The organism is Phenylobacterium sp. GW821-FHT12F10, from assembly GCF_058806695.1.
In genome coordinates this window covers 53,841-106,922 of the sequence record NZ_JBXAPY010000003.1, presented here as the reverse complement: position 1 = coordinate 106,922, position 53,082 = coordinate 53,841, and the positions used below count along the sequence as shown (strand labels likewise).

59 protein-coding genes (1 of these 59 cut by a window edge) are annotated in these 53,082 nt (G+C 70.3%); 28 read left to right on the top strand and 31 right to left on the bottom strand.

The features are described 5' to 3' along the window. The first annotated feature begins 63 nt into the window (after positions 1-63). The 3 genes from AC1RN5_RS16565 to fabV all read left to right on the top strand — a co-directional run bounded on the left by AC1RN5_RS16565 (position 64) and on the right by fabV (position 4,863). Positions 64-1,011: a cupin-like domain-containing protein gene (locus AC1RN5_RS16565; protein WP_493042245.1), complete on the top strand. Its 948-nt coding sequence runs from the start codon at positions 64-66 to the stop codon at positions 1,009-1,011. An 85-nt stretch (positions 1,012-1,096) separates the two neighbouring features. Beyond that, positions 1,097-3,490, top strand: coding sequence for a DNA translocase FtsK (locus AC1RN5_RS16560; protein WP_493042244.1), 2,394 nt, complete (start codon positions 1,097-1,099; stop codon positions 3,488-3,490). Positions 3,491-3,684: 194 nt separating this feature from the next. Next, positions 3,685-4,863, top strand: a complete 1,179-nt coding sequence (gene fabV / locus AC1RN5_RS16555; protein ID WP_493042243.1) for an enoyl-ACP reductase FabV — start codon at positions 3,685-3,687, stop codon at positions 4,861-4,863. A gap of 27 nt (positions 4,864-4,890) precedes the next feature. Here the strand turns inward: fabV and lpxA are convergent, their stop codons facing one another. Further along, the gene (lpxA, locus tag AC1RN5_RS16550; RefSeq protein ID WP_493042242.1) at positions 4,891-5,679 is read right to left on the bottom strand and encodes an acyl-ACP--UDP-N-acetylglucosamine O-acyltransferase; all 789 of its coding nucleotides are present in this window, start codon (positions 5,677-5,679) and stop codon (positions 4,891-4,893) included. A 131-nt stretch (positions 5,680-5,810) separates the two neighbouring features. Between lpxA and AC1RN5_RS16545 the strand changes: the two genes are divergently transcribed. The 3 genes from AC1RN5_RS16545 (at position 5,811) to xth (ending at position 9,700) form a co-directional block, all read left to right on the top strand. After that, the gene (locus tag AC1RN5_RS16545; protein WP_493042241.1) at positions 5,811-7,946 is read left to right on the top strand and encodes a hybrid sensor histidine kinase/response regulator; all 2,136 of its coding nucleotides are present in this window, start codon (positions 5,811-5,813) and stop codon (positions 7,944-7,946) included. Positions 7,947-8,036: 90 nt separating this feature from the next. Further along, positions 8,037-8,681 (top strand): LolA family protein, encoded by a 645-nt coding sequence (locus tag AC1RN5_RS16540; protein WP_493042240.1) that lies wholly within the window; start codon positions 8,037-8,039, stop codon positions 8,679-8,681. Between the two features lie 212 nt (positions 8,682-8,893). Beyond that, the gene (gene xth, locus AC1RN5_RS16535) at positions 8,894-9,700 is read left to right on the top strand and encodes an exodeoxyribonuclease III (RefSeq protein ID WP_493042239.1); all 807 of its coding nucleotides are present in this window, start codon (positions 8,894-8,896) and stop codon (positions 9,698-9,700) included. On the opposite strand, the gene AC1RN5_RS16530 is transcribed toward xth, so the two are convergent. From AC1RN5_RS16530 to AC1RN5_RS16515, 4 genes are all read right to left on the bottom strand, one after another. Beyond that, entirely contained in the window at positions 9,697-10,113 is a 417-nt protein-coding gene (locus AC1RN5_RS16530; RefSeq protein ID WP_493042238.1) for a type II toxin-antitoxin system VapC family toxin, read from the bottom strand. The genes xth and AC1RN5_RS16530 overlap by 4 nt on opposite strands. Further along, positions 10,110-10,487: a DUF7662 domain-containing protein gene (locus tag AC1RN5_RS16525; RefSeq protein WP_493042237.1), complete on the bottom strand. Its 378-nt coding sequence runs from the start codon at positions 10,485-10,487 to the stop codon at positions 10,110-10,112. The genes AC1RN5_RS16530 and AC1RN5_RS16525 overlap by 4 nt, the downstream gene beginning before the upstream one ends. Positions 10,488-10,557: 70 nt before the next feature. Next, the gene (locus tag AC1RN5_RS16520; protein ID WP_493042236.1) at positions 10,558-10,734 is read right to left on the bottom strand and encodes a hypothetical protein; all 177 of its coding nucleotides are present in this window, start codon (positions 10,732-10,734) and stop codon (positions 10,558-10,560) included. 105 nt (positions 10,735-10,839) lie between these two features. Continuing rightward, positions 10,840-11,526, bottom strand: coding sequence for a response regulator transcription factor (locus tag AC1RN5_RS16515; RefSeq protein ID WP_493042235.1), 687 nt, complete (start codon positions 11,524-11,526; stop codon positions 10,840-10,842). 57 nt (positions 11,527-11,583) lie between these two features. On the opposite strand from AC1RN5_RS16515, the gene AC1RN5_RS16510 reads away from it, so the two are divergent. Then, positions 11,584-12,192 (top strand): L,D-transpeptidase family protein, encoded by a 609-nt coding sequence (locus AC1RN5_RS16510; protein ID WP_493042234.1) that lies wholly within the window; start codon positions 11,584-11,586, stop codon positions 12,190-12,192. 86 nt (positions 12,193-12,278) lie between these two features. On the opposite strand, the gene AC1RN5_RS16505 is transcribed toward AC1RN5_RS16510, so the two are convergent. Beyond that, a complete protein-coding gene (locus AC1RN5_RS16505; protein ID WP_493042233.1) occupies positions 12,279-12,947 on the bottom strand; it encodes a YggS family pyridoxal phosphate-dependent enzyme in 669 nt (222 codons plus the stop codon). 55 nt (positions 12,948-13,002) lie between these two features. On the opposite strand from AC1RN5_RS16505, the gene AC1RN5_RS16500 reads away from it, so the two are divergent. Further along, positions 13,003-13,545, top strand: coding sequence for a thiamine phosphate synthase (locus AC1RN5_RS16500; protein ID WP_493042232.1), 543 nt, complete (start codon positions 13,003-13,005; stop codon positions 13,543-13,545). Positions 13,546-13,626: 81 nt separating this feature from the next. On the opposite strand, the gene AC1RN5_RS16495 is transcribed toward AC1RN5_RS16500, so the two are convergent. Continuing rightward, on the bottom strand, positions 13,627-13,992 hold the full coding sequence (locus tag AC1RN5_RS16495; RefSeq protein ID WP_493042231.1) for an NtrZ family periplasmic regulatory protein: 366 nt from the start codon (positions 13,990-13,992) through the stop codon (positions 13,627-13,629). Between the two features lie 275 nt (positions 13,993-14,267). Here AC1RN5_RS16495 and AC1RN5_RS16490 point away from each other — a divergent pair, with 275 nt between their 5' ends. The 4 genes from AC1RN5_RS16490 (at position 14,268) to holA (ending at position 19,039) form a co-directional block, all read left to right on the top strand. Next, positions 14,268-14,774, top strand: a complete 507-nt coding sequence (locus AC1RN5_RS16490) for a DUF3576 domain-containing protein (protein WP_421933742.1) — start codon at positions 14,268-14,270, stop codon at positions 14,772-14,774. Between the two features lie 117 nt (positions 14,775-14,891). Further along, the gene (gene leuS, locus AC1RN5_RS16485) at positions 14,892-17,477 is read left to right on the top strand and encodes a leucine--tRNA ligase (RefSeq protein ID WP_493042230.1); all 2,586 of its coding nucleotides are present in this window, start codon (positions 14,892-14,894) and stop codon (positions 17,475-17,477) included. A 5-nt stretch (positions 17,478-17,482) separates the two neighbouring features. Beyond that, positions 17,483-17,977, top strand: a complete 495-nt coding sequence (lptE, locus tag AC1RN5_RS16480) for an LPS assembly lipoprotein LptE (protein WP_493042229.1) — start codon at positions 17,483-17,485, stop codon at positions 17,975-17,977. Positions 17,978-17,986: 9 nt separating this feature from the next. Beyond that, positions 17,987-19,039: a DNA polymerase III subunit delta gene (gene holA, locus AC1RN5_RS16475; protein ID WP_493042228.1), complete on the top strand. Its 1,053-nt coding sequence runs from the start codon at positions 17,987-17,989 to the stop codon at positions 19,037-19,039. A gap of 339 nt (positions 19,040-19,378) precedes the next feature. Here the strand turns inward: holA and AC1RN5_RS16470 are convergent, their stop codons facing one another. From AC1RN5_RS16470 to AC1RN5_RS16445, 6 genes are all read right to left on the bottom strand, one after another. Then, positions 19,379-20,251 carry a ParB/RepB/Spo0J family partition protein gene (locus AC1RN5_RS16470; RefSeq protein ID WP_493042227.1) on the bottom strand — a complete coding sequence of 291 codons (873 nt, stop codon included), beginning with the start codon at positions 20,249-20,251 and terminating at the stop codon, positions 19,379-19,381. 7 nt (positions 20,252-20,258) lie between these two features. Further along, the gene (locus AC1RN5_RS16465) at positions 20,259-21,047 is read right to left on the bottom strand and encodes a ParA family protein (RefSeq protein WP_493043002.1); all 789 of its coding nucleotides are present in this window, start codon (positions 21,045-21,047) and stop codon (positions 20,259-20,261) included. Positions 21,048-21,066: 19 nt separating this feature from the next. Beyond that, the gene (gene rsmG, locus AC1RN5_RS16460; RefSeq protein WP_493042226.1) at positions 21,067-21,714 is read right to left on the bottom strand and encodes a 16S rRNA (guanine(527)-N(7))-methyltransferase RsmG; all 648 of its coding nucleotides are present in this window, start codon (positions 21,712-21,714) and stop codon (positions 21,067-21,069) included. Beyond that, on the bottom strand, positions 21,714-23,579 hold the full coding sequence (mnmG, locus tag AC1RN5_RS16455; protein ID WP_493043000.1) for a tRNA uridine-5-carboxymethylaminomethyl(34) synthesis enzyme MnmG: 1,866 nt from the start codon (positions 23,577-23,579) through the stop codon (positions 21,714-21,716). Before mnmG ends, rsmG begins: the two co-directional genes overlap by 1 nt. Before the next feature lie 225 nt (positions 23,580-23,804). Next, on the bottom strand, positions 23,805-25,142 hold the full coding sequence (mnmE, locus tag AC1RN5_RS16450) for a tRNA uridine-5-carboxymethylaminomethyl(34) synthesis GTPase MnmE (protein WP_493042225.1): 1,338 nt from the start codon (positions 25,140-25,142) through the stop codon (positions 23,805-23,807). Then, complete coding sequence (locus tag AC1RN5_RS16445) at positions 25,139-25,393, bottom strand: DUF6489 family protein (protein ID WP_493042224.1); 255 nt, start codon at positions 25,391-25,393, stop codon at positions 25,139-25,141. Before AC1RN5_RS16445 ends, mnmE begins: the two co-directional genes overlap by 4 nt. An 89-nt stretch (positions 25,394-25,482) precedes the next feature. Between AC1RN5_RS16445 and AC1RN5_RS16440 the strand changes: the two genes are divergently transcribed. Beyond that, positions 25,483-26,181, top strand: coding sequence for a dienelactone hydrolase family protein (locus tag AC1RN5_RS16440; RefSeq protein ID WP_493042223.1), 699 nt, complete (start codon positions 25,483-25,485; stop codon positions 26,179-26,181). Between the two features lie 10 nt (positions 26,182-26,191). Beyond that, complete coding sequence (locus AC1RN5_RS16435) at positions 26,192-27,163, top strand: quinone oxidoreductase family protein (RefSeq protein WP_493042222.1); 972 nt, start codon at positions 26,192-26,194, stop codon at positions 27,161-27,163. 24 nt (positions 27,164-27,187) lie between these two features. Here AC1RN5_RS16435 and AC1RN5_RS16430 read toward each other — a convergent pair whose 3' ends face one another. The 5 genes from AC1RN5_RS16430 to hemE all read right to left on the bottom strand — a co-directional run bounded on the left by AC1RN5_RS16430 (position 27,188) and on the right by hemE (position 32,416). Continuing rightward, a complete protein-coding gene (locus tag AC1RN5_RS16430; RefSeq protein WP_493042221.1) occupies positions 27,188-27,973 on the bottom strand; it encodes a class I SAM-dependent methyltransferase in 786 nt (261 codons plus the stop codon). A gap of 179 nt (positions 27,974-28,152) precedes the next feature. Further along, positions 28,153-29,562 carry a transcription termination factor Rho gene (rho, locus tag AC1RN5_RS16425; RefSeq protein WP_493042220.1) on the bottom strand — a complete coding sequence of 470 codons (1,410 nt, stop codon included), beginning with the start codon at positions 29,560-29,562 and terminating at the stop codon, positions 28,153-28,155. 256 nt (positions 29,563-29,818) lie between these two features. Beyond that, on the bottom strand, positions 29,819-30,271 hold the full coding sequence (locus AC1RN5_RS16420; RefSeq protein WP_493042219.1) for a CopD family protein: 453 nt from the start codon (positions 30,269-30,271) through the stop codon (positions 29,819-29,821). Positions 30,272-30,350: 79 nt separating this feature from the next. Continuing rightward, positions 30,351-31,388, bottom strand: a complete 1,038-nt coding sequence (gene hemH, locus AC1RN5_RS16415) for a ferrochelatase (protein WP_493042218.1) — start codon at positions 31,386-31,388, stop codon at positions 30,351-30,353. After that, positions 31,385-32,416 (bottom strand): uroporphyrinogen decarboxylase, encoded by a 1,032-nt coding sequence (gene hemE, locus AC1RN5_RS16410; RefSeq protein WP_493042217.1) that lies wholly within the window; start codon positions 32,414-32,416, stop codon positions 31,385-31,387. The genes hemH and hemE overlap by 4 nt, the downstream gene beginning before the upstream one ends. A 523-nt stretch (positions 32,417-32,939) precedes the next feature. Between hemE and AC1RN5_RS16405 the strand changes: the two genes are divergently transcribed. The 5 genes from AC1RN5_RS16405 (at position 32,940) to dnaQ (ending at position 36,666) form a co-directional block, all read left to right on the top strand. Next, on the top strand, positions 32,940-33,788 hold the full coding sequence (locus tag AC1RN5_RS16405) for a pyruvate, water dikinase regulatory protein (RefSeq protein ID WP_493042216.1): 849 nt from the start codon (positions 32,940-32,942) through the stop codon (positions 33,786-33,788). Further along, positions 33,785-34,381, top strand: coding sequence for a Maf family protein (locus AC1RN5_RS16400; RefSeq protein ID WP_493042215.1), 597 nt, complete (start codon positions 33,785-33,787; stop codon positions 34,379-34,381). The genes AC1RN5_RS16405 and AC1RN5_RS16400 overlap by 4 nt, the downstream gene beginning before the upstream one ends. Then, entirely contained in the window at positions 34,378-35,229 is an 852-nt protein-coding gene (gene aroE, locus AC1RN5_RS16395; RefSeq protein ID WP_493042214.1) for a shikimate dehydrogenase, read from the top strand. The genes AC1RN5_RS16400 and aroE overlap by 4 nt, the downstream gene beginning before the upstream one ends. A 4-nt stretch (positions 35,230-35,233) precedes the next feature. Continuing rightward, on the top strand, positions 35,234-35,851 hold the full coding sequence (gene coaE / locus AC1RN5_RS16390) for a dephospho-CoA kinase (RefSeq protein WP_493042213.1): 618 nt from the start codon (positions 35,234-35,236) through the stop codon (positions 35,849-35,851). A gap of 107 nt (positions 35,852-35,958) precedes the next feature. Continuing rightward, positions 35,959-36,666: a DNA polymerase III subunit epsilon gene (gene dnaQ, locus AC1RN5_RS16385; RefSeq protein ID WP_493042212.1), complete on the top strand. Its 708-nt coding sequence runs from the start codon at positions 35,959-35,961 to the stop codon at positions 36,664-36,666. 167 nt (positions 36,667-36,833) lie between these two features. On the opposite strand, the gene secB is transcribed toward dnaQ, so the two are convergent. Continuing rightward, positions 36,834-37,331: a protein-export chaperone SecB gene (gene secB, locus AC1RN5_RS16380; protein WP_421933722.1), complete on the bottom strand. Its 498-nt coding sequence runs from the start codon at positions 37,329-37,331 to the stop codon at positions 36,834-36,836. Positions 37,332-37,494: 163 nt separating this feature from the next. Here secB and timA point away from each other — a divergent pair, with 163 nt between their 5' ends. The 3 genes from timA to AC1RN5_RS16365 are packed head-to-tail and all read left to right on the top strand — an operon-like array spanning position 37,495 to position 39,807. Beyond that, positions 37,495-38,115, top strand: a complete 621-nt coding sequence (gene timA, locus AC1RN5_RS16375) for a TIM44-related membrane protein TimA (RefSeq protein WP_493042998.1) — start codon at positions 37,495-37,497, stop codon at positions 38,113-38,115. 46 nt (positions 38,116-38,161) lie between these two features. After that, positions 38,162-39,283 (top strand): MltA domain-containing protein, encoded by a 1,122-nt coding sequence (locus tag AC1RN5_RS16370; protein ID WP_493042211.1) that lies wholly within the window; start codon positions 38,162-38,164, stop codon positions 39,281-39,283. Beyond that, the gene (locus AC1RN5_RS16365; protein WP_493042210.1) at positions 39,280-39,807 is read left to right on the top strand and encodes a Smr/MutS family protein; all 528 of its coding nucleotides are present in this window, start codon (positions 39,280-39,282) and stop codon (positions 39,805-39,807) included. Before AC1RN5_RS16370 ends, AC1RN5_RS16365 begins: the two co-directional genes overlap by 4 nt. Here AC1RN5_RS16365 and AC1RN5_RS16360 read toward each other — a convergent pair. The 3 genes from AC1RN5_RS16360 to AC1RN5_RS16350 form a co-directional block, all read right to left on the bottom strand. Further along, the gene (locus AC1RN5_RS16360; protein WP_493042209.1) at positions 39,804-41,072 is read right to left on the bottom strand and encodes a dicarboxylate/amino acid:cation symporter; all 1,269 of its coding nucleotides are present in this window, start codon (positions 41,070-41,072) and stop codon (positions 39,804-39,806) included. The genes AC1RN5_RS16365 and AC1RN5_RS16360 overlap by 4 nt on opposite strands. Before the next feature lie 68 nt (positions 41,073-41,140). Next, positions 41,141-43,051, bottom strand: coding sequence for a pyrroloquinoline quinone-dependent dehydrogenase (locus AC1RN5_RS16355; protein ID WP_493042208.1), 1,911 nt, complete (start codon positions 43,049-43,051; stop codon positions 41,141-41,143). Between the two features lie 187 nt (positions 43,052-43,238). Next, positions 43,239-43,652 (bottom strand): hypothetical protein, encoded by a 414-nt coding sequence (locus AC1RN5_RS16350; RefSeq protein ID WP_493042207.1) that lies wholly within the window; start codon positions 43,650-43,652, stop codon positions 43,239-43,241. 112 nt (positions 43,653-43,764) lie between these two features. On the opposite strand from AC1RN5_RS16350, the gene AC1RN5_RS16345 reads away from it, so the two are divergent. After that, complete coding sequence (locus AC1RN5_RS16345) at positions 43,765-44,073, top strand: polyhydroxyalkanoic acid system family protein (RefSeq protein WP_421933716.1); 309 nt, start codon at positions 43,765-43,767, stop codon at positions 44,071-44,073. Positions 44,074-44,083: 10 nt separating this feature from the next. Here the strand turns inward: AC1RN5_RS16345 and AC1RN5_RS16340 are convergent, their stop codons facing one another. Then, positions 44,084-45,007 (bottom strand): CPBP family intramembrane glutamic endopeptidase, encoded by a 924-nt coding sequence (locus AC1RN5_RS16340; RefSeq protein WP_493042206.1) that lies wholly within the window; start codon positions 45,005-45,007, stop codon positions 44,084-44,086. 48 nt (positions 45,008-45,055) lie between these two features. Between AC1RN5_RS16340 and AC1RN5_RS16335 the strand changes: the two genes are divergently transcribed. After that, complete coding sequence (locus tag AC1RN5_RS16335) at positions 45,056-45,685, top strand: hypothetical protein (RefSeq protein ID WP_493042205.1); 630 nt, start codon at positions 45,056-45,058, stop codon at positions 45,683-45,685. A 184-nt stretch (positions 45,686-45,869) separates the two neighbouring features. On the opposite strand, the gene AC1RN5_RS16330 is transcribed toward AC1RN5_RS16335, so the two are convergent. Genes AC1RN5_RS16330 through AC1RN5_RS16305 form a run of 6 tightly spaced genes read right to left on the bottom strand, consistent with a single transcriptional unit; the run spans position 45,870 to position 49,946 of the window. After that, positions 45,870-46,205, bottom strand: a complete 336-nt coding sequence (locus AC1RN5_RS16330) for a phosphoribosyl-ATP diphosphatase (RefSeq protein ID WP_493042204.1) — start codon at positions 46,203-46,205, stop codon at positions 45,870-45,872. Next, the gene (gene hisF, locus AC1RN5_RS16325) at positions 46,202-46,999 is read right to left on the bottom strand and encodes an imidazole glycerol phosphate synthase subunit HisF (RefSeq protein WP_493042203.1); all 798 of its coding nucleotides are present in this window, start codon (positions 46,997-46,999) and stop codon (positions 46,202-46,204) included. The genes AC1RN5_RS16330 and hisF overlap by 4 nt, the downstream gene beginning before the upstream one ends. Beyond that, positions 46,999-47,721 (bottom strand): 1-(5-phosphoribosyl)-5-[(5-phosphoribosylamino)methylideneamino]imidazole-4-carboxamide isomerase, encoded by a 723-nt coding sequence (hisA, locus tag AC1RN5_RS16320; RefSeq protein ID WP_421933711.1) that lies wholly within the window; start codon positions 47,719-47,721, stop codon positions 46,999-47,001. Before hisA ends, hisF begins: the two co-directional genes overlap by 1 nt. Next, positions 47,718-48,350 carry an imidazole glycerol phosphate synthase subunit HisH gene (gene hisH, locus AC1RN5_RS16315; RefSeq protein WP_493042202.1) on the bottom strand — a complete coding sequence of 211 codons (633 nt, stop codon included), beginning with the start codon at positions 48,348-48,350 and terminating at the stop codon, positions 47,718-47,720. Before hisH ends, hisA begins: the two co-directional genes overlap by 4 nt. 11 nt (positions 48,351-48,361) lie before the next feature. Continuing rightward, the gene (hisB, locus tag AC1RN5_RS16310) at positions 48,362-48,952 is read right to left on the bottom strand and encodes an imidazoleglycerol-phosphate dehydratase HisB (RefSeq protein ID WP_493042201.1); all 591 of its coding nucleotides are present in this window, start codon (positions 48,950-48,952) and stop codon (positions 48,362-48,364) included. Positions 48,953-48,956: 4 nt separating this feature from the next. Further along, entirely contained in the window at positions 48,957-49,946 is a 990-nt protein-coding gene (locus AC1RN5_RS16305) for an adenosine kinase (RefSeq protein ID WP_493042200.1), read from the bottom strand. Positions 49,947-50,032: 86 nt separating this feature from the next. On the opposite strand from AC1RN5_RS16305, the gene AC1RN5_RS16300 reads away from it, so the two are divergent. From AC1RN5_RS16300 to AC1RN5_RS16290, 3 genes are all read left to right on the top strand, one after another. After that, positions 50,033-50,590 (top strand): DUF6886 family protein, encoded by a 558-nt coding sequence (locus AC1RN5_RS16300; protein WP_493042199.1) that lies wholly within the window; start codon positions 50,033-50,035, stop codon positions 50,588-50,590. Positions 50,591-50,635: 45 nt separating this feature from the next. After that, the gene (locus tag AC1RN5_RS16295; RefSeq protein ID WP_493042198.1) at positions 50,636-50,872 is read left to right on the top strand and encodes a hypothetical protein; all 237 of its coding nucleotides are present in this window, start codon (positions 50,636-50,638) and stop codon (positions 50,870-50,872) included. Between the two features lie 74 nt (positions 50,873-50,946). Then, positions 50,947-51,765, top strand: a complete 819-nt coding sequence (locus tag AC1RN5_RS16290; RefSeq protein WP_493042197.1) for a peptidylprolyl isomerase — start codon at positions 50,947-50,949, stop codon at positions 51,763-51,765. Here AC1RN5_RS16290 and nth read toward each other — a convergent pair. Then, positions 51,762-52,442: an endonuclease III gene (nth, locus tag AC1RN5_RS16285; RefSeq protein ID WP_493042196.1), complete on the bottom strand. Its 681-nt coding sequence runs from the start codon at positions 52,440-52,442 to the stop codon at positions 51,762-51,764. The genes AC1RN5_RS16290 and nth overlap by 4 nt on opposite strands. Before the next feature lie 111 nt (positions 52,443-52,553). Here nth and AC1RN5_RS16280 point away from each other — a divergent pair, with 111 nt between their 5' ends. Then, positions 52,554-53,009: a DUF2244 domain-containing protein gene (locus AC1RN5_RS16280; RefSeq protein ID WP_493042195.1), complete on the top strand. Its 456-nt coding sequence runs from the start codon at positions 52,554-52,556 to the stop codon at positions 53,007-53,009. On the opposite strand, the gene hslU is transcribed toward AC1RN5_RS16280, so the two are convergent. Continuing rightward, on the bottom strand, positions 53,006-53,082 hold the 3' portion of the coding sequence (hslU, locus tag AC1RN5_RS16275) for an ATP-dependent protease ATPase subunit HslU (protein WP_493042194.1). Its footprint extends 1,222 nt past the window's final position; 77 of the gene's 1,299 nt are visible here — the last part of the coding sequence; its start codon lies beyond the right edge, outside the window; its stop codon occupies positions 53,006-53,008. The two genes, AC1RN5_RS16280 and hslU, sit on opposite strands and share 4 nt — an antisense overlap.

Below are 53,082 nucleotides of genomic sequence, written 5' to 3'. Positions count from 1 at the left end.
CGGGAAAGTGGAATCGCGATTGCAGCGCGGCCGCCCACCTGACTTGAAACGGGACTCGCCGCCATGCCCGAGCTGATGCCCTCGCTTTCCCCCGACCGGGCCGCCGTCGCCGGTCGCGAGATTCTCACCTTCAAGCACCGGTTGGCCGAGACCGGCCTGTTCACCGACGAGGCCCTGATCCGGCTGCTGGACGAGCACCCGCGCGATCAGCTCACCGTCTGCACGATGGCGCAGAACCCGCCCCCCGATCAGCTGTGGATCGCCGGCGAGGCGGGCAGGCTCTCCGGCGCCGAGCTGCTGGAGGCCGCCAAGCGCGGCGCCCTGTGGCTGAGCCCGCGCAGCGCCCTGAAGATCAATCCCCGCTACCGGCGAGTGTTCGAGGCCCTCAGCGCCGAGTTCAGCGCCAAGACCGGGGTGAAGGTGGCCGGCGCCGACGCCGCGGTGCTGATCTCCAGCCCCCGCATGGGCATCTATTTCCACGTCGATCCGGGCGAGACCATGCTGTGGCATGTGCGCGGCCACAAGACGATCCGCCTCTACCCGCCGACCCAGGACTTCGTCAGCGAGGAGTCCCTGCAGGCCATCCTGATGAAGGAGACCCTGTCGGACCTGCCCTACCGCCCCGAGATGGAGCCCCACGCCCGGCCCGTGGCCCTGTCCCCCGGCGAGGCGGTCTACTGGCCCCTGCATTCGCCGCACCGGGTGATCAATGGCGATGATCTCAACGTCTCCATGTCCATGGACTTCGCCTCCCCCCATTCGCGGCTGGTGAACGGAGTCTTCCACACCCATGCGGTGCTGCGTCGCAGGCTGGGGCTGAAGCTGGGCTCGCGGGCCACACCCGCCTTCCTGCGGCCCGCCTACCTGGCCGCCTCCCTGGTCCTGAAGCGGCTCGTGCCCCTGGGCACGGTGGAGCGCGACCACACCCGCCAGTTCGATATCGACCTGGCGGCCCCCGGCTGCGTGCGCTGGCGCGAGGGCTTCGGGCCCGATGTCAGGAAGGCCGCCTGACCGGCCATCGGGCCGCCTTGAAGTAAACGCCTCTTAACCAACTGGGGCCCATAGACTGGGGCTTCCAGAATGGGAGGCGTGACGAATGGCGCGGGCGGCGCGAAAGACGGGTGTGGAGCTGGGGCTGCATATCGCCAGCCTGGCCTGGACCCATCCGACCACCGCGCGGCTTCGGGGCGGGCTGATCGCGGCCTCCGGCGCGGCCTTCGCCGTGGCGCTCGCCACCTATAGCGCCGGCGATCCCAGCCTCAACGCCGCCTCGCCCTTCCGCGCGGCCAACGCGCTCGGCGGCCCCGGCGCCACCGCCGCCGACATCGGGGTCCAGTCCCTGGGCCTGGCCGCGGGCGTCGCCGCCCTGTTGATGGTGCTGTTCGGACTCTATCGCGCCGTCTCCCCCCATCCCGACGAGACCCGGTCCCAGGTGCGCCTGCGCGCCCTGGTGGGAACCCTGGGCCTGCTGGCCCTGGCCGGCCTGCTGGCCGCCCCGCCGGCCCCCGCCGCCTGGCCGCTGGCCAAGGGCCTGGGCGGCTTCTGGGGCGACGGCCTGCTGCACGGCGTGGCCAGCGTCCTGGCCTTCGCCCGCCTGCCCGGCGCCACCCTGATCGCCGCCCTGCTGCTGGCCGTCGGCGCCTTCGCGGGCCTCGGCTATGCGCTCGGCCTACGCCGCCTCGACCTGGGCGCCGCCGCCCACTGGCTGGCCGGCGCCCTGCAGCCCAAGGCCGCCCCCGAGCCCAAGCCCGTCCGCCCCTCGGTCGCCCGCCGCGCCAGCGCCCGCGCCGCCTCGACCGGCGAGGACCGCATCCCCGCCTCGGCCCTGCCGCCCATCGCCAAGCCGGAGGCCGCCGCCGCCCCGCCCCAGCCCGCGACCCCCGAGCCCGAACCCTTCGCTCCCCCGGTGGCGGTGAAGATCCCCAAGGCCGCGCCCAAGGAATCCGGCCGCGAGCTGCGCGAGGCCCAGGGCGCCTTCGACTTCGTCAAGACCGGCGGCTTCGCCCTGCCCGAGCTCTCCATGCTGGCCAAGCCCAAGCCGCGGGCCAGCCAGTTCGACGAGGGCGCCCTGCGCCAGAACGCCCAGCTGCTGGAAAGCGTCCTGGCCGAGTTCGGGGTCAAGGGCGCCATCGACCAGATCCGTCCCGGTCCCGTGGTCACCCTCTATGAGCTGGTCCCCGCCGCCGGGGTGAAGTCGGCCCGGGTCGTGGCCCTGTCCGACGATATCGCCCGCTCCATGTCCGTCGCCGCCTGCCGCGTCAGCGTGGTGCCTGGCCGCAACGCCATCGGCATCGAGCTGCCCAATGCGCGGCGCGAGACCGTCTATCTGCGCGACCTGCTGGGCAGCAGCGAGTACGAGAAGTCCAGCTCCGCCCTGCCCATGGCGCTGGGGGAGACCATCGGCGGCGAGCCCTATATCGCCGACCTGTCGAAGATGCCCCACCTGCTGATCGCCGGCACCACCGGCTCGGGCAAGTCGGTGGGCGTCAACGCCATGATCCTGTCGATCCTCTACCGCCTGCCCCCCGAGCAGTGCCGGTTCATCATGATCGACCCCAAGATGCTGGAACTGTCGGTCTATGACGGCATCCCGCACCTGCTGGCCCCCGTGGTCACCGATCCCAAGAAGGCCATCGTCGCGCTCAAGTGGACCGTGCGCGAGATGGAGGACCGCTATCGGCGGATGTCGAAGATCGGGGTGCGCAACGTCGCCTCCTACAACGACCGGGCCCGGGAGGCCGCCGCCAAGGGCGAGCACTTCGAGCGGACCGTGCAGACCGGCTTCGACGACGCCGGCCGCCCGATCTACGAGAGCGAGAAGATCAACCCCGAGGCCATGCCCTATCTGGTGGTGATCATCGACGAGGTCGCCGACCTGATGATGGTGGCCGGCAAGGACGTGGAGGGCGCCGTCCAGCGCCTGGCCCAGATGGCGCGGGCCGCCGGCATCCACCTGGTGATGGCCACCCAGCGCCCGTCGGTGGATGTGATCACCGGCACCATCAAGGCCAACTTCCCGACCCGGATCAGCTTCCAGGTCACCTCCAAGATCGACAGCCGCACCATCCTGGGCGAGCAGGGCGCCGAGCAGCTGCTGGGCCAGGGCGACATGCTCTACATGGCCGGCGGCGGCCGCATCACCCGCCTGCACGGGCCCTTCGTCTCCGACGGCGAGGTGGAGGCCGTGGCCAAGTTCCTGCGCGAGCAGGGCCAGCCCCAGTACCTCGAGGAAGTCACCGCCGGCGCCGACGACGAGGACGGCGAGGGCGAGGGCGGCTTCGACGAGGGCGGCTCCGGCGACGACCTCTACGACCGCGCCGTGGCGGTGGTGACCCGCGACAAGAAGGCCTCGACCTCCTACGTCCAGCGCCGCCTGCAGATCGGCTACAATCGCGCCGCCTCGCTCATCGAGCGGATGGAGAACGAGGGCGTCGTCAGCCCCGCCAACCACGCCGGCAAGCGCGAAGTCCTGGCCGGCCCGCCGCCTTGAGAAACCGCTCATCCGGGCGAAGGCCGGGACCCGGATGCATCCGCCGCTGTCTGGCTTCCTGGCTCAGGTCCTGACCTACGACCTGGATCCCGGCCTTCGCCGGGACGAGCGGGTGGGGGAGCTTCACTGTTGAGTGAGCCGCTTGGCCTCTCGCCGCGCCCGTGTATCTTCCGCCTCCACGAAAAGAGGCGCCCATGATCATCGAGCCCCGTATCCGCGGCTTCATCTGCACCACCGCCCATCCGGCCGGCTGCGCCATGAACGTCCACCAGCAGGTGGGCTATGTCACCGGCAAGGGCGAGATCCCCGCCGCGCCGAAGCGGGTCCTGGTGCTGGGCTGTTCGGCGGGCTACGGCCTGGCCTCGCGGATCGTGGCGACCTTCGGCGGCGGCGCCGACACGGTCGGCGTCTCCTTCGAGAAGGCGCCCAGCGAGACCAAGACCGCCAGCGCCGGCTGGTACAACAACCGCGCCTTCGAGGCCGAGGCCGCCAAGGCCGGCCGCAAGGCCGTCACCCTGGACGGCGACGCCTTCTCCGACGAGATGAAGGCGCAGACCGTCAAGGCCATCGCCGACAATCTGGGCCAGGTGGACCTGGTGGTCTATTCCATGGCCGCCCCGGTGCGCACCCATCCCAGGACCGGCGAGACCTTCCGCTCGGCCATCAAGCCCCTGGGCGCCCCGGTCACCGTCAAGACCCTCAACACCGACAAGGGCGAGGTCTTCGAGACCGAGCTCCAGCCCGCCACGCCTGAGGAGACCGCCGGAACCGTCGCGGTCATGGGCGGCGAGGACTGGGAGATGTGGATCGCCGCCCTGGCCGAGGCCGGGGTCCTGGCGCCGGGCTTCAAGACCCTCAGCTACACCTATATCGGCTCGGAGCTGACCTGGCCGATCTACTGGAAGGCCACCCTGGGCAAGGCCAAGGAGGACCTCGACCGGGCCGCCGCCGCCATCCGCGCCAAGCATGGCGACCACGCCGCCCGGGTCGTCTCCTTGAAGGCCGTGGTCACCCAGGCCTCCTCGGCCATCCCGGTGGTGCCGCTCTACGGGGTGGTGCTGTTCAAGGTGATGAAGCAGATGGGCCTGCACGAGGGCTGCATCGAGCAGATCGACCGGCTGTTCCGCACCGTCCTGCCGGCGCCCGAGGCCCTCGACGAGGCCGGCCGCGTGCGGCTGGACGACTGGGAGCTGTCGGCGCCCGTCCAGGACGAGGTCAAGCGCCGCTGGGCCAGGATCTCCACCGAAACCCTGCCCGAGCTGGCCGACCTGGCCGGCTTCCGGTCCGACTTCCTGAAGATCTTCGGCTTCGGCCTGGCCGGGGTCGACTACGCCGCCGAGCAGGATCCGCAGGTGGCGCCCGCGGTGGCGTAACGCCCACCCCCAAGTGTCATCCCGGTCTTACGCCGTCGCCCGGCTGCGCGGCGTCGAGATGCAGCCGCGGTCGGAGCTTTCCAGGAAGTCGATCAGGGCCAGGGTGTGGGCGCCGGCTCCGTGGCGCGCGGCGGCCAGGCGCTCCTCCATGGGACCCGCGCCCAGGAACAGGATGCGGTAGGCCCGCCGCAGTTCGGCGATCTCGGCGGGGCTGAACCCCGCCCGCTTCAGGCCGACGGCGTTCAGCCCCGCCAGCCGCGCCCGGTCCCCCTGCACCAGGCAGAAGGGCGGCGCGTCCTGGGTGACGATGGACCCTCCCGCCACGAAGGCGTGGGCTCCGATCCGGGTATGCTGATGGATGGCGACCAGACCGCTGACCTGGGCGTGGTCGGCGATCCGCACATGGCCCCCCAGGGTGGCGGCGTTGGCCAGGCGGATGTCGTCGCCGAGCACGCAGTCATGGGCCACATGGGCGCCGGTCATGATCAGGTTGCGCGAGCCGATCCTCGTGGGCTCGGTCCCGGTGGCGGCGTGGACGGTGACGAACTCGCGGAACACGTTGCCGCTCCCGATCGTCAGGGCGCCCTCCTCCCCGGCCCAGCCGTCCGCCTGCGGCCCGGCCCCGATGGCGCAGAACTGCAGGAAGCGGTTGCCCGGGCCGATATCGGTCGCCCCTTCAATCACCACGTGCGGCCCGACGACGTTTCCGGCCGCCAGCCGCACCTGCGGCCCGATCACCGCATAGGGGCCGACCGCCACGTCCGGCGCGATCCGGGCGCCCGGGGCGATGACGGCGGTGGGGTGGACCTGGCTCATGGGCGCGACCCTGGGGCGGGGCCGCGGGCGCCACAACTCAACTTGCGTGACCGATTGCGTCGGCGCGCCGACATGGTAACCCTCGCGCAACATCCCCCGGATTACGTTGAGGAAACGGCCCGGAGAGCCCGATGCGCGCACTGCTCGATGACGGCCTCGACGAGCTTGCGGCCAAGACCTACCAGGGGTTTCCGCTGCGCATGACCGTCACCGCGGCGGTGGCGGCCCTGGCCTCCCTGGAGCTGCCCTGGCGGGTCTGCGCCGTCTTCCTGGTCCTGCAGACCCTGTCGGAGAGCCTCTGCCTGCTGGCCTCGCGCCGGCAATATCTGGGCCTGGCCGCCAGCCCGCGCCTGCGCCTGGCCCAGCTCTCGACGGTGGCCTTCGGCTGCGTCTCCTGGATGACCCTGGGGGCCCTGCTCTGGAGCGCCGGCTCCCCGGCCGGGGCGGTGATGGCCATGACGCTGTGGCTGTCGGTGATCTTCTTCGCCCAGACCCACGCCTACCAGTCGGCCCTGGGCTTCGTGGTGGGAGGCGCCCTGCCCGGCGCCGGCATCCTGGCCTGGGGGGTGTTCCTGGCGCCCAATCCGCTGCACATGCCCAAGCTGGCGGTGTTTGGCCTGATGGTCATGTCCCTGGGCTTCGCCAGCGACGCGGTGGTCCGCACCCTGGCCGCGCGGCGCAGGTTCGACGAGGCCCAGGAGAAGCTGCGCACCTCCGAGGCCCAGTACCGGGTCCTGGCCAACAACATCACCGACGTCATCGCCCTCAACGACCTGGACGGCCGCCGGCGCTATCTCTCGCCCTCCATCGCCACGGCCATGGGCTATTCGGTGGAGGAGCTGTTCGCCACCCCCAACTACACCTTCCTGCATCCCGAGGACGCCGACTGGGTGCCGCGCGAGATCGCCGACATGGTGGCGCGCGGCGGCGAGCTCACCCTGCAGTACCGGATCCTCCACAAGGCCGGCCATCCGGTCTGGGTGGAGACCAATTTCGGGCTGATCACCTCCGGCGAGGTCGGCGCCGCGCCGCAGATCATCTCGGTCTCCCGCATCATCGAGGCCCGCAAGGCCCTGGAGACCGAGCTGGTGGAGGCCCGCCGGCGCGCCGAGGAGGGCGCCGCGGCCAAGTCCGAGTTCCTGGCCAACATGACCCACGAGCTGCGCACGCCGCTCAACGCCATCATCGGCTTCTCCGGCGTCCTGCGGCGCTCCCCGCGCCTCGCCGCGGAGGACGCCCGCCACGCCGGCCTGATCCACGACGCCAGCACCACCCTGCTGGAGCTGGTCAACAGCGTGCTGGACTTCTCCCGCCTGGAGGCCGGCGCCGTGGAGGTGGAGGCCCGGCCCTTCGATCCCGCCGCGCCCGCCCAGGCGATCGCCGCCCTGATGGCCGACCAGGCCGCCGCCAAGGGCCTGACCCTGGAGGTGGTCGCCGAGGGTGAGATCGCGCCCCTGCTGGGGGACCCCTCGCGCATCCGCCAGGTGCTGCTGAACCTCGTCTCCAACGCGCTGAAGTTCACCAGCCAGGGCGGGGTCACCCTGACCGTGCGCCAGGACGAGGCGGCCAACGACTGCGGCCGGCTGCGCATGGAGGTCACCGACACCGGGATCGGCGTCACCCCCGAACAGATCGAACAGCTCTTCGAGCGCTTCACCCAGGCCGACGCCTCGGTCTCGCGCCGCTATGGCGGCACGGGCCTGGGCCTGGCCATCTGCAAGCGCACCGTGGAGCTGATGGGCGGGACCCTCGGCGCCGTCTCCACCCCCGGCCAGGGCTCCACCTTCTGGTTCGAGCTGGTCCTGCCCCGCACCGACGCCTTCGAGGCCGAGGAGGGCGACGACGCCGAGACCCTCGACCTGGACGCCCCCCTGCGGCTGCTGGTGGTGGAGGACGTGGCGGTGAACCGCGAGCTGATCGCCACCCTGCTGACCCCCTTCGACGTCGAGATCACCACCGCCGAGGACGGCCAGCAGGCGATCGCCGCGGTCTGCGCCCAGCCCTTCGACCTGGTGCTGATGGACGTCCAGATGCCGGTGATGGACGGCCTGACCGCCACCCGGGCCATCCGCGCCCTGCCCCACCCGCACCTGCGCGGCCTGCCGATCATCGCCATGACCGCCAATGTCCTGCCCGACCAGGTGCAGACCTGCCTCGACGCCGGCATGGACGACCATCTGGGCAAGCCCATCTCCCCGGCCCGCCTGCTGGCGGTGCTGTCGGAGTGGCCCGACCGCCTGCGCGCCGCCGAGCCCGCCGTGGCCTGAGCCGGGAACGCCCGGCGCCCTGCGCCGTTCTCCCGCCCTATTGACGCCGCGCGGCCGCTATAGGTTGTTGCGCGAAAAGGAGCCTGGTCCATGACCCGACTGACACGACGCGCCCTGGCGCTCGGCCTCGCCGCCCTGCCCTTGCCCGCGCTCGCCGCCCGTCCCGCCATCGCCCCGCTGAGCGCCGACGACCGGGCGCTGGTGGACCGCGCCGCCACCTATCTGCAGGGCCTCACCGAGGCCAAGGGCCGCTTCGTCCAGACCGACGCGCGCGGGACCATGACCCAGGGCGTGGTCTATCTGAAGCGCCCGGGCAAGGCCCGCTTCGCCTATGAGGCGCCCTCGGGCCTGCTGGTGGTGGCCGACGGGGCCAATGTCTCGGTGGCGGACTCGCGGCTGAAGACCTTCGACCGCTATCCGCTGATGGCGACCCCGCTCTCCATCTTCCTGGCCCGCCAGATCAAGCTCGACCGTGGCGTGGTGATCAGCGACGTCAGCCGCATGGCCGACGGCTTCACCATCACCGCCCGCGACGGCAAGAAGCAGGCCGAGGGCCAGATCACCCTCACCTTCTCCGACAACCCCCTGGCCCTGGTGGGCTGGACGGTGAGCGACGCCCAGGGTCAGTCGACCCGGATCCGGCTCAGCGGCCTGCAGCGCGCCTCGGGCCTGGCCCCCACCCTCTTCGTCCTCAACGATCCCCGGCCCAAGGGCGTGGGTCGTGCCAAAATGTGACAATCGGACAACAGGCAATAAGCCTCGTGAATCCTGTTGACGTTTGTATTTGGAAGTTGCAATAATGCCACTCATGGCGCCCGTGCGAGCGGGCGTGTTCCGTGCCGGAACCTATCCCCTCCCGGCGGCGGCATGAGAGACACCACTACGCCCGGGCTTTCTCCAGTGCCCGGGCGTTTTCTTTTCCCGAACAAGCCAGCTACACCCCGCGCATGCGCCTCCGTCTCTGCACCTGGAATGTGAACTCCGTCCGCCTGCGCGCCGAGCAGGTGGGCCGCTTCGTCGATGAACAGGCCCCCGATGTCCTGTGCCTGCAGGAGATCAAGTGCCAGGAGGCGGAGTTCCCGCGCCAGGCCTTCATCGACATGGGCCTGCCTCACATCAAGATCGCCGGCCAGAAGGGCTGGCACGGGGTGGCCATCGCCTCGCGCCTGCCCTTCGAGGAAGTCGCGCCCCTCGACGTCTGCCGCGAGGGCCACGCCCGCTGCGTCTCGGCCAAGGTGGCCGGCGTCGAGATCCAGAACTTCTACATCCCCGCCGGCGGCGACGTCCCCGACCGGGAGATCAACCCCAAGTTCGATCACAAGCTCGACTTCTACGAGAAGCTCACCGCCGAGATGGCCCGCCGCGATCCCAAGGCCCCCCTGGCCATCGTCGGCGACCTGAACGTGGCGCCCGGCGAGTTCGACGTCTGGAGCCACAAGCAGATGTCGAAGATCGTCAGCCACACCCCCATCGAGCTCGACGCCTTCGCCAATCTGATGGCGGCCGGCCAGTTCACCGACCTGGTGCGGGAAGCCATCCCCGATCCGCAGAAGCTGTTTTCCTGGTGGAGCTACCGGGCGGCCGACTTCCGGGCCTCCAACCGCGGCCTGCGCCTGGACCATGTGCTGATCTCGCCGGGCCTGCGGGAAGCCGCCTTCCGCGCCGGCGCGGCCGCGGCCCGGGTCCATGACGACGTCCGCGAATGGGAACGCCCCAGCGACCACGCCCCGGTCAGCGCCGACTTCGGGCTCTAACAGACAATCGTGTCGAGGTGTCCGGCCTCGCCATAGGCCAGGAGCTTGCCGTCGCGGGTCATGACGCGCAGGCCGTTTTCACGCGCGGTCGCAGCTATGATCCGGTCGGCAGGGTCGCTAGGCGGCGTCCCGGGCAACTGCGTCGAGGCGATGAGCAGCCCAGGCGGCATCGGCGCCACCTCCAGGCCAATCCGTTCCACTGACACCTCCCACCAGCGCGCCGGAGCCATGGTCAAGGTCAGTCGCCCCCGAGCGACCAGAAGGCCGATCTCCCACGCGCTGATAGGCGAGACCCGCGGGACGCCCCCTGCCCTCCAGAGCTCATCGAGCGCGGTCATGGCGGATTCGTCGATCGGTTCGGCCTGGGAAATCCAGATCAGCGCGCAGGTGTCCAGCAGCAGCGGCGGCGTCACTCGAATACCGAACCCCACGCCGGATCGGCCGGCGCGGTAAGGTCGACTCCGTCACCCAGGCGGACGGTGCCCTTCATGGCGCCGTAACCGGGAAACCCGCCGGAGCGTGGCGTCGCGCCTGCGGCCTTCGGGGGACGGGTGCGGCGAAAGACCAATCGCCCCGAGACCGTATCGACCTGCTCGGTCATGTAGCCCGCGCGGAGCCAGGTCTTGGTCATCGGGTTGTTGGAGGGGTTGTTGCTCCACCAGGCGGGGTATTGCTTGGACGCTGGAAGCTTGAAGCCAAGGATCTCCTCGACCTCCGAGAACTTCACGGGGACGCGCTCGCCCTTCTGGCCTTGCAGGAAGGTCCCAAGCGGATCGTACTTTCCCATGGCCGAGCCTCCTTGAAGGTCCACCATAACAGCATTATTAAAGCTGTAAAGATGCTGCGGGACGCCGCGCTCACACCCCGGCCAGGATCCCCACCCCGATGCCCAGGCCGAAGGCCATCAGCATCATGGCGCAGCCGGCCGTCAGGCCGACGCCGAAGCCGTAGAGCAGGGAAAGTTGCTGCGCCGATCGCGCGCGGCGGACCGGAAATGCGGCGGTCCAGGCCTCGCGCCAAGGTCCCTTGCTCACCAGCGGCTCCATGCGTCGATCTCCGGTTCAGGAGCCGACGATAGGACCGGGCGGGCGCGGAGGGACCCCGTCAGGCGCCCATTCCGAGCCTAGAGCCAGCGTGCTCTACGGCGCCAGGCGGTAGCCGCCGGCCTCGGTGAGCAGCAGGCGGGCGTTGCCGGGATCGGGCTCGATCTTCTGGCGCAGGCGATAGACGTGGGTTTCCAGGGTGTGGGTGGTGACCCCGGCGTTGTAGCCCCAGACCTCGGCCAGCAGCTCCTCGCGGCTCACCGGCTTCTCGCCGGCCCGGTAGAGGTACTTCAGGATGTTGGTCTCTTTTTCCGTCAGCCGGATCTTCTTCTGGTTGGCGTCCACCAGCATCTTGGCCGAGGGTCGGAACTCGTAGGCCCCCAGGTGGAAGACCGCGCCCTCCGACTGCTCGTGGCTGCGCAGCTGGGCGCGGATGCGGGCCAGCAGGACGGCGAACTTGAAGGGCTTGGTGACGTAGTCGTTGGCCCCGGACTCCAGGCCGCGGATGGTGTCGTCGTCGGTGTCGGCCGCCGTCAGCATGATCACCGGCGCGGTGACCCCCTTGGAGCGCATCACCTTGCAGGCCTCGCGGCCGTCCATGTCGGGCAGGTCGACGTCCAGCAGGATCAGGTCGGGGCGCGCCTCGATGGCCTGGCGCACGCCGTCGCCGGCGGTGGCGGCCTGGATGGCGGCGAATTCCTCGTGCAGTTCCAGTTGCTCGGCGAGTTCGCCGCGCAGATCATCATTGTCGTCGACGACGAGTAGGGTCTTGCGTTGGGCCATGGGCGCGAACATGCACCGTGTCGGGCGCCAGCGCCAACCGCTCAGGGGGAATGAAGCGTGCTGTTCACGGCGATGTCAGACGGGCGCTTCGATATCGGGGGCCGCGAAACCCGTTGCGCCCTGGGCAAGGGCGGGGTGATCCCGGCCGCCGACAAGCGCGAGGGGGACGGCTGTTCGCCCCTGGGGGTCTGGCCGATCCGCCGGGTGCTCTACCGCCCCGACAGGATGCCGCCGCCCGCCACCGCCCTGCCGATCCAGGCCCTCAAACCCACCGACGGCTGGTGCGACGCGCCGGGCGATCCCAACTACAACCGCCCCGTCACCCTGCCCTACCCGGCCAGCGCCGAGGCCCTGTGGCGCGACGACAAGGTCTATGACTTCATCCTGGTCCTGGCCCACAACGACGATCCGGTGGTCCCCCTGATGGGCTCGGCCATCTTCCTGCACGTGGCGCGGCCGAACTTCGAGCCCACCGAGGGCTGCGTGGCCCTGCAGGCCTGGGACGTGCTGGAGCTGATCGCCAAGGCCCAGCCGGGCTCGGCCATCTCCATCGTCGACGTCAACCCGCACCCGTTCCTGGACGCCATGGAGGCCGCGGACGAAATCCGGCGGTCCAGGCCCATCCGGCCGGAACTGCGGGTGGGAGAACCGGAGAAGGCTGACTGAGGGCCCGTGGCTCAGCCGGCAATTCTCGTCATCCCGGCCGCAGCGGAGCCGAGAGCCGGGATGACGGCGGGGTTTCCGGGAAGGGTTTAGGAGCCCCTCGGACCAAACAGGGCCGAACCCACCCGAACACTGGTGGCCCCGAACCGCACGGCGGTCTCGAAATCGTCGCTCATCCCCATGGAGAGCTTCGAGATCCCGTTGCGGGCGGCGATCTTGGCCAGCAGGGCGAAGTGGGGGCCGGGCGGTTCATCGGCGGGGGGGATGCACATCAGGCCCTCGATCGTCAGGCCGTGGGTCTCGCGGCAGGCCTTGATGAAGGCGTCGGCCTCGGGCGGGATCACGCCGGCCTTCTGCTCTTCCTCCCCGGTGTTGACCTGGACATAGAGGCGCGGCGCCTTGCCCTGCTTGGCCATCTCGGCGGCGAGGGCGGCGGCCAGCTTCTCGCGGTCCACCGTCTCGATGACATCGAAGAAGGCCACGGCCTCCTTGACCTTGTTGGTCTGCAGCGGCCCGATCAGCCGCAGCTCGATCCCCTCGCGGTGACCTTCCCAGGCGGCCATGGCGTCCTGGACGCGATTCTCGCCGAACACCGCCTGCCCGGTCTCCAGGATCGTCGCCACCCGGTCCCAGGGCTGTTGCTTGGAGACCGCCACCAGGGTCACATCGGCGGCCTCGCGACCGGCGGCCTTCGCCGCGGCGGCGATACGCGCCAGGATGTCGGCGCGGGCGGCGGCGGGATCGAAGGAGCGGGTCATAGCTGGGTTCTGGACAGTGGCGCGGACGGGGGCCTGCTTACGGCGGCGCGCGGCCTTGCGAAAGCCCCTGCCCGCCCTGCTCTGTTTCACCGACCCCGTCCGCACCCCCGATCCGGCGGCGATCGCGGAGCGCCTGCCGCGGGGATCGGCCATCGTCTACCGGGCCTTCGGGGCGGACGACGCCCTGGCCGTGGCCCTGCGCCTGAGGGCCATCGCCCGGCGGCGCGGCCTGAAGCTGCTGATCGGCGCGGACGAGGCCCTGGCCGCCCGGGTCGGCGCCGACGGGGTCCACCTGCCCGAGCGTCTGGCTCATCGCGCCGCCAGGATCCGCGCACGCCATCCCGGCTGGCTGATCACGGCCGCCGCCCACAGCCCGCGCGCGGCCCGCGCCAAGGTCGACGCCGTCGTGGTCTCGGCCATCTTCCCCTCCAACAGCGCCTCGGCGGGCCAGCCGCTCGGGCCGCTGCGCCTGGCCCAGATCGTCAGGCTGTCCCGCGGCCCGGTCTACGCCCTCGGCGGCGTGAATTCGGCCACCGCCGCGCGGCTGTTGGCCACGGGCGTTGTGGGGATCGCAGGTGTCGAGGTGTTCACGGCCTAGCTTCCCCCACGCATGTGGGGGAAGGTGCGGAATCAAAAAAGCCGCCCGAAGGCGGCTCTCTTGGTCGGTCTGAAGAGACCCTTAAAACTTGAAGGCGGTCTCGAGGCGGACGCGCGGGGCGCCGTCCTGGGGTTGGGTCTTCCGGTACATGGGGGTTTCCTTTTCCCCCAGGGCCACGGCGCCGCCCACCCGGAGCGACGGCGTCACGCGGAAGTAGGCGCCCGCCTGGACGTCGTTCCATTGCGCGTCGCGGCCGTCCGGCTGCTGCAGATTGAGCGTGACCCCCCAGCGCCCCTTGCGCGCGTCGAACTTCAGCGCCTTGGCCGCCTGAGGCGGGGCCAGCGTCGGAGTCTCATTGCGCACGGTGAAGTCGGTGGTCTTCTTGGTCGTCTGGGCATGAGCCATCGATCCGGCGCTCGCGATGAGCGCCGCGCCGACAAGCGCCATGACCGTCCGATTGAACATAACCACCTATATGGCCCCTAAGCCCCGGCCCCGCCATGAGAGGCGTGACCGTTGATGCGATTAAAGTCGCGCAAAGGGCGAGGTCAACACGTCAACACGCCGCAGGGCCGGTCTGTGGACAGATCGTTGGGCGCCTGTGGCGGCAGGGCCACGCGATTCCTGTTTGGCGCCGCTTCGGGCGTTGTTATAGAGGCATCCGGCGCGGGGGCGGCGACGCGGCGAGAAACCGACGCGGAACAGCGACTGGGAGCGGATATATGCCGTTTGTGCGTGGAGTGTGGATGCGTGGCGTGGCGGCGGGGGCCTTGGCTCTCAGCCTTTCGGCGCTCGCGGCCTGCTCGAGTGGTGGCCCTAAGACCTTCCAGACCCAGGAAGAGGGCGGCGGCATCTTCCATCTTGGCGGACGCGGCAAGTCGGCTCCGAGCGGCGAACAGCCGACCATCGGGGTCAATGGCTATCTGTGGCGAGCGACCCTCGACACCCTGGCCTTCATGCCGCTCGCCTCGGCCGACCCCTACGGCGGCGTGGTGATCACCGACTGGTACATCAATCCGGAAAAGCCCGACGAGCGCTTCAAGTGCACGGTCTATATCCTGGACGCCCGCCTGCGGGCCGATGGCCTGAACGTGGCGGTCTTCAAGCAGGTCCGCGACGGCGCGGGCGGCTGGGTGGACGCCCCGTCGGCCGGCCAGACCGAGACCGACATCGAAAACGCCATCCTGACCAAGGCGCGTCAGCTTAAGCTCTCGAACATTCGGGGCTAACGCCCCGGCGCGTTCGGGGATCTGACAATACCGGGCGCGCCGAACTCGTAAGGTCGGCGCGCTTTCGGCGTGTCCGGCCGCTTCCCTTCCTCAGTGAAAGCGCGCTAAGCCCCCGCCATGGCCCGGTACAATCCCAAAGAAGTCGAACCCAAGTGGCGCAAGGCCTGGGCCGACGCCGACGTGTTCCGCGCGGAGATCGATCCCGCGCGTCCGAAATACTACGCGCTGGAGATGTTCCCCTATCCCTCGGGGAGCCTGCACATGGGCCATGTGCGCAACTATACCCTCGGCGACGCCAACGCCCGCTTCAAGCGGGCCCGGGGCTTCAACGTCCTGCACCCCATGGGCTGGGACGGCTTTGGCCTGCCCGCCGAGAACGCGGCCATGGAGCGCGGGGTCGACCCGCGCGCCTGGACCTACGCCAATATCGACAAGATGCGGGCCGAGCTGAAGCAGCTGGGCCTCTCCATCGACTGGTCCCGCGAATTCGCCACCTGCGACCCGGCCTATTATGGCCAGCAGCAGGCCTGGTTCATCGACCTGATGGCGCGCGGCATGGTCTATCGCCGCGAGGGGGTGGTGAACTGGGACCCGGTGGACCAGACCGTGCTGGCCAACGAGCAGGTGGTGGACGGCCGCGGCTGGCGCTCCGGCGCCGTGGTGGAGAAGCGCAAGCTGAACCAGTGGTTCATGCGCATCACCGACTATGCCGACGCCCTGCTGGAGGGCCTGAAGACCCTGGACCGCTGGCCCGAGAAGGTCCGGCTGATGCAGGAGAACTGGATCGGGCGCTCCAAGGGCCTGAAGTTCGCCTTCAAGTTCGCGGGCGCCGCGCCGGAGGGCTTCGACGCCGGGCTGGAGGTCTACACCACCCGTCCCGACACCCTGTATGGGGCGAGCTTCGTGGGCGTGGCCCCTGACCACCCCCTGGCCCAGCAGATCGCGGCCAAGGATCCCAAGGCGGCCGCCTTCATCGAGGCCTGCCGCAAGGGCGGCGCCTCGGAGGCCGAGATCGAGACCGCCGAGAAGATCGGGTTCGACACCGGCCTGACCGTGGCCCACCCCTTCGATCCCGCCTGGCGGCTGCCGGTCTGGATCGCCAACTTCATCCTGATGGACTACGGCACGGGCGCGATCTTCGCCTGCCCGGCCCACGACCAGCGCGACCTGGACTTCGCCCGCAAGTACGGCCTGCCGGTGAAGCCGGTGGTCCTGCCGCCGGGCGAGGATCCCGCCACCTATGAGGTCGGAACCGAGGCCTATACGGGCCCCGGGACCCTCTTCCGCTCCGATTTCCTGGACGGGATGGAGATCGAGCCGGCCAAGGCCGCCGCCATCGCCCGCATCGAATCCCAGGGCCAGGGGGAGGGCGCCACCGTCTTCCGCCTGCGCGACTGGGGCGTGGCCCGCCAGCGCGGCTGGGGCTGCCCGGTGCCGGTGGTCCATTGCGACAAGTGCGGCGTGGTCGCCGTGCCCAAGGACCAGCTGCCGGTGGCCCTGCCCGAGGACCTGGACTTCTCCAAGCCCGGCAACGCGCTGGCGCGTCACCCCACCTGGAAGGTGACCACCTGCCCCGACTGCGGCGGCCCGGCGACGCGGGAGACCGACACCCTGGACACCTTCGTCGACAGCGCCTGGTACTTCGCCCGCTTCACCAATCCGAACGCCGCCGACCCCATCGACAAGGCCGCCGCCGACTACTGGATGCCGGTGGACCAGTATGTGGGGGGCATCGAGCACGCCGTCCTGCACCTGCTCTATGCCCGCTTCGTCAACCGCGCCCTGTCGGACGCCGGCATGCTGGAGGCCAAGGAGCCCTTCGCGGGCCTGTTCACGCAAGGCATGGTCACCCACGAGACCTACCGCCTGCAGAACGGCGACTGGGTCGAGCCCAAGGAGCTGGAGATCACGGCGGAGGGCAATACGCGCCGCGCCGTCCGCGTCTCCGACGGCCAGCCGGTGATCATCGGCGACATCGAGAAGATGTCGAAGTCCAAGCGCAACACCGTGGCGCCGGGCGACATCTTCGAGGTCTACGGCGTCGACGCCGCGCGGCTGTTCGTGCTGTCCGACAGCCCGCCCGAGCGGGACTCCATCTGGTCCACCTCCGGGGTCGAGGGCGCCTGGCGCTTCGTCAACCGGGTCTGGGCCGAGTTCGACGCCCAGCCGGAGAAAATCGAACCGGCCGATATCGCGTCGGACCCCAAGGCCGTGGCCCTGCGGGTCGCCACCCACCGCACCGTCAAGGCGGTCACCGAGGCCGTGGAGGGCTTCCGCTTCAACTCCGGCATCGCCCGCCTGTACGAGTTCCTCAACGCCCTGAAGGCCGCCCCGGCGGAGGGCGCGAGCCCCGCCCTGCTGGCGGCCCGCGCCGAGGCCCTGTCGGCCTTCGCCCGCCTGGTCTCCCCCTTCACGCCGCACCTGGCGGAAGAGGCCTGGGCCCGCATCGGCGGCGAGGGGATGGTGGTCTCCGCGCCCTGGCCCGACTTCGATCCGGCGCTGACCGAGGACGCCGTCCGCGTCCTGCCGGTGCAGGTCAACGGCAAGCGCCGGGGCGAGATTTCCGCGCCGGCCGGGGCCGAACCGGCCGATGTGGAGAAGATGGTGCTTGACGATCCCGAGATCGCACGGCGCCTTGAGGGCCTCACGATCCGCAAGGTGATCGTGGTGAAGGATCGCATCGTCAACATCGTGGCAAGCTGAGGCACATGGCTCGCATCGCAAGAATCGGCGCCCTGGCGCTCGCCGCCCTCGCCCTGGCGGGTTGCGGCTTCACGCCGCTCTATGGCCGCCCCGGCGTGGGGGCGACCCTGTCCTCGGTGCAGGTCTCGGCCCCCACCGGCCGGGCCGGCCAGCTGATGCGCGAGCACCTGGACGACGCGCTCGCCCGCGACTCGGACCTCAAGCCCAAGTACCGCATGGACCTGCAGATCTCCGAGCAGCGCTATCCCCGCGGCATCCGGGTCGACAATGTCGCCACCCGCTACGAATACGTGCTGACCGCGGCCTACACCCTGGTGGCCCTGCCCTCGGGCGCGGCGGCCAAGGTCGGCCGGGTGCGGGTCGAGGTGACCTATGATTCGGCCGACCAGCCCTACGCCTCGGTGGCCGCCCAGCAGGACGCCCAGGACCGCGCCGCCGGCGAGGCCGCCCGCAAGATTGAGCTCGAGCTCGCCACCTGGCTGGCCGGCGCCAAGTCGTAAGGCCCCGCGATGATCCTCGCCAAGCGGCCGGACATCGAACGCTTCCTCGGCGCGCCCGATAAGACTATTCGCGCCGCCCTGATCTATGGCCGCGACATGGGCGTGGTTCGCGACCGCGCCAACCAGCTGGCGCTCAAGGTCTGCGACCGCCCCGACGACCCCTTCGACGTGGCCCTGCTCACCGACGGCGACCTGGACGGCGACGGGGCGCGGCTGGAGGGCGAGCTGGCGGCTCAGTCCCTGATGGGGGGCCGGCGCCTGGTGCGGCTGAAGTTCGCCACCGAGAAGGCCAGCCTCGACAAGATGACCGCCGAGGCCCTGACCCGGCACGCGGCCGGCGAGCTCAATCCGGACGCCTTCCTGCTGATCGAGGCCGGGAACCTCGACCGCAACTCCGCCCTGCGCAAGGCCGCCGAGAAGGCGCCCGGGGCGGCGACCATCCCCTGCTACGAGGACGAGCCCGGCGACATCGCCCGCCTGGTGCGCGACCTGCTCACCAAGGACGGGGTGGGCCTGACCGCCGAGGCCCTGCAGCTGTTCGTGGCCCGCATGCCCAAGGAGCGCGGCGTCGCCCGCCAGGAGATCGAGCGCCTGGCCCTGTTCCTCGGTCCCGGCAGCGGCATGACCGCCACGCCTAAGGACCTGGAGGACTTCCTCGGCGTCGAGCCGGAGGCCTCGCTCTCAGACGCCGCCGCCGACGCCTTCGGCGGACGCCTGGCCGAGGCCCAGGCCGGCCTGCGCCGCGCCGCCGCCGAGGGGGAGGGGGGCCCCGCCGCCGTCCGGGCGCTGGGCATGTATCTCGGCCGCATGCGCCGCACGCTCACCCTGGCCAAGTCCGGCGCCGGCCTGCAGGAGGCGGCCAAGGCCTCGGGCGTGTTCTGGAAGAGCGAGCGGGAGTTCCTGCGGCAGGCCCGCACCTGGACCCTGCCCGAGCTCGACCGCATCCAGCCCGAGGTGCTCGCCGCCGACAAGGCGTGCAAGACGGCGGGCTCCCCGGACGCCCTGATCGCCGAACGGCTCGCCCTGCAGATCGCCGGCCGGGCCAAGCGCCTGGGTCTCTGAAAAGGGGCCGAAAACAGCCCTTTGCGCCGCCTGTCGTGTGCGTCGAATACCCTATATTTTAGAATAGCTTACGTCGATTTCGCCGAATCCGTCCACAGGATGGCGTTTCGCCGCCGTCCAGGGATACGGACGGACGACCTTCTGTGCGCCACAGGGCCGATTTTAGATCCTCCCCCAGCGCGTTAGCGCGATGTGGGGGAGGTGGCCCGGACCGTAGGTCCGGGTCGGAGGGGGATCGACGTCGTCGACACCTTCAGCCTGGAAGCCAGAGTCAAGGTCCCCCTCAGTCAGCTTCGCTGACAGCTCCCCCAGAGGGGGAGCATCTTGAGAGCGGCGACCCTACGCCCGCGTCAACCGCCGGCAGACCTCGTCCAGCTGTTCGAGGCTGGCGTACTTCACCCGCAGCTCGCCGACCCCGCCCTTGTCGATCACCTCGACGGTCAGGCCGAGCGCCTCGGACAGGTCGACCTCCAGGGCCTGGGTGTCGGTGTCCTTCGCCGGCGCCGGACGCGCCGCCTTGGCCGGGGTCTCGCCGGCCGAGGCCTTGCGGGCCAGGGATTCGGTGTCGCGCACCGACAGGCCCCTGGCGATGACGATCTCGGCCAGGGCCTGGGGGTCGGGGGTTCCCAGCAGGGCGCGGGCATGGCCGGCGGTGAGCTGGCCCCCCATCAGGTAGTGCCGGACCATCTCGGGTAGGGCCAGCAGGCGGATCAGATTGGCGACGTGGGACCGGCTCTTGCCCACCGCGTCGGCCACCTCGGCGGCGCTGCGGCCGTGGACCTCCACCAGCTGCTGGTAGGCGTTGGCCTCTTCGATGGGGGAGAGCGCCGTCCGCTGGACGTTCTCGATGACCCCGATCTCCAGCATCTGGATGTCGTTCAGCTCGCGCACCAGGGCCGGCAGGACATGCAGTCCCGCCTTCTGGCTGGCCCGCCAGCGGCGTTCCCCGGCCACGATCTCGAAGTGGCCGTCCATCTCCGGCGCCGGCCGCACCAGGATCGGCTGCAGCACGCCCTTCTCGCGGATGGAGGCGGCCAGCTCCTCGATCTCTTCCTCGGGGAAGACCCAGCGGGGCTGCTTCTCGTTGCGATGGATCAGCTCGATGGGGATGTCGCGCAGGCCGCCGGCGGCCCCGGCGGTGACCGGCGTCTCCTCGACCTCCCCCAGCAGGGCCGACAGCCCCCGGCCCAGTCCGCGTTTTTCGACCATCATTGTTTCCTCACGCGGCCTTGGCGCGGCGATCGCGCTCGCGCAGCACGACTTCGCGGGCGAGCTTCAGATAGGCCTGGCTCCCCGCGCATTTCAGATCATAGACCAGCACCGGCTTGCCGAAGCTGGGCGCCTCGGACACCCGCACGTTGCGCGGGATCACGGTGGCGTAGACCGTGCCGCCGAAGTGGGCGCGGACATCCTTGGCCACCTGCTCCGACAGGCTGTTGCGCCGGTCATACATGGTCAGCACCACCCCCTGGATCTCCAGGTTCGGATTGAGGCTGCCCCGCACCAGCTCCACCGTCCGCATCAGCTGGGACAGGCCCTCCAGGGCGAAGAACTCGCACTGCAGGGGCACCAGCACCGCGTCGGCGGCCGCCATGGCGTTGACCGTCAGCAGGTTCAGGGACGGCGGGCAGTCGATCAGGACATAGGTATAGGCGCCCGACTGGCGGATCGGGTCGATGGCGTCGCGCAGCTTGAAGGAGCGACGGGCCTGCTGACCCAGCTCCAGCTCGACCCCGGAGAGGTCGGCATGGGCCGGGACGATGTCGAGGCCGGGCAGGTCGGTGGAGACGATGGCCGCGGTGATGGGGGCGTCCCCCATCAGCACGTCATAGAGGGTGGTCTTGCGCTTGGAATGGGGGATGCCGAGGCCCGTGGAGGCGTTGCCCTGGGGATCGGAATCGATCAGCAGCACCCGCTCGCCGACGGCGGCGAGCGCCGTGCCCAGGTTGATGGCCGTCGTGGTCTTGCCCACGCCGCCCTTCTGGTTGGCGACCACCAGGATTCGCAGCGCCCGGAAGGGTTTCGGATCAGCGGCCACGGCTCAACGTCCTTACGCGTACGATGCGCCCGCGCGCATCACTGAAGCTGGGCAGGACATCCGCCTCGAACTTCCAAGATTTGGTAGCTTCTTCCAGCTCGACCGCAACATCTTGCCCCTTGAGGAACAAGGCGGTGGCGCCGCGCTTCAGGTAGGGCTGGGCGTACCCAAGCAACCGGGTCATCGGGGCGCAAGCCCGGGCGGTGACGATATCCACAGTCAGGGACAAGTCCTCCGCACGAGAATTGTGAACGGTGGCCGGCAGGTGGAGACCCTCCACAACCTCGGTCAGGAAGCGGCAGCGTTTGGCCATACTTTCCACCAGGTGCATGTGGAAGCCGGGGCGGTGTTTGTTGAGGATCGCCAGCACGATGCCCGGCAAACCTGCCCCCGCCCCGAGGTCGGCCCAGGTCAGCGCCTCCGGCGCCAGGGGCAGGATCTGGGCGGAGTCCCAGGCGTGCCGCGACCAGAAGATCTCCAGGGTCGAGGGCCCCACCAGGTTCATCCGCTGGTTCCAGTCCTCCAGGTATGACTGGTATGACTTGAGGTCGTTGATGACGCTCTCGTCGGCGCCGGTGGCCAGGGCGAAGTCGGCGGCGGTCTCGACCTCGATCGGCAGGGTGTCGGTCTTGTCCATCAGGCGGCCCGCCGGCGGACATGGGCCAGGAGGGCGGTGAGCGCGCCGGGCGTCACGCCTTCGATTCGCGCCGCCTGGCCGAGCGTCAGGGGGCGGATGGCGGTGAGCTTGTCCCGCACCTCGTTGGAAAGCCCACCCACCACCGAATAGTCCAGCTCGGCGGGCAGGCGCAGGTTCTCGTCGCGGCGGAAGGCCGCCACATCGGCCTCCTGGCGGTCCAGATATCCGGCATAGGCGGCGTCGATCTCGATCTGCTCGCGCACCTGCGGATCCCACGCCGAGATCTCCGGCCAGATGAGCGCCAGGTCCTCGAAGCCGATGGTGGGATAGGCCAGCAGCTGGGTCAGGTCGCGGCGCTGGCCGTCGGCCTTGACCGGCAGGCCGGCCTTGGCGGCCTTGTCGGGGGTCAGCGTCAGCTCGGCGGCGCGGCCGCGGGCGGCGGCGAGGGCGGCGGCCTTGGCGGTCCAGGCTGTTTCACGTGAAACACCGACGCAGCCCAGGGCCACGCCCTTGGCGGTCAGGCGCTGGTCGGCGTTGTCGGAGCGCAGGGTCAGGCGGAACTCCGCCCGGCTGGTGAACATCCGATAGGGCTCGGTGACGCCCCGGGTCACCAGGTCGTCGATCATCACCCCGATATAGGCCTCGTCGCGGCCGAACACGGCCGCGTCGGCGCCCGAGGCGGCCCGCGCCGCGTTCAGCCCGGCCACCAGGCCTTGCGCCGCGGCCTCCTCATAGCCCGTGGTGCCGTTGATCTGGCCGGCCAGGTAGAGGCCCGGCAGGCGCTTGACCTCCAGGGTGGCCGACAGCTCGCGGGGATCGACATAGTCGTACTCGATCGCATAGCCGTGCCGGCGGACCTGGACGTTCTCCAGGCCGACGATGGTGCGCAGGAACAGGTCCTGGGTCTCCGCCGAGACCGAGGTGGAGATGCCGTTGGGATAGACCGTGTCGTCGTCCAGGCCCTCGGGCTCCAGGAAGATCTGGTGGGCGGTCTTGTCGGCGAAGCGGACCACCTTGTCCTCGATGGAGGGGCAGTAGCGCGGCCCGCGCCCATTGATCCGCCCGCCATAGACCGCCGACTCGGTCAGCCGCTCGGCGATGATCTGGTGGGTCTGGGCGTTGGTGTAGGTGATGCCGCAGGCGATCTGCGGCGTGGTGATCTTGTCGGTCAGGAAGGAGAAGGGGGAGGGGACCTCGTCGGCCGCCTGCATCTCCAGCTTCTCCCAGGCGATGGTGGAGGCCACCAGCCGCGCGGGGGTGCCGGTCTTCAGCCGCCCCATGTCCAGGCCGAGCGCATAGAGCCGGTCGGAGAGGCCGATGGCCGGCGCCTCGCCGACGCGGCCGGCGGGGATGCGCTGCTCGCCCTGGTGGATCACGCCCTTCAGGAAGGTGCCGGTGGTGAGCACCACCCGTCCCGCGGAATAGATTTCACCGCTTGCCCCCACGACCCCGGTCACCTGGCCGTCCACCACCAGCAGGTCCTCGACCGCCTCGGCCTGGATTGTCAGGTTCGCGGTGGCCGCCAGCTCGGCCTGCATGGCCTGGCGATAGAGCTTGCGGTCGATCTGGGCGCGGGGCCCGCGCACCGCGGCGCCCTTGGAGCGGTTCAGCAGCCGGAACTGGATGCCGGCCTTGTCCGCCAGCCGTCCCATCACCCCGTCCAGGGCGTCGATCTCGCGGACCAGATGGCCCTTGCCCAGGCCGCCGATGGCCGGATTGCAGGACATCTCGCCGATGGTCTCGAGCTTGTGGGTCAGCAGCAGGGTGCGCGCGCCGAACCGCGCCGCCGCCGCCGCCGCCTCGCAGCCCGCATGGCCGCCGCCGATGATGATCACGTCCCAGGAGGTCACGCCGAAACTCCGCATCCGCGCCATATGGGCGGGGGCTTCCTATAGCGGAAGGGGCGGGGGGTTTCACGTGAAAGAGTCTGGGCGGCTTGCTGCCGCTCCCTCCCCTTCATGGGGAGGGGAAGATCGCGAAGCGATCTGGGTGGGGGAGTATCGGCAGGTATCCCCACCCGTCTGGCGCTTCGCGCCGTCCACCCTCCCCATAAAGGGGAGGGAAAGAGTCACTGTTCCACGTGAAACACCTTATTTTCCAATGCAGAAGGTGGCGAAGACCCGGTCCAGCACGTCCTCGGGATCGATCCGCCCCGTGATGCGGTCCAGGGCCCGGCCGGCCAGCCGCACGTCCTCCGCCGCCAGTTCCGGCGATCCCTGGACCAGGAGCGCGTGCTCCAGCCGCGCCAGGGCCTCGGTCAGCAGGTCCTTGTGACGCAGGCGGGTGGCGGTGGGGGGCTCGGCCCCGGAGAGGCGGCCGACCACGTGATCGGTCAGGGCCGCCAGGATCACCCCCACATGGCCGGTGTCCCGGGCGCTGATCCGGTGCAGTTCAAGCTCGAGCGCCCGGGATTCCAGCAGGGCCCGGCCCGTATCGTCCCCCGGGGGCAGGTCGGCCTTGTTGATCACGCAGAGGTCGCCGGCCCGCAGCTCGGCCGGGGGTGGGTCCACGGCCGACGAGGCGCCGTCCACCACCCAGAGCCTCAGATCGGCGCTGTCGGCCCAGGCCCGCGCCCGCCGCACGCCCTCGGCCTCGATCTCGTCGGCGGTCTCCCGCAGGCCGGCGGTGTCGGCCAGCAGCACCCTGTACCCCGCCAGCCGCATCGGGACCTCGATGACGTCCCGGGTGGTGCCCGGGGTGGCGGTGACGATGGCGGCCTCGCGGCCCGCCAGGGCGTTCAGCAGGGTGGACTTGCCGGCGTTGGGCGAGCCCACCAGGGCGATCTTGAACCCCTCCCGCACCCGTTCGCCCCGGTCCACGTCGGCCAGGGCGGCGTGCAGCTGGCCCACCAGGCGGTCGAGATAGGGACGCGCCCGGTCGGCCACCTCGGCGGGGACCTCCTCGTCGGGAAAGTCGACCGCGGCCTCGAAATTGGCCAGGGCCTCGATCAGGTCGGCCCGCCAGCGCTGGTGGGCGCGGCCGAGCGCCCCCTCCACCTGGTCCAGGGCCTGGCGGCGCTGGGCCTCGGTCTCGGCCTCGATCAGGTCGGCCACCCCCTCGGCCTGGGCGAGGTCGAGCTTGCCGTTCTCGAAGGCGCGCCTTGTGAACTCCCCGGGCTCGGCGAGCCGCAGGCCCAGGGCGGCCAGGGCCTCCAGCAGGGCGGCCACCACCGCCGGGCCGCCGTGCACGTGAAACTCGGCGCTGTCCTCGCCGGTATAGCTGGCCGGGGCCTCGAACCGCAGCACCAGGGCCTGGTCGATCGCGGCGCCGTGGGCGTCCCTCAGGGTGCGAAGGGCCGCGACGCGGGCCCGCACCTGGCGGCCGGCCAGGGTCTTGACCAGACTCCGCGTCGCCGGACCCGAGACGCGGACGACCGCCACCGCCGCGCGGCCGGGCGCGGTGGCGGCTGCGTAGATGGTGTCGGTCATTTCGGGCGGGTGGCGCCGCCCATGCCGATGTCGACGGCGGTGGACATCAGCTTGCGGAACTGTTCCTGGGCCCCGACCCCGAAGGCGGTCCAGTTCTTCATCAGCTCGTCGGGGGAGAGCATGTTGATGTTGCTCTCCATCCGCTTCTGCATCTCCTCCACCAGCTTGTCGTTCAGGGCGGTGACGTCGGGCAGGCCCATGAAGGTGCGGGCCTCGATGGGGGTGCAGTCGATCTCGATGGTCATCTTCATGGCGGGGCCCTTCCTTCAAGCAATAGTTATGGCCGCTACCGGCCACTGCGCGCTAGTAGCCAACGCATAGCAAGGCACAGGGAGGCTCCATGTCCGGCGAGACCATCACGCTCACCACCGAAGACGGCCAATTCACGGCCTATGTGGCGCGGCCCGCGGCGGCCAAGGCTCCAGCCATCGTGGTCATCCAGGAGATCTTCGGGGTCAACGCCGTCATGCGCGAGATCGCCGACGGCCTGGCCGCCCAGGGCTACCTGGCCATCTGCCCCGACCTGTTCTGGCGGATCGAGCCGGGGATCGACATCACCGACAAGTCCGAGGCCGAGTGGAAGAAGGCCTTCGAACTGTTCAACGCCTTCGATCCGGACCTCGGCGTGAAGGACATCCAGGCGGTCATCGACCACATCCGCGCCGATCCCGGCTGCTCGGGGAAGGTGGGGGCGGTGGGCTACTGCCTCGGCGGCCTGCTGGCCTTCCTCACCGCCACCCGCACCGACGCCGACGCCAGCGTCGGCTATTACGGGGTCGGCATCGAGAGCCGGGTCGGAGAGGTCGAGAAGCTGGAGCGGCCCCTGATGCTGCACATCGCCGAGGAGGACCAGTTCGTCCCCAAGGAGGCCCAGGCCGTCATCCTCCAGGCCCTGAAGAACCACGCCCAGGTGACCATCCACACCTATCCCGGCTGCGACCACGCCTTCGCCCGCCACGGCGGCGAGCACTATGACGCCGACGCGGCCCGCCACGCCAACGGCCGCAGCCTCGCCTTCTTCCAGCAGCACCTGGCCTAGGATTTCCGACATGCGCGCCATCCAGATCGAGGCCACGGGCGGTCCTGAGGTTCTCAAGCTCGTCGAAATTCCGGCCCCGGTGGCGGGGCCCGGCCAGATCCTGGTGCGCAACCAGGCCATCGGGCTGAACTTCATCGACACCTATCACCGCTCGGGCCTCTATCCCCTGAAGCTGCCCTCGGGCCTGGGCATGGAGGGCGCGGGGATCGTCGAGGCGGTGGGGGAGGGGGTGACCCGCCTTTCCGTCGGCGATCTGGCCGCCTACGCCTCGGGGCCGATCGGCGCCTATGCCGAGGTCCACGCGGTGAACGCCGAGCGCGCCGTGAAGCCCCCGGCCGGGATCGACGCCCAGGTGGCGGCCGGCGCCCTGCTCAAGGGGATGACGGCGGAGTTCCTGCTGCGCCGCTGCCACGAAGTGAAGGCCGGCGAGACCATACTCGTTCACGCCGCGGCGGGAGGTGTGGGCTCCATACTGGTCCAGTGGGCCAAGGCCCTGGGCGCCACGGTGATCGCCACCGCCGGCTCGGCGGACAAGGCCGAGCGCGCCCGGGCCCTGGGCGCCGACCACGTCATCCTCTACCGCGACGCCGACGTCGCCGCCGAGGTGCGCAGGATCACCGGCGGCAAGGGCGTGCCGGTGGCCTATGACTCGGTGGGCGCCGCCACCTTCGAGGGCACCTTGGGGAGCCTGGCCAAGCGCGGCCTGTTCGTCAGCTTCGGCAACGCCTCGGGCCCGCCGCCGGCGATCGCGCCGGCCCGCCTGATGCAGGCCGGCTCGGTCTTCCTCACCCGCCCCACCATGGGCGACTATCTGCTCACCACCGCCGAGCTGGACGCCAGCGCCGGCGCCCTGTTCGAGGTGATCAAGTCCGGCCAGGTGAAGATCGAGATCGGCCAGACCTTCCCCCTCGCCGAGGCCCGCCGCGCCCACGAGGCCATGGAGGGCCGCGACACGGTGGGCGCGAGTCTGCTGATTCCGTGAGGGGCGGGGAGAGGCTGGGGCGCCTCAGTCCCCCGGCTTCCACCCCCAGGCCTGGGTGATCCGCGGCAGGCTCATGAACACGGTCGGGTCGTCGCGGGCCCGGACCAGGTCGGCGATGTCGTCGATCAGGGTTTCACGTGAAACACCCATCATTTCAACGGCTTCAGCGATTCCAGCCAGGGTGAGGGCGGCCATGGCCTTCACCGGGCCGGTGAGGCCGGCCGGCTGGACCAGGCGGGCGTCCACATTGCGGAATCCGCCGCGTCCCAGCAGGCCGGGCAGCTTGGGCCCGATCTCCGGATCGGCCCCGCGGCGGTGGGCCGAGCCCACATACCATTGCACATAGTGGCGGAAGCTGAGCCGGCTGGGCTCGCACAGATGGGCCGAGAACTCCACGTCCTCCACCACCAGCAGGCCGCCGGGCTTCAGCGCCCGCGCGAAGACCGCGACGGCGGCGGCCGGCTCGGTGAGATGGGAGAGCAGGAAGCGGGCATAGATGACGTCGAAAGGCCCCAGCTCCTCGGCCCGCTCGAAGCCCCCCACGTGGAACGCGGCGTTGGCGGGGGCGTCCTGCCCGGCCATGGAGATCTTCACCGCGTCCAGGTCCAGGCCGATCACCGGCCCCGTGGTGCGGCCGGCCAGGTGGCGGGTGACGTCGCCGCCGCCGCAGCCGGCGTCGAGGATGCGGGCGTCCGGCGCGATGTCCATCATGTCCAGCAGGGAGCCGGTGGCCTCCGCCATGGCCTGGGACAGGACCGACAGCCGCGCGGCCCCGGCCACCCCGCCGGCGATGATGTAGCTCTCGGTCACGGGACGGCGTCGGCGCGCTGACAGGCCTGCGGCGCCATCAGCGAGACGACCTCATGGACCGCGCCCAGCGCCGCGAGCGTGCGACGCGACCGCTCCGACCCATAGACCCTGATCATCCTCCACCCCCGTCTGAACGGGCGTAGATTAGGCGGAGGCCGCGGCCACCGCCACCATCTGGATCAGGTGTTCATCGACTGGAAGAATTCGTCGTTGTTCTTGTTCTGGCGCAGCTTGTCCAACAGGAACTCGATGGCGTCCTGGGCCCCCATGGGGTTGAGGATGCGGCGCAGGACATAGGTCTTCTGCAGCTGGTCCTTCGGGGTGATCAGCTCTTCCTTCCGCGTGCCGGACTTCAGCACGTCGATGGCCGGGAAGATGCGCTTGTCGGCGACCTTGCGGTCCAGGATGATTTCCGAGTTACCCGTGCCCTTGAACTCTTCGAAGATCACCTCGTCCATCCGGCTGCCGGTGTCGATCAGGGCCGTGGAGATGATGGTGAGCGAGCCGCCCTCCTCGATGTTGCGCGCCGCGCCGAAGAAGCGCTTGGGGCGCTGCAGGGCGTTGGCGTCCACACCACCGGTCAGCACCTTGCCCGAGGACGGGACCACGGTGTTGTAGGCGCGGCCCAGGCGGGTGACGGAGTCCAGCAGGATGATGACGTCGCGCTTGTGCTCCACCAGGCGCTTGGCCTTCTCGATCACCATCTCGGCGACCTGGACGTGGCGGGTGGCGGGTTCGTCGAAGGTGGACGAGATCACCTCGCCGCGCACGGTGCGCTGCATGTCGGTGACTTCCTCGGGCCGCTCGTCGATCAGCAGCACGATCAGGTAGCACTCGGGGTGGTTCACCGCGATGGACTTGGCGATGTTCTGCAGCATCACCGTCTTACCCACCCGCGGCGGGGCGACGATCAGGCAGCGCTGACCCTTGCCGAGCGGGGCGACGATGTCGATCAGCCGGCCCGAGCGGTCCTTCAGGGTCGGGTCCTCGATCTCCATCTTCAGCCGCTCGTCGGGATAGAGCGGGGTCAGGTTGTCGAACAGGACCTTGTGGCGGACGTTCTCGGGGTTCTCGAAATTGGTCAGATCGACCTTGATCAGCGCGAAATAGCGCTCGCCCTCGCGGGGGGCGCGGATGGCGCCGTCGACGGTGTCGCCGGTGCGCAGGCCGAACTTCCGGATCTGCGAGGGGCTGACATAGATGTCGTCGGGGCCGGGCAGGTAGTTGGCTTCCGGCGAGCGCAGGAAGCCGAAGCCGTCGGACACCACTTCCAGGGTGCCGGAGCCGGAGATCTCGATGCCTTCCTCTGCCAGGGTCTTGAGGATCGCGAACATCATGTCCTGCTTGCGCATGGAGTTGGCGTTCTCGATCTCCAGCTTCTCGGCGAAGGCCAGCAGGTCGACCGGCGACTTGTCCTTCAGCTCCTGGAGGGACATCCGGGTGATGCCCAGCGCGGCGATGGCCGCGGAGAGTTCGTTGTCGTCGTCGTCGTCGCTGGTCTCCTGGGCGGCCGCGACCTGGGCGTCCATCGCCTGGTCGAGGGCGGAGTCTTCGGCGTCGAGGGTGTCGGAGATGTTTTCTTCAGACATGGGGTATCGCCTTGATACGGCTCGGCGCGCCCAGGACTTGAGACAGTCCTCGGGCGTCGAGCAAACTTGAAACGTCTATGGCGGGCCTTGGGACTCGCCGGGGGTGTTCAGGGGCCGGGACGCAGCAGCTCTAAGTCTTGGGAAAGCGCGCGTCGCCGGAGAGAGGCGGGGCATGACTTCGCAGATTGGGCGACGCCATGTGGGCCCAGCGGAACCACATCACGCGGTTCGGGTCAAGGATGACGGAGAATGGAGGCTAGCTCCCGAACTCCGTCGTCACCGCGATGACCATGATGATGGCCGCGATGAAGGGCAGTTCGTTGGTCATCTTCCAGAAGCGGGGGGTGCGGGTGTTGGTCCCGGCGACGAACTTCTTGCGGGCCGCCCCCAACACATGGTGCCAAGCGGTCATGAAGACAATCCCCGCCAGCTTGGTGATCATCCAGGGGGTCTGCAGGAAGTCCCAGCCGCCGCGGATCTGGGTGGCGTCCACATAGATCAGCGCCAGGCCGAAGACCCAGGTCGCCACCATGGCCGGGCCCATGATGATCCGGTAGAGCTTGAGCTCCATGGTCTGGAAGGTCTTGTCCATCTCCCCGCCCACCGGCGCGGCGGCGTGGTAGGCGAACAGGCGGGGCAGGTACATCATGCCGGCCATCCAGGCGATCACCGAGAGGATGTGCAGGCCGCGCAGCAGGTCGTAGTTCACGCCGAAACTCCCTTGGCGAGCCTTTCAGGCTCGCTCTCTTGATTTTAGGCCGTGACGGGCGCCTGAACCGGTAGCCACTTCAGGCTGTCACGCCCTGCGTCCGGCCGCATTTGCCATAGCCGGACGGGCAAAGCCATTCCCCCTCCGGCGCCGCGCCGCCGGCCCGGCCCAGGGACCGGGTCACCGTCGCGGCCAAGCTGTCGATGAACACCTGCTCCACCCCGAGCGCCGGGGCGCGCAGATAGGGGGCGACCCCCTGCTGCATGGCCAGCTCGGCATATTCGTGGTCCAGCTCCACCAAGGTCTCGATGTGCTCGGAGACGAAGGCGATGGGGGTGATCAGCAGCCCGACCCCCTGTTCCCCGGCCACGTGGATCTCGTCCACTGTCGACGGACCGATCCATTTCAGCGGCCCGACCCGGCTCTGATAACAGACCCGCCAGTCGGTGAGCTCCGGCACCCGGGCGGCCACCGCCGCGGCCGTGGCCTCCACCTGGGCCTGGTAGGGGTCGCCGCCCGCGATCACCTTCTCCGGCAGGCCGTGGGCGGAGAACAGCAGCCGGATGTCCCCGGGCCTGCCGGCCTCCTCCCAGGTGTCGCGGATGCGCTGGGCATGGGCCTCGATCAGGCCCTCGGCGGTGGGATAGCAGCAGACCGTGCGGGTCCGACCGGGGCCCTTATAGGCCTTGGCCCAGTCCTGCAGGGACGAGCCCGTCGTGGTCGTCGAGTACTGCGGATAGAGGGGCAGCAGCACGATCTCGTCGGGATTGAAGGCCGCCACAGCCTTGGCCGTCTCGTCGGCGAAGGGCTTCCAGTAGCGCATGGCGACGAAGGTCTTGGCGGTGATCTCGGGCGCCGCGGCCGCCAGGGCCGTATCCAGGGCGCCGGCCTGGGCCTGGGTCTCCGGCAACAGGGGCGAGCCGCCCCCCATGATCGCGTAGTTGGCCTGGGCCGACGTCTCGCGCCGCGAGGAGATCAGGGCCGCCAGGGGATAGCGCACGATGGCCGGGGCCCCGATGATCGCCGGGTCCTTGAACAGGTTGTAGAGGAACGGCCGCACCGCCTCGGGTCCGTCCGGTCCGCCGAGGTTGAACAACACCACCGCAACGCGGGTCACTTTCCGGTCACCCGGCGGATCGTGCGCTCGATATGCTCAATGGGGGTGTCGGGCAGGACCCCGTGACCCAGGTTGAAGATATAGGGGCCGGAGTTCCACTGCTCGATCAGGGCGTCGACCCGGGCGTCGAGGGCCGGGCCACCGGCCCGCAGCAGCAGGTTGTCCAGGGCGCCCTGGATGGTCTTGCCGCTGTCCTGGATCTTCTGGCCCAGCACCGCGGTGGCCTGGGTGTCCAGGGCCACGCAGTTGACCGGGACCCGGGCGGCGTAGTTCTCCACCAGGGCGCCAGCCCCGCGCGGGAAGCCGATGAAGGGGGTGTCGATCCCGGCGGCCCGCACCTTCTCGATGATGGCGGTGTGCGGCTTGATGACGATGCGTTCGAAGACGTCCTCGGCCAGACCCTCCGCCCAGCTCTCGAACAGTTTCAGCACCTGGGCGCCGGACTTGGCCTGCATCACCAGGTAGCGGGCGGTGGACTCCACCAGCACCTCCAGCAGGCGGTCGAGCTTCTCCGGGTTCTGGTAGGCATAGGTCCGCGCGCCGGAGCGGTCGGAGCCGCGGCCCTCGATCATGTAGGTGGCCACGGTCCAGGGGGCGCCGGCGAAACCGATCAGGGCGCGGTCGGGCTCCAGCTCGGCCCGCACGCGAGTCAGGGTCTCGCCGATGGCCGACAGCCGCCCGGTGGAGGCCTCGATCTGGTCGGCCAGGGCTTCGATCTCCGGCAAGGGGCCGAGGCGGGGGCCTTCGCCGGCCTCGAACCAGACCTCCTGGCCGAGCGCCTGGGGGATCAGCAGGATGTCGGCGAAGACGATGGCCGCATCCAGGGGGAAGCGGCGCATGGGCTGCATCGTCGCCTCCGCGGCCATTTCCGGATCGTGGCAGAAGGCGATGAAGTCCTTGGCGCGGGTCCGCAGCTCCCGGTACTCGGGCAGGGAGCGGCCCGCCTGACGCATGAACCAGACCGGCGGGCGGTCCAGGGTTTCTCCGGCCAGGGCCCGGAGCAGACGCGGTGTTGAGCTGTTCGGCATGGGGAGCCTTAAATCGCCTTCCCCTCTCCGGCTCAAGCCCGTCCGTTCGGCCCCGCCTGCCTTCTACCTATCTAAGATTTAGAATCTGGATTGAAGAGGTAGCGGTAGGCCTGTCGATCACGGGGGAAACCTCCGATGTCGCACCCCCTCCTCGACTCCCTTTCCCCAGGTCAGAGCCCCTTCCTCCCGCCGTGAAAAGCGGGGCTGTGGATTGTGTTAACGAAGTCTTAACCGCTTGAGCGGGCTTAACGATTCATTAACCCCTTCGGGACCGGAGGCCTGAACGAACGCCGGTCATCCGCAGCCCGACCCTGGGCGGGATTCACATCCCCCACGCCGCAGGGATGACCGGGGTGCGAGACGGACTCAAACCGGGCCTTTCATCCCCGTTCTCCACCGGCCCCGCGGGAACAGCGCGATTTGGCCGCAGCTATCCCCAAGCGCGCGCGGCTTCGCTAAGAAGGTGTCGACACAGCTGTCCCCAGATATTTCTTCCGCCCCGCCCCTCGAACCCCAAGGGTCCATGACCACCGCCTCGCGCTTCGCCACCTACTTCCATGTGCATCTGGTCTCCGACTCCACCGGCGAGACCCTGAACGCCATGGCCCGCGCGGTCTGCGCCCGGTTCGAGAACGTCCTGCCCATCGAGCACATCTACGCCCTGGTGCGCTCGCCCCGGCAGCTGGAGCGGGCGCTGACCGACATCGAGGCCGCCCCCGGCGTGGTGATCCACACCATCGTCGACGACGAGCTCCGCGCCGCTCTGGAGGAGGGGTGCCGCAAGCTGGACATGGCCTGCATCCCTGCCCTCGATCCCCTGGTCTCGGCCCTGTCGCGCTATCTGGGCGCGGCCCTGACCCGGCGCGTGGGGGTGCAGCACGCCCTGGACAACGACTATTTCAACCGCATGGACGCCCTGAACTACGCCATCGGCCACGATGACGGCCAGGGCGGCCAGGACCTGGACCAGGCCGACGTGGTGCTGGTGGGGGTCTCGCGCACCTCCAAGACCCCGACCTGCATCTATCTGGCCCACCGGGGGGTCCGGGCGGCCAATGTGCCCCTGGTGCCGGGGCGGCCGCCGCCCGAGAAGCTGATGACCCTGAAGAACGCCCTGATCGTCGGCCTGACCATCTCGCCCGACCGGCTGATCCAGATCCGCCGCAACCGCCTGCTCAGCCTGAAGGAAGACCGGGAGAGCAGCTATATCGACATCGAGGCGGTCCGCGAAGAGACGGTCCTGGCCCGCCGTCTGTATGAGAAGATGGAGTGGCCGGTGATCGACGTCACCCGCCGCAGCGTCGAGGAGACCGCCGCCTCGGTGCTCAACCTGCTGCACGGGGGCCACGGCCAGATCGAGGTGCTGGGATGAGCGCCCCGATCATCCTGGCCTCCAAGAGCGCCGCCCGCACCGCCGTCCTTAAGGGCGCCGGCGTGACCTTCGAGACCGCCGTCTCCGGGGTGGACGAGGACGCGGTGAAGACCGCCCTGCTCGGCCAGGGGGGAACCCCCCGCGAGGTGGCCGACGCCCTGGCCGAACTGAAGGCGGTGAAGATCTCGCGCTCCCGCCCCGGCTTCGTGATCGGCGCCGACCAGACCCTGGAGTTCGAGGGCGGGCTCTATGACAAGGCCGAGACGGTGGAGGACGCCCGCGCCCGCCTGAAGCTGCTGCGGGGCAAGCCGCACCAGCTGCACTCGGCGGTGGTGGTGGCCAGGGACGGCGCGCCGATCTGGCGCGAGGTGGCCACCTGCACCCTGACCATGCGCGACTTCTCCGACGACTTCCTGGAGGCCTATCTGCTGGCCGAAGGGGAGGAGGCCCTGGGCTCGGTGGGCTGCTACCGGCTGGAGAGCCACGGCTCGCAACTGTTCTCGAAGATCGAGGGCGACTATTTCGCCATCCTCGGCCTGCCTCTGCTGGGCCTGCTGGACCTGCTGCGCAAACACGGGGCCCTGGCGGCATGACCAAGATCACCGGCGCCACCAAGGTGGCGGGCGTGGTGGGCCATCCGGTGGCCCATACGCTCAGCCCGACCCTCCACAACGCCTGGCTGGCGGCGGCGGGGATCGACGGGGTCTATGTGCCCTTCAACGTCTTTCCCGAGAATTTCGCGAGCTTCATCAACGGCCTGCGCGGCGGCTCCCTGTCGGGCCTGAACGTCACCGTGCCCTTCAAGACCGTGGCCCTCACCCTGGCCGACGAGGTCAGCGAGCGGGCGCGCCTGGCGCAGGCGGCCAACGTCCTGGTCTTCGGACCCGAGGGGACGGTCTTCGCCGACAATACCGACGGCCTGGGCCTGCTGGCCGCCTTCGCCATCCAGGCGCCCGGCTTCGACCCGGCCGCGGCGCCGGTGGCGATCCTGGGGGCCGGGGGCGCGGCCCGCGGCGCGGCCGCCGCCTTCCTCAGCGCCGGGGCCACCGATATCCGCATCCTCAACCGCACGGTCGCCCGGGCGCGAGAGATCGCCGCCGACCTCGGCCCCACGGTGCGCGCCTATGGCCTGGACCAGGCCGAGCAGGCCTTCGAAGGCGTCGGCGCCCTGATCAACGCCACCTCGGCGGGCCTGAGCGGCTCGGGCAGCCTGGACGTGCCGATCGCCGCGACGCCCGCCGCCTGCGTGGTGATGGACATGGTCTACAAGCCCCTGCTCACCCCGTTCCTGGCCGAGGCCCGGGCTCTGGGCCGGCCCACGGTGGACGGGCTGGAGATGCTGATCGGCCAGGCCATCCCCGCCTTCCGCGCCTTCTTCGGCCAGGCGCCGCCGGACGGGATCGACGTCCGGGCCCTGGCCATCCAAGCCCTGGGACTCTGACGCCATGCTCAATATCGGACTGACCGGCTCCATCGGGATGGGCAAGTCGACCACCGCGGCCATGTTCCGCGAGGCCGGCATCCCGGTCTATGACGCCGACGCGGTGGTGGCCGACCTCTATGTGAAGGGCGGGGCGGCGGTCGAACCCCTGGAGGCGGCCTTTCCCGGTGTCACCAAGGACGGGGCCGTCGACCGCGAGGCCCTGCGCCAGCGGGTGCTGGGGGACGACGCGGCCATGGCCCGGCTGAACGCCATCGTCCACCCCCTGGTGGGCGCCGATCGCGGCGCCTTCTTCCAGCGCGCCCAGGCGGCCGGCGCCGACATGGTGGTGCTGGACATCCCCCTGCTGTTCGAGACTGGCGGCGACCGGAACATGGACGCCGTGGTGGTGGCCTCGGCGCCCGAGGATCAGCAGCGCGCCCGGGTCCTGGCCCGCCCCGGCTGGACCGCCGAGCGCCTGGACGACATCCTGAGGCGCCAGCTGCACGACAGCGAGAAACGCAAGCGGGCCGACTTCGTGGTGGATACCGGCCAGGGCCTCGACCACGCCCGGGCCCAGGTCGCCGAGATCATCGCGGCCCTGCGCGATCCGGCGCGCCGTCCCCAGAGACGCGGAGCGTGACGGCCGAAAGTGGACGCCGGTTTCGGCGCCCGTCACGCTCCCCAGCAAAAACGCCCTGCGACCTGAGGCGCTGTTGAATCGGCCTTCGAAGCGGGTCATCTAGGGCCATGGCCCGCGAGATCGTCCTCGACACCGAGACCACCGGCTTCGAGCCGCACCTCGGCCACCGGCTGGTGGAGATCGCCTGCCTGGAGATCGAGGATTTCCTGCCCACCGGGCGGCACTTCCACGTCTATATCGATCCCGAGCGCGACATGCCGCCGGACGCCGAACGGGTGCACGGCCTGTCGGGCGCCTTCCTGAAGGGCAAGCCCAAGTTCGCCCACCCGGAGGTCAGCCACGCCTTCCTGGAGTTCGTCGGCGACGCGCCGCTGATCGCCCACAACGCCACCTTCGATCGGGCCTTCATCAATCACGAGCTGGGGGTCTGCGGCCTGACCATCCTGGAGGAGCCGCGGTGGATCGACACCCTGGCGCTCGCGCGCAAGCGCTTCCCCGGCATGGCCAATTCCCTGGACGCGCTCTGCAAGCGCTTCAAGATCTCGCTGTCGGAACGGGAAAAGCACGGGGCGCTGATCGACGCCCGCCTGCTGGCGGCGGTCTATCTGGAGCTGAAGGGCGGCCGCGAGCGGAGCCTGGAGCTCACCACCCAGGCCATGGACACCGCCGCCTACGCCGTGGCCAACCCCTCGACCTATGGCGCGCGGCCGCGGCCCCTGGCGGCGCGGTCCACGGAGGCCGAGCGTGAAATCCACGCGGCCTTCATCCGCGAGGTGCTCAAGAACGACGAGCTCTGGACGCGGTTCGGGCTGTAATGGGCCGACCTCCTCGCCCCCTTCAGGGGGAGAGGTTGGGTGAGGCGCGCGCAGCAGGCTGCGCGTCTCGGCCTCGGAATTACAGCTGAGCTTCAGGAAGAGCCCTCACCCTACCCTCTCCCGCAAGCGGGAGAGGAGGGGAAGCGGTCAGGCCTCGTGAGAGGCTCTTACGCGTTGCCGACCTGGCCCGCGCCGTCGGCCTGGGCCTTGCGGGCCGCGTAGACGCCGGCGAAGTCGATCGGGTCGAGCAGGAAGGGCGGGAAGCCGCCGTCCGAGGTCACATCGGCGATCACCCGGCGGGCGAAGGGGAACAGGAAACGCGGGCATTCCACCAGCAGCACCGGCTCCAGCTCCTCGGGGGGAACCCCGGCGATCTCGAAGACGCCGCCATAGAGCAGCTCGACGTGGAAGACCGGGCCGTCGTCGCGGGTCGCGCGGGCTGAGAGTTTCAGGTCCACCTCGAAATAGCCGTCGTCGCGGCCACGGGCGTTCATCTCCACGCCCATGTCGATGCTGGGCTGGGTGGTCCCGGCGCGCAGACTGTCGGGGGCCCGCGGGTTCTCGAAGCTGAGATCGCGGATGAACTGGGCGAGAATCCGGATTCCCGGGTCGGTCAGGCCGATATCGGCGCCGTTTTCCTGGCCGGCCGCGTCAGTGTCGCTCATGTGGCGAAGATTCCGTGCTTTAAGGACTGGTTCACGCCCTGTTTGGGACCGGCGCTGCTATCATGCGACTTTCGCCGATGCAACGTCGCCCCTGACGGGGGCGTTGCAACGTCCTATATTGAAGCCCACCCCTCGTCTCCAACGAAGCGATAGTGTTTTGCCGATCTTAGAGCTGATCATCTTTGCGGGCCTCGCCGTGGTCGTGCTGTTCCAGCTCTATTCGGTGCTGGGCCGCAGGGTCGGGCGCCAGCCCGAGGACACCCCGGCCGACGCCGCGGTCGCCACCGTCAAGCCGGCGCGGCTGGAGGGCGAGGAGCCCCAGGCCGCCGAGGCCGCCGAGGGCGTGGCCCTGTCGGGCCTGGCCGCCGTGCGCGCCCGGGACGGCGGGTTCGACCTGCCGCGCTTCCTCTCCGGGGCCAAGGGCGCCTACGAGATGATCGTCACCGCCTTCGCGGCCGGCGACCGCGACACCCTGCGCAACCTGCTGTCGCCGGCCATCATGGCCAGCTTCGACGCCGAGATCGCCCGGCGTGAGACCGAAGGCCGCACCGAGACCGTGGAATTCGCCCACGCCCCGCGCGCCGACCTGGAGAAGGCCGACGTGGTCGGCGACCTGGCCAAGATCACCGTCCGCTTCCTGGCCGAGTTCCGCAGCCGCACCAAGGGGCCGGAAGGCGAGGGGGTCGACGACCGCCGCACCGCCGAGCTCTGGACCTTCGAACGCAATCTTAAGAGCCGCGACCCCAACTGGACCCTCGTCCGCGTCGACGCCGCCGAGGCGTAGGACACCCGCTCATCCCGGCCCCAGGCCGGTCAGCCCGGAGTCCGTCGTGGCCCGCAACCTGCCCAAGATCCTCCTGGCCTGCGCCGCGGCCCTGACCCTGGCGGCCTGCGCCACGGCCAAGCCCGGCCCCACGCCGGGGCCCATTCCCGGCCCGCCGCCCGGTCCGCCGCCCAGGCTCGAGCAGTTCAGCGACCTGCCGGGCTGGAACGAGGAGGATCACGCCGGCGCCTTCGAATCCTTCCGCGCCACCTGCGGGGCGGCCCGCGACGCCGCCATGGGGGAGATCTGCCGCCGGGCCCGCAGCCAGCCCCTGCTGCCGCGCGCCGAGGCCCGCGCCTTCTTCGAAGCCAATTTCCGCCCCGAGGCCCTGCCCGGCGAGGGAATCCTCACGGCCTACTACGCCCCGGAATATGAGGCCCGCGCCAAGCCCGACGCGGAGTTCTCCGCCCCGGTCCGTCCCAAGCCCGCCGACCTGGTGGCCAGCGGCCAGGGCGGCCGCGACGCCCAGCAGCGGGGCCCGGACGGCCAGCTCGGCCCCTATCCCGACCGCACCGCCATCGAGGCCTCCCCCCCCGGCCAGGCCCTGGCCTGGATGCGGCCCGAGGAGCTGTTCTTCCTGCAGGTCCAGGGTTCGGGGGTGATCACCTATCCCGACGGGACCCGGGCCAAGGTGCTGTTTTCCGCCACCAACGGCCGGCCCTTCGCCGGCATCGCCAACCCCATGCGCGACAAGGGGTTGCTGGCGGCCAACAACACCTCCGGCGAGGCCATCCGCCAGTGGCTGGCCGACCATCGCGGGCCCGAGGCCCAGGCGATCATGCGGCTCAATCCCCGCTACGTCTTCTTCACCCTGGCGCCGGACGACGGCCGCCCGCCGGTGGGCTCGGCGGGCATTCCTCTGCCGGCCGGCCGCGCCGTCGCCGTCGACCCCAGCCGCCACGCCACCGGCGAGCTGTTCTGGATCGACGGGGTGGCCCCCCTGCTCAACGGCGCCTTCCCCACCTACCGGCGCCTGGTCACGGCGCTGGACGTCGGCGGGGCGATCAAGGGCGAGGTGCGCGCCGACCTCTATCTGGGCCAGGGCCAGCGCGCCGGCGCCGAGGCCGGCCGGGTGCGCCATACCCTGCGGATGCACCGCCTGGTCCCCCGGGTGGGTCCCGGATCGTGAAGCGGCCGGTCCGGCCCGACGAGCTGCGCCTCTGGTCCATGGTGGCCGCCACGGTCCACCCCATGCCCGGCCGCGCGGTCTCCAAGGCCGAACGCGACGCGCTCGCCGCCCAGATCGACCACAACGCGCCCGCCGCTCGCATCCCCATCCCGGAAAAGCCCGCGCCGAAGCGTCCCGCCCATCCCTGGCTGGGGCCCGAGGACATCGAGCCGCGCCGCAGGCAGCGCATCGCCAAGGAGCGCGAGGCGATCGGCGGCCGCATCGACCTGCACGGCATGGATCAGATGCAGGCCAAGGCGGCCCTCGAAGGGTTCGTGCTCTCCGCCTGGAACCGCGGCGACCGCGCCGTGCTGGTGATCACCGGCAAGGGGGCCCGCGGCGGCGGGGTGCTGCGGCGCATGACCCCGGAATGGCTGTCGAGCCCGGCCCTGCGCGAGGTGGTGGCCGGCATCTCAGAAGCCCACCGCACCCATGGCGGCGAGGGCGCCCTCTATGTGGCCCTGAAGCGCAAGAGCCGGGGCTAGACCCCCTCGGTCGCCGGCAGCTCTTCCTCGGCGTCCTCCTCCAGGCTCCATTCGGCGGCCATGGTGGTGACGGCGACGTCGGCGGTGACGTTGCCGATGGTCCGCGAGATGTCGGGCAGGGTCTCCACCGCCAGCAGCAGGGGCAGCAGCTCCATCGGCACCCCCATAGCCATGGAGATCGGCCCCAGGGTGGTGAAGAAGGTCACGGCGCTGGCGATGCCGACGGCGGCCAGGCTGACCGTGGCGGCCACCAGCACGCCGACCCCCAGGACCAGGGGGCTGAGCGCCACGCCGTAGATGTGGGCCACATAGATCACCACCGCCATGTTGCCGGCCGGGCTGGTCATGCGGAACAGGGCCACGGCCATGGGCAGGACCATGCCGCGCACCTTGTCGGGAACCCCCAGCCGCTCGGCGGTGTCCAGCATGGCCGGCAGGGAGGCCAGGGACGACTGGGTGGAGATGGCCACGGCCTCCACCGGGATCATGGCGCGCAGGAAGGCCATGAGGGGCACGCGTCCGAACACCACGGCCAGGACCACGGCGATGGCCGCCATGCTCAGGCACATGATGGAGACCACGATCACATAGTGGCCGAGGATCCCCACCGCCCCCAGGCCGGTGCGGGCCCCGGTGACCAGGGCCAGGGCGAAGACCCCGAAGGGGGCGGCCCACAGCACCCAGTGGACCAGGACCATCATGGTGTCCTTCACCGCCGCGAAGAACCCCAGCAGGCTGGCCCGGTGCTCGGCGGCGATGCGGGTGGCGGCCAGGCCGAAGACCAGGGCGAAGACCACCAGGGGCGCCATGGCCCCCTCGGCCGCCACCTGAACCGGATTGGTGGGGATGAAGCTCTTCAGCATGGCCTCGATGGTCGGGGTCGGCGGAATCTCCCCATTGGCGGCGTGGGCCGCGGCGCGCAGGGCCTGGGCCGCCTGCGCCGGGGCGGGCCAGACCGCCAGCAGGGCCGGGGTGGCGAGGGCGGCGTAGGCGGCCGAGGCCACCAGCAGGACGGCGAACAGGCCCAGCGTCCGGGCCGCGTCGCCCCCCGCCCGCACCGTGTCGGCGGCCTGGGAGACCCCGGTCACCAGCAGGGCGAAGACCAGGGGGATGATGGTCATCCTCAGGGCGTCGAGCCAGACGCCTCCCGCCGGCTCGGCCACGGCGATGATCTGCGGGGCCGCGCCCGGGGCGTAGGCCGCGATGGCGGCGCCGGCGGCGAGACCGGCGACGAGGCCGATGAGAACGCGGGTTGTCAGGGTCATGGGCCTAAGGTTTCACCGGGCGCGGGGCCGCGCGCCAGCGAAAAAGCTCGGCCAGGCCGCGAGGTTCCCTAGTCCGGCAGGGCGAAGGCGACGAGCTGGTCGCCACGCCGGGTGTCGCTCTTGGAATGGCCGCCGGCGGCGATCACCACATACTGCCGGCCCTTCCAGACATAGGTCATGGGGGTGGCCTGGCCCCCGGCCGGCAGGCGGCCCTTCCACAGCTCCCGGCCGGAGCGGGCGTCGAAGGCGCGCAGATAGTTGTCCATGGCCGCGCCGATGAAGACCAGGCCGCCGCCGGTGACGATGGGCCCGCCGAAATTGGGCGTGCCGGTCCCCTTCATGAACAGTTGCGAGCCGGGCGCCAGGTCCCGGGTGGTCCCCAGCGGCACGCGCCACAGCACCCTGCCGTCGTGCATGTCGATGGCCGACAGCTCCCCCCAGGGCGGCGGGTTGCAGGGCAGGCCCAGGGGCGAGCGCAGCAGCTCGCGCTTCATGCCGTAGCGGGCGCCGGTATTGGGGCTGATCTCCAGGTCCGGCTGGGCGGCCTTGGCGGCCTTCACCTGCTCGGCCGGGATCAGGGTCACCCTGTGCAGGGCGCTGGAGGTGTTGGCGTAGACCACCTGGCGGCCCGGATCGAAGGCGATCCCGCCCCAGTTCGAGCCGCCGCCGGTGAAGGGATAGATGATCGTGCCCCGGGTGGTGGGCGGGGTGTAGAGCCCCTCATTGCGCGCGCCCTCCAGCAGGCGCCGACAGGCGGCCCGGTCCCAGGGGGTCAGGCCAAAGGCGTCCTTCGGTTCGATCCTGTTGGGCGCCAGGGACTTCGGCGCGACGGGGAAGGGCTGGGTCGGCGACAGGGCCTCCCCGAGGGCCCCGCCCTGCGGCACCGGGCGCTCCACCACCGGGATCACCGGGGCGCCGGTGTCGCGGTTGAGGGTGAAGACCAGGCCCTGCTTGGTGGTCTGGATCACCGCCGGGGCGGTCACGCCGCGATAGGTCACCGTGGCCAGGGTCGGCTGGGCCGGCAGGTCATAGTCCCAGACGTCGTGGTGGGTGGTCTGGAAGGCCCAGGCCACCTGGCCTGTGGCCGCGTGCAGGGCCACCACCGAATTGGCGTGGCCGCCGTTCCCCGGCCTCGCCGCGCCGTAGAAGTCGGGGCTGGCGCTGGAGGTGGGCAGGAAGACCAGGCCGCGGGCCTCGTCCGCCGACATCGGCGCCCAGACATTGGCCGCCCCGGCGCGGATCCCGGGTCGGGCGCTGTCCAGGGGGTCGAAGCTCCACTTGAGCGCCCCGGTGACGGCGTCGAAGCCGCGCACCGCGCCCGAGAGCTCGTCGACCTTCTGGTTGTCGTCGATGGAGGAGCCCACCACCACCACGCCGTCCGCCACCACCGGGGGCGAGGTGATCTGGGCGGCGCCGGGGTCCTCCAGGGCGGGCATGACCGCCACCGCGCCGCCCCGGCCGAAGCCCGGGCAGGCCTTGCCGGTGGCGGCGTCCAGGGCGAACAGCCGCCGGTCGTTGGTGTTCATGAAGATCCGCTCGGCGCAGGGCGCGGCGGGCGGGGCGGCGGGGTTCTTCCAGTAGGCCAGGCCCCGGCAGTTGTAGTCGTTGGGATAGCCGATCCCGAGCTTCAGCCCGGGATCGAAGCGCCACAGGGCCTTGCCGGTCGCCGGATCGAGAGCGCTGGCCTCGTTGAAGGGGGAACACAGATAGAGCCGGCCCGCCGCCAGGATCGGGGTGACCTCGAAGGCCGCGCGTTCCATGGCCGCGCCCTTGCTGGCCAGGTCGCCGGTGGAGAACCGCCAGGCGGGCTTCAGCCGCGCGACGTTCTGGGGCGTGATCTGGGCCGCGGGGGAATAGCGCTGGCCGCCGGCGTCGCCGCCATAGTGGGCCCAACCCGCGTCGGGCGCGGGGGCGGCGCGGGGCGCCGAACAGGCGGCGAGACTGGCCGCGGCGAGCAGGGGAAGCGCGTGTCGGATCATGCGCCAAGGGAAGCGTCAGACCGCCTTGCGGAAAAGGGGCTTGGGACGAGCGGCGGGCCCGCCGGGACGAGCGGTTAGAGCGTGACAGCCTGAAGTGGATACCGGTTCAGGCGCCCGTCACGCTCTAAACTTAAGGGGGCGAGCCTGTTTATCCGTTTCAGACGAGTTCATCTGAAACGGACAGGCTCTACCGCCAGGCCTGGCCGGCGACATAGGCCGCCGGCTGCCGGGTCAGGCCGCGCAGCGACTGGTCGTCGAGCTGGCACGCGGCGACCGGCAGGCCGCCGGCCTGGTCGACGATGCGGCAGGTGACGTTCTGGGCGAAGGCCACGGCCATCACCGATCCGCGGCTGGGCTGCAGGGTGGCGGTGGTCTGCACCGGCTCGGGGGCCAGCTCGATCTCCACCCACTGGTCGGGGGTCGCGCCCAGCGCCACGCAGAGATGGTCGGCGTCGAGGACGTGCAGGACCGGCCCGTGCAGCTCGGCGCCCACGGCGGGCGCGGGGCCCGCGCAGGGGGGCTGGGCCTGGGCCGCGCCGGCCAGGCCGCTCAGCGCCAGGGCGCCGATCAGACCGCAGAGATATCGAGAAGAAAACGCCACCGGGGGCCCGCCAATCAGGATCGCCCTGAAACAATCCACAGGGGCGGGCTTTGTTCCGGCTGGACCCGATCCCCATCTGCGCCGTTATGGATGTCAGTCAGAAGGGCCCCACATGAGCAAGCCGATCACCATCACCATCCCCCACGAGCTGGGCCGCGCCGTGGCGCGCCAGCGGATCGAGGAGGGGTTCGGCAAGATCAGCCAGCAGTTCGGCGAGGCCGCGGCCAAGGCGCTCACCAAGAGCTGGGACGGCGACCGCATGAACTTCGCCGTGGCGGCCATGGGCCAGAACGTCACCGGCCACCTGGAGGTGCTGGACGCCGCGGTCCACATGACCATCAACCTGCCCAACGTGCTCGCCCTCATCGCCGGCAAGATCAAGGGCCGCGTCCAGAAGGAAGGCCAGCTGCTGCTGAAATAGGGGGCTGGGTTCAGGCCAGGGCCGGAACCGCCAGGGCGCGCCGCCGATACAGCCATTCCACGCAGGCCACGATGGTCACCGCCAGCACCACCTCATAGCCCAGGTCGGCGAGCTTGACGGTGGTCTGGGGCGAGGTGGGCAGCAGGACCTCGCCGAACAGCGCCACCCCCAGGTTCTGGGCGGCGTGGGCGCCGATGCCGAACTCCAGGCCGCCGAGCCTCAGGGTCGCCCAGGCGAAGACCATCCCCAGCAGGGCGCGGGCGGCCAGGGCGCCCGGGTCGAACTCCAGGTGGAAGAGGGCGAAGACCAGGCCGTTGATCAGCAGGACCAGCCACAGCCGGCGGGTGAAGGCGGCGACTTGCTGCAGCAGGTAGCCGCGGAACACCACCTCCTCGGCCCAGGCCGCGATCAGGAAGCCCAGGCTGCTGGCCGCCACATAGGCCAGGCGGTCCCGCGCCGGATAGGCCGGGTCCAGGATCGGCGCCTCGCCCCCGGTGGCGGGCGCGAAGGCCGAGATCAGGTTCAGCACCGCGATCGCCACCACCCCGGCGGCCACGCCCCAGGCCAGCAGGCTGAGGCGGAAGCGCGGCGCCGCGGTGATCCAGCTGCGCAGGGGCCGCTTGAAGATCAGCCGGGCGGCCAGCAGCAGGCCGAGCGCCGCGGCGGCCAGGCCGATCCCCACCTCGAGGATATAGACCGAGGAGATCAGCAGCCGCGGCAGGCCCGCCATCTCGCCCCCCAGCACATTGACCGGGACGCCCACGGCATGTCCCCCGGCGAACAGGGCGATGATCACCGCGAAGCTCAGGACCACGACGGCCGCGGGGCCGGCGGCCAGCATGGCGCCGACCCGCCGCGGGTCGCGGTCGCGGGGCGTCGTCAGGGCCAGGAAGGCCGGGACCAGGCGGCCGGTGAGCAGATCCAGGGCGGTCATCAGGCCGCCAGGTTAGCGTGCGCCGGGGAGCTCGACTATGGTGGCGCCATGCGCGCCGCCTCTTTCGCCGTCACCGCCGCCCTTTTGTCGCTGGGCGCCGCCGCCCAGGCCGCCGACCGCGGCGAGATGCAGGCCAGGGACACCTTCCGGGACGCGGCCCTGGCGCCCCTGGAGGACCTGAACCTCAAGCAGAAGGGCATTCCCGACGTCCTCTCCCGCGCCCGCTCCGACCCCTACGACCTGGCGGGCCTGTCGCGTTGCGAGCCCATCGCCGCCGAGATCGGCCGGCTGGACGCCGCCCTGGGCCCCGACCTCGACGAGGCGCCGGCCCCCGACACCCGCACCCGGGCCCAGAAGGTGGGCGGGGCGATCAAGGACGCCGGGATCTCCGAGGTGCGCAGCGAGAGCCGCGGCCTGCTGCCCTTCCGCGGCTGGGTGCGCAAGCTGACCGGCGCCGCGCGCCACGACAAGAAGGTCCAGGCCGCCATCCGCGCCGGCGAGATCCGCCGGGGCTATCTGAAGGGGGTGGGCATGCGCATGAACTGCGCCCCGCCCGCCGCCCCCAGCTGGTTCGTCCCCGAGCGGCCCAAGGGCCCCGTGGAGACGGCCATCGGCTTCTCCTTCGACGGCCTCTGGGCCCGGATCGTCACCTGGTTCTGGAGCTGGTGGCCGTTTTAGGCGCGGAAACACGAACGGCGTGAACGCGAGCGCTGGCGGCGCTAACCTACCGTGTCATCCCGGTTTCCGCGGCACGCGGAAGACCGGGACCCATAGGCGCGGGGCGTGCCGGAGAGATCGGTGTCTCTGGGTCCCGCACTTCCGGCCTTCGGCCTCCATGCGGGATGACACGGGGGGCTGACCCTCAGGTCTCCGACCGGTGCCGCCAGGCCTTCTCTTCCAGGCCCGAGCGGCCCTCGCGGCTTTCCAGCCAGGCGGCGACGTCGTCCAGGCTGACCCCGGCGGCGGCCAGCACCACCAGGAAGTGGTACATCAGGTCGGCGCTCTCGGCGGCCAGGCCGTCCTTGTCCTTCTGGACGGCGGAGATCACCACCTCGACGGCCTCCTCCCCCAGCTTCTTGGCGGCGCGCTCGACGCCCTCCGACAGCAGCTTGGCGGTGTAGGAGCTCTCGGGGCTGGCGCCCTTTCGGGCCTCGATGGTGGCGGCCAGGCGCTCCAGGGTCTCGGAAAAACGGCTCATGCGGCGGTCTCCGTCAGGCGGACAGGAATATGGGCCTCGGCCATGGCGCGCTTGACCTCGCCGATGGAAACTTCCCCGAAGTGGAAGATCGAGGCGGCCAGGACGGCGTCGGCGCCGCCCTTGAGCACCGCCTCGACCATGTGGGCCGCATTGCCGGCGCCGCCCGAGGCGATCACCGGCACGTTCACCGCGCTGGTGACGGCGTGCAGCAGGTCGATGTCGTAGCCGGTCTTGGCGCCGTCGCGGTCCATGGAGGTCAGCAGGATCTCGCCGGCGCCGCGCTTCACGGCCTCGACGGCGTAGTCCACCACGTCCAGTCCCGTCGCGGTGCGGCCGCCATAGGTATAGACCTCCCAGCCGTCGTTGCGGCCGCCGGAGGCGCCGCGCGCCGCGCCGTGCTTGGCGTCGATGGCCACCACCACGGCCTGGGACCCGAAGGCGTCGGCGCAGGCGCTGATCAGGTCGCGGTTCTCCACCGCGGCGGTGTTGACGGAAATCTTGTCGGCCCCGGCCAGCAGCAGGCGCCGCGCGTCGGCCACCTCGCGGATGCCGCCCCCCACCGACAGCGGCATGAAGCAGACGTCGGCGGTGCGGGCGATGACGTCGAGGATGGCGCCGCGCCGCTCGTGGCTGGCGGTGATGTCCAGGAACATCAGCTCGTCGGCGCCGGCGGCGTCATAGGCGCGCGCCTGCTCCACCGGATCGCCGGCGTCGCGCAGGGCCACGAAGTTCACGCCCTTCACCACGCGGCCGTCCTTGACGTCCAGGCAGGGGATGACGCGAACCTTCAGCATCAGGCGGCGACCTTCAGGGCTTCGGCGGGGCTGATGGCGCCGTTGTAGAGGGCCCGGCCCAGGACCGCGCCGGCGATCGGAACCCCCTTGCGGGCCCGCAGCCGGACGATGTCGTCGACGCTGGCCAGGCCGCCGGCGGCGATCACCGGGATGTTGACGGCGTCGGCGATGGCCCCGAAGGCCTCGACATTGAAGCCCATCACCGTGCCGTCGCGGTCGATGTCGGTGATGATCAGGGCGCCGACCCCGGCGTCCTCGAAACGTTTGGAGACGGTGACGGCGTCGAGGTCGGAGCTCTCGGTCCAGCCCTGGGTCGCCACCTTGCCCTTGCGGACGTCGACGCTGACGGCGATCTGCTCGGGCCACTCGCGGGCGGCGGCCTTGACGATCTCGGGATCGGTGACGGCGATGGTGCCCAGGATCACCCGGGAGACCCCGGCCTCGATCCAGCGCTCGATGTCCTTCATCGAGCGGATGCCGCCGCCGAGCTGGACGGGGATGGAGACGTTCTCGAGGATGGCCTCGACGGCCTTCTCATTGATCGCCCGGCCCTGGACGGCGCCGTTGAGGTCCACCACGTGGACCCAGTGGAATCCGCTCTCGACGAACTGCCGGGCCTGGTCGGCGGGGGAGGCGTTGAAGACGGTGGCGGTGGTCAGGTCGCCGTGCAGGACGCGCACGCACTGGCCGTCCTTCAGGTCGATCGCGGGATAGAGGATCAAGGTCGCCACTCCAGGAAGCGCGCCAACAGGGCAAGGCCGGCGCTCTGCGACTTTTCAGGATGAAACTGTACGCCCGCGATGTTGCCGTTGGCGACAGCGGCCGGGAATTGTCCCCCGTGATCCACCCAGGCGGCGACGTCGTTCTCGTCGTCCGGATAGAAGGCGAAGGAATGGGTGAAGTACATGGGCGCCGCGCCGATCTTGGCGATCAGGTCGGGGCCGCTGGCCCCGATCAGGGTGTTCCAGCCCATGTGCGGGATCTTGATGGCCGGGTCGTGGCTCTCGATCCGCCGTACGTCGCCGCCGATCCAGTCCAGGCCGCGGGTCTCGCCGAACTCCAGGCCCCGGGTGGCCAGCAGCTGCATCCCCACGCAGATGCCGAGGAAGGGCGCGCCCTTGCCGCGGACCGCCTCCGTCATGGCCTCGATCAGGCCGGGACGCTCGGAGAGCGCGGTCATGCAGGCCGAGAAGGCCCCGACGCCCGGCAGGACGATGCGGTCGGCGGCGGCCACGATGTCGGGATCGCAGGTGACCACGATCTGGCTCTCGCCGTCGGCGGCCTTCACCAAAGCCTTTTCGGCCGAGCGAAGGTTGCCCGACCCGTAGTCGATCAGGGCGACGCTCTGCATGGAATGGTTTCCTAGAGGACGCCCTTGGTCGACGGAGCGTGACCATGGGTCTTGGGGTCGAGTTCGACGGCGGTGCGCAGGGCGCGCGCCAGGGCCTTGAAGCCGCTCTCGGCGATGTGGTGGCTGTTGTCGCCGTAGAGGGTCTCCAGGTGCACGCAGGCGCCCAGGTTCATGGCGAAGGCGTGGTGGAATTCCTTGAACAGCTCGGTGTCCATCTCGCCGATCTTCGGGGTCTTGAAGGCCACTTTCCAGATCAGGTAGGGCCGGTTGGACAGGTCGATGGCGCAGCGCGTCAGGGTCTCGTCCATGGGGATATAGGCGTGGCCGAACCGGCGGATGCCCTTGAACCCGTCCAGGGCCTTGGCGATCGCCTGGCCCAGCACGATGCCGGTGTCCTCCACCGTGTGGTGGAAGTCGATGTGCAGGTCGCCGACGGTGCGCACCGTCAGGTCGATGCCGCCGTGCCGGGCGAAGGAGTCGAGCATGTGGTCGAAGAAGCCGACCCCGGTCTCGACGTCGGACACGCCCGAGCCGTCCAGATCGACGCTGACGCGGATCTGGGTCTCTTTCGTATTGCGGACGACTTCGGCCGTGCGGGCCATGGGCTTAGAGTCCTTTCGACGCCGCCAGGTCCTGCAGATTGACCAGGGGACGCGGGCCGTAGTGCGAGATCACTTCCGACGCCGCCAGCGAGCCGAGCTGGCCGCAGACATTCAGCGGCCGGCCCTTGGCGAGACCGAACATGAAACCGGCTGCGTATTGGTCGCCCGCGCCGGTCGTGTCCACGACTTTTTCCACCGGATAGGCCGAAACGTCGAAGGTCTGGCCGGCCGCGGCGATGGTGGAGCCGGCCGCGCCGCGGGTGACGGCGGCGATCTTCACCTTGCCGCGCATCTGGGCCATGGCGTCGTTGAAATCGTCGGTCTGGAACATGGCCATCAGCTCCGTGTCGTTGGCGAAGACCAGGTCCACCTGGCTCTCGATGAAGCCCAGCAGGGCCTCGCGGTGACGCTCCACCACGAACCCGTCGGACAGGGTGATGGCGATCATGCGCCCCGAGCCCCGGGCCAGGCCCGCGGCCTTGGCGAAGGCGCGGCGCGCGGCCTCGGCGTCGAACAGGTAGCCCTCGAGATAGACGATCTTGGCGCCCTCGATGACCGCGGGATCGACATCGTCGGCGGCGAACTCGGTCGAGGCGCCCAGATAGGTGCACATGGTGCGCTCGCCGTCGGGGGTGACGTTGATCAGCGAGCGGGCCGTGGCCGGGCCGCCCAGCAGCGGCGGGGTGTCGAAGTGGGCGCCGATGGCGCGCATGTCGTGGGCGAAGACGTCGCCCAACTGGTCCTTGGCCACCTTGCCCAGATAGGCCGCCCGGCCGCCGAAGCTGGCGACGCCGGCGATGGTGTTGCCGGCCGAACCGCCGGAGGCCTCGATGCCCGCGGCCATCTTGCCGTAGAGCTCCACGCCGCGCGCTTCGTCGATCAGCATCATGGCGCCCTTGTCGAGGGCGTTGGCGGAGAGGAAGTCGTCGGTCGCCGGGGCGATCACATCGACGATGGCGTTGCCGATGGCGGCGACGTCGTAGAGTTCGGTCATTGGGCTTTCCGGGGAAACGTTGGCGGGCTGACTACAGGGAAAGACAAGCTTGAGCAACGCGGGCGGGGCTTTAGACGGGATCTGGCATGCGGCTTTTTCACTTCAGCGACGATCCGGGCATCGAATGCTTTGTCCCCAGGCCCGTGCGGGTTCCCTCGGCGCGGCCGCCGGGGCGGGACTGGCTGAACGGCCCGCTGGTCTGGGCGATCGATGAGACGACCCAACCGCTCTACTTCTTCCCCCGCGACTGCCCGCGCATCCTCTTGTGGGAAACCCCCGCCACCACGCCGGACGACCGCGCGCGGTGGTTCGGGGCCAGCGCCGCGCGGATGATCGCCCATGTGGAGTGGGCCTGGTTCGAGCGCCTGACCCGCGAAACCCTTTACCGCTACGAACTGCCCCCGGAGACCTTCGAGGACCTGGCCGACGCCGGCATGTGGGTCTCGCGCCGGGCGGTCACGCCCCTTCGGGTCGAGCCCCTGACCGACCTGCCGGCCCGGATGGCCGCCCACGGGGTGGAGTTGCGAGTGATGGAAAGCCTGGTTCCCCTCAAGGACGTCTGGTCCAGCAGCCTGCATGCCAGCGGCGTCCGGCTGCGACATGCTCAAGGTTGGGCGGCAACCCCCGAAGCCTCCGCACGTTAGGTCCCCAGGGCGGCGCAACCGCCATCAGTTCAAGAGGACCGGCACATGGGCATTCTCAATCAAGCCAAGGGCGCCGAGCGCGCGGCCAGCGACAAGCAGAGCGTGAAGGAGGCCGAGGTGCCCCACGCCCGCAAGGTGGCCCCTCTGAAGGAGGGCGAGAAGCCCGACCAGCTGGCGCACAAGGAACATGAGGCCGAAGACCGCCAGGAAGCCCTGCTGGACGAGGGCCTGGAGGAAAGCTTCCCGGGCAGCGACCCGGTGAGCGTCAAGCGCATCACCTGACCTGAACACCCGCCCGGGACGGTTCTGAAAAGATCGGCTTGGCGCGGGGCGGCGGAGAAGCTTCACTGGGTCGCATGATCCGCAAGCTCTCCGCCGCCCTTTGCGCGTTCGTCCTGATGGGCGCCGCCCCCGCCAGCGACTGGCGGCCCCTCGATCCCGAAGACACCCTGGTGATCGACACCACCCAGGGCCGCGTGATCGTGGCCCTCGCGCCGGCCATGGCCCCGCTCTCGGTGGCCCGGGTGAAGCTGCTGGCCCGCGAAGGCGTCTATGATGGCCTGCAATTCCATCGGGTGATCGACGGCTTCGTCGACCAGACCGGCAATCCCAACAACCGGGACGGCGGAGTCTCCAGCCACCCCGACCTGCCGCCGGAATTCACCTTCAAGCTGAAGATCGCCGACTATCTGGCGGTCAGCGCGCCGTCGGACGCCACCACCGGCTTCCTCGGCGCGGTCCCGATCCAGACCGTGTCGGGCCAGGAGGCCGTGCGCAGCACCGACGGGACGATCCGCGCCTGGGGCGCCTATTGCCCCGGCGTCGCCGGCATGGGCCGGCAGGCGGCTCAGGACACCGGCAACAGCGAGATCTTCTTCATGCGGGCCGCCAGCCGCCGCCTCGACCGCGACTACACGGTCTGGGGCCGGGTGGTCTCGGGCCTGGAGGTGGTGCGGCTGATCAAGGTGGGCGAGCCCCCCGCCGATCCCGACAGGATGCTGAAGGTGCGGGTGGCCGCCGACATCCCCGCCGCCGAGCGGCCCCGGGTCTCGATCCTCAGCGACCGCAGCCCCGCCTTCCGCACCCTGGTGCGTCAGGTGCGCATCGCCAAGGGCGCAGACTTCTCCATCTGCGACGTCGAGCTGCCGGTACGGGTGGAGGGGGCGGCCCCCTAGCCGACGAACAGCTTGCGGGAAGGGCAGAGGTCGGCGATCGGGCACGCCTCGCATTTCGGCCGCCGGGCCAGGCAGGTGTAGCGGCCGTGCAGGATCAGCCAGTGGTGGGCGCGGGTCAGGTAGGGCTCGGGCACGATGGCCATCAGGTCGGCCTCCACCTGGTCGGGCGTCTTGCCCTCCGACAGCTTCAGGCGGTGGGCGACGCGGAACACATGGGTGTCCACGGCGATGGCCGGCTCGATCCGCAGCTCGTTGAGCACCACGCTGGCGGTCTTGCGCCCCACCCCGGGCAGGGCCTGCAGGGCCGCGCGGTCCAGGGGCACCTCGCCGCCATGCTGCTCGATGAGGATGCGGGCCGTGGCGATGACGTTCCTGGCCTTGGTGCGGAACAGGCCGATGGAGGCGATGTAGGGGACCAGCCCCTCTTCCCCGAGCGCCAGCATCTTCTGCGGCGTGTCGGCCACGGCGAACAGCTTGCGGGTGGCCTTGTTCACCGAGACGTCGGTGGCCTGGGCCGACAGCGCCACGGCGGTCACCAGCTCATAGGGGCTGGCGTAGTCCAGCTCGGTGCGGGGATCGTCGCTGAGGCTGATGAAACGGTGAAAAATTTCCGCGATCCGCGCCTGTTCGGCGGGGCTGAGGCGCTTCCGGGTCGGGGCTTTGGGGGTCTTGGCCATGCCCGACCATCGCCCGCTCCGGGCCGCTTCGCCAAGCGTCCCCGCACATGGGGCCTGTTTGGAGGTCCGCAAATCGCCTAGCGTGGCCGGGCTATGGACGATGTCGTTTTCATGGACGCCGAGATCCGGCCCAACCGGAGCCTGTCGCAGCGCGGCTTCATGGTGCTGATCACGGTGGTGACGGTGCTCAACTGCGCCTCGGCGGCGGTGTTCCTGTCCATGGGCGCGGTCTTCGTGCCGATGTTCCTGGGCCTGGACCTGGCCGCCATCGTCGTGGCCTTCCTGGCCAGCTACGCCGCGGCCAAGCAGATCGAGCGGGTGCGGGTCACCGACCGGCAGGTCCAGGTGTTCCAGGAGACGCCGAAGATGAGCAAGCTCCTGTGGGAAAGCCCCACGGCCTTCACCCGCGTGACCCTGCTGACCGAGGACGACCACGCCATCGACCTGCGCCTGGCGCTCTCGGGCAAGGAGGCCCCGGTGGCCCGGGCGCTCAGCCCGTCGGAACGCGCCGAATTCGCCAAGGCCCTGGAGGGCGCGATCTACAACGCGCGCCGCGCGCGGTTCTAGAGAATGAACCGCGACAGGTCCGCGTCCTTGGCCAGGTCGCCGACATGGGCCTTCACATAGGGCGCGTCGATGC

What these genes read in the sequence shown, in the direction of transcription:
- AC1RN5_RS16565 (WP_493042245.1), top strand. Translation starts at nt 64, where the DNA reads ATGCCCGAGCTGATGCCCTCGCTTTCCCCCGACCGGGCCGCCGTCGCC.
- AC1RN5_RS16560 (WP_493042244.1), top strand. Translation starts at nt 1,097, where the DNA reads ATGGCGCGGGCGGCGCGAAAGACGGGTGTGGAGCTGGGGCTGCATATC.
- fabV (WP_493042243.1), top strand. Translation starts at nt 3,685, where the DNA reads ATGATCATCGAGCCCCGTATCCGCGGCTTCATCTGCACCACCGCCCAT.
- lpxA (WP_493042242.1), bottom strand. Translation starts at nt 5,679, where the DNA reads ATGAGCCAGGTCCACCCCACCGCCGTCATCGCCCCGGGCGCCCGGATC.
- AC1RN5_RS16545 (WP_493042241.1), top strand. Translation starts at nt 5,811, where the DNA reads ATGCGCGCACTGCTCGATGACGGCCTCGACGAGCTTGCGGCCAAGACC.
- AC1RN5_RS16540 (WP_493042240.1), top strand. Translation starts at nt 8,037, where the DNA reads ATGACCCGACTGACACGACGCGCCCTGGCGCTCGGCCTCGCCGCCCTG.
- xth (WP_493042239.1), top strand. Translation starts at nt 8,894, where the DNA reads ATGCGCCTCCGTCTCTGCACCTGGAATGTGAACTCCGTCCGCCTGCGC.
- AC1RN5_RS16525 (WP_493042237.1), bottom strand. Translation starts at nt 10,487, where the DNA reads ATGGGAAAGTACGATCCGCTTGGGACCTTCCTGCAAGGCCAGAAGGGC.
- AC1RN5_RS16515 (WP_493042235.1), bottom strand. Translation starts at nt 11,526, where the DNA reads ATGGCCCAACGCAAGACCCTACTCGTCGTCGACGACAATGATGATCTG.
- AC1RN5_RS16505 (WP_493042233.1), bottom strand. Translation starts at nt 12,947, where the DNA reads ATGACCCGCTCCTTCGATCCCGCCGCCGCCCGCGCCGACATCCTGGCG.
- AC1RN5_RS16495 (WP_493042231.1), bottom strand. Translation starts at nt 13,992, where the DNA reads ATGGCGCTTGTCGGCGCGGCGCTCATCGCGAGCGCCGGATCGATGGCT.
- AC1RN5_RS16490 (WP_421933742.1), top strand. Translation starts at nt 14,268, where the DNA reads ATGCCGTTTGTGCGTGGAGTGTGGATGCGTGGCGTGGCGGCGGGGGCC.
- leuS (WP_493042230.1), top strand. Translation starts at nt 14,892, where the DNA reads ATGGCCCGGTACAATCCCAAAGAAGTCGAACCCAAGTGGCGCAAGGCC.
- lptE (WP_493042229.1), top strand. Translation starts at nt 17,483, where the DNA reads ATGGCTCGCATCGCAAGAATCGGCGCCCTGGCGCTCGCCGCCCTCGCC.
- holA (WP_493042228.1), top strand. Translation starts at nt 17,987, where the DNA reads ATGATCCTCGCCAAGCGGCCGGACATCGAACGCTTCCTCGGCGCGCCC.
- AC1RN5_RS16470 (WP_493042227.1), bottom strand. Translation starts at nt 20,251, where the DNA reads ATGATGGTCGAAAAACGCGGACTGGGCCGGGGGCTGTCGGCCCTGCTG.
- rsmG (WP_493042226.1), bottom strand. Translation starts at nt 21,714, where the DNA reads ATGGACAAGACCGACACCCTGCCGATCGAGGTCGAGACCGCCGCCGAC.
- mnmG (WP_493043000.1), bottom strand. Translation starts at nt 23,579, where the DNA reads ATGCGGAGTTTCGGCGTGACCTCCTGGGACGTGATCATCATCGGCGGC.
- mnmE (WP_493042225.1), bottom strand. Translation starts at nt 25,142, where the DNA reads ATGACCGACACCATCTACGCAGCCGCCACCGCGCCCGGCCGCGCGGCG.
- AC1RN5_RS16445 (WP_493042224.1), bottom strand. Translation starts at nt 25,393, where the DNA reads ATGAAGATGACCATCGAGATCGACTGCACCCCCATCGAGGCCCGCACC.
- AC1RN5_RS16440 (WP_493042223.1), top strand. Translation starts at nt 25,483, where the DNA reads ATGTCCGGCGAGACCATCACGCTCACCACCGAAGACGGCCAATTCACG.
- AC1RN5_RS16435 (WP_493042222.1), top strand. Translation starts at nt 26,192, where the DNA reads ATGCGCGCCATCCAGATCGAGGCCACGGGCGGTCCTGAGGTTCTCAAG.
- rho (WP_493042220.1), bottom strand. Translation starts at nt 29,562, where the DNA reads ATGTCTGAAGAAAACATCTCCGACACCCTCGACGCCGAAGACTCCGCC.
- hemE (WP_493042217.1), bottom strand. Translation starts at nt 32,416, where the DNA reads ATGCCGAACAGCTCAACACCGCGTCTGCTCCGGGCCCTGGCCGGAGAA.
- AC1RN5_RS16405 (WP_493042216.1), top strand. Translation starts at nt 32,940, where the DNA reads ATGACCACCGCCTCGCGCTTCGCCACCTACTTCCATGTGCATCTGGTC.
- AC1RN5_RS16400 (WP_493042215.1), top strand. Translation starts at nt 33,785, where the DNA reads ATGAGCGCCCCGATCATCCTGGCCTCCAAGAGCGCCGCCCGCACCGCC.
- aroE (WP_493042214.1), top strand. Translation starts at nt 34,378, where the DNA reads ATGACCAAGATCACCGGCGCCACCAAGGTGGCGGGCGTGGTGGGCCAT.
- coaE (WP_493042213.1), top strand. Translation starts at nt 35,234, where the DNA reads ATGCTCAATATCGGACTGACCGGCTCCATCGGGATGGGCAAGTCGACC.
- dnaQ (WP_493042212.1), top strand. Translation starts at nt 35,959, where the DNA reads ATGGCCCGCGAGATCGTCCTCGACACCGAGACCACCGGCTTCGAGCCG.
- secB (WP_421933722.1), bottom strand. Translation starts at nt 37,331, where the DNA reads ATGAGCGACACTGACGCGGCCGGCCAGGAAAACGGCGCCGATATCGGC.
- AC1RN5_RS16360 (WP_493042209.1), bottom strand. Translation starts at nt 41,072, where the DNA reads ATGACCCTGACAACCCGCGTTCTCATCGGCCTCGTCGCCGGTCTCGCC.
- AC1RN5_RS16355 (WP_493042208.1), bottom strand. Translation starts at nt 43,051, where the DNA reads ATGATCCGACACGCGCTTCCCCTGCTCGCCGCGGCCAGTCTCGCCGCC.
- AC1RN5_RS16345 (WP_421933716.1), top strand. Translation starts at nt 43,765, where the DNA reads ATGAGCAAGCCGATCACCATCACCATCCCCCACGAGCTGGGCCGCGCC.
- AC1RN5_RS16340 (WP_493042206.1), bottom strand. Translation starts at nt 45,007, where the DNA reads ATGACCGCCCTGGATCTGCTCACCGGCCGCCTGGTCCCGGCCTTCCTG.
- AC1RN5_RS16335 (WP_493042205.1), top strand. Translation starts at nt 45,056, where the DNA reads ATGCGCGCCGCCTCTTTCGCCGTCACCGCCGCCCTTTTGTCGCTGGGC.
- AC1RN5_RS16330 (WP_493042204.1), bottom strand. Translation starts at nt 46,205, where the DNA reads ATGAGCCGTTTTTCCGAGACCCTGGAGCGCCTGGCCGCCACCATCGAG.
- hisF (WP_493042203.1), bottom strand. Translation starts at nt 46,999, where the DNA reads ATGCTGAAGGTTCGCGTCATCCCCTGCCTGGACGTCAAGGACGGCCGC.
- hisH (WP_493042202.1), bottom strand. Translation starts at nt 48,350, where the DNA reads ATGCAGAGCGTCGCCCTGATCGACTACGGGTCGGGCAACCTTCGCTCG.
- hisB (WP_493042201.1), bottom strand. Translation starts at nt 48,952, where the DNA reads ATGGCCCGCACGGCCGAAGTCGTCCGCAATACGAAAGAGACCCAGATC.
- AC1RN5_RS16305 (WP_493042200.1), bottom strand. Translation starts at nt 49,946, where the DNA reads ATGACCGAACTCTACGACGTCGCCGCCATCGGCAACGCCATCGTCGAT.
- AC1RN5_RS16300 (WP_493042199.1), top strand. Translation starts at nt 50,033, where the DNA reads ATGCGGCTTTTTCACTTCAGCGACGATCCGGGCATCGAATGCTTTGTC.
- AC1RN5_RS16295 (WP_493042198.1), top strand. Translation starts at nt 50,636, where the DNA reads ATGGGCATTCTCAATCAAGCCAAGGGCGCCGAGCGCGCGGCCAGCGAC.
- AC1RN5_RS16290 (WP_493042197.1), top strand. Translation starts at nt 50,947, where the DNA reads ATGATCCGCAAGCTCTCCGCCGCCCTTTGCGCGTTCGTCCTGATGGGC.
- nth (WP_493042196.1), bottom strand. Translation starts at nt 52,442, where the DNA reads ATGGCCAAGACCCCCAAAGCCCCGACCCGGAAGCGCCTCAGCCCCGCC.
- AC1RN5_RS16280 (WP_493042195.1), top strand. Translation starts at nt 52,554, where the DNA reads ATGGACGCCGAGATCCGGCCCAACCGGAGCCTGTCGCAGCGCGGCTTC.